At 66.4% G+C, this 57,671-nt stretch carries 44 protein-coding genes; 28 read left to right on the top strand and 16 right to left on the bottom strand.

The window, feature by feature from the left end:
• Positions 1–98: 98 nt before the first annotated feature.
• The 5 genes from BAC01S_RS32690 (at position 99) to BAC01S_RS26575 (ending at position 11,834) form a co-directional block, all read left to right on the top strand.
• Positions 99–1,796, top strand: a complete 1,698-nt coding sequence (locus BAC01S_RS32690) for a sensor histidine kinase (protein ID WP_245616690.1) — start codon at positions 99–101, stop codon at positions 1,794–1,796.
• Positions 1,797–1,944: 148 nt separating this feature from the next.
• Positions 1,945–8,022 (top strand): alpha-2-macroglobulin family protein, encoded by a 6,078-nt coding sequence (locus BAC01S_RS26590; RefSeq protein WP_027797499.1) that lies wholly within the window; start codon positions 1,945–1,947, stop codon positions 8,020–8,022.
• An 11-nt stretch (positions 8,023–8,033) separates the two neighbouring features.
• Entirely contained in the window at positions 8,034–10,268 is a 2,235-nt protein-coding gene (gene pbpC / locus BAC01S_RS32685) for a penicillin-binding protein 1C (RefSeq protein WP_245616689.1), read from the top strand.
• A gap of 154 nt (positions 10,269–10,422) precedes the next feature.
• Positions 10,423–10,893 carry a hypothetical protein gene (locus BAC01S_RS33425; protein ID WP_027797498.1) on the top strand — a complete coding sequence of 157 codons (471 nt, stop codon included), beginning with the start codon at positions 10,423–10,425 and terminating at the stop codon, positions 10,891–10,893.
• 287 nt (positions 10,894–11,180) lie between these two features.
• Positions 11,181–11,834 (top strand): fimbrial protein, encoded by a 654-nt coding sequence (locus BAC01S_RS26575; RefSeq protein WP_245616688.1) that lies wholly within the window; start codon positions 11,181–11,183, stop codon positions 11,832–11,834.
• A 238-nt stretch (positions 11,835–12,072) separates the two neighbouring features.
• On the opposite strand, the gene BAC01S_RS32675 is transcribed toward BAC01S_RS26575, so the two are convergent.
• The 3 genes from BAC01S_RS32675 to BAC01S_RS26560 all read right to left on the bottom strand — a co-directional run bounded on the left by BAC01S_RS32675 (position 12,073) and on the right by BAC01S_RS26560 (position 13,492).
• Positions 12,073–12,768: a DUF2968 domain-containing protein gene (locus BAC01S_RS32675; RefSeq protein ID WP_052408849.1), complete on the bottom strand. Its 696-nt coding sequence runs from the start codon at positions 12,766–12,768 to the stop codon at positions 12,073–12,075.
• A 35-nt stretch (positions 12,769–12,803) separates the two neighbouring features.
• Positions 12,804–13,055, bottom strand: a complete 252-nt coding sequence (locus tag BAC01S_RS34885; protein ID WP_245616687.1) for a hypothetical protein — start codon at positions 13,053–13,055, stop codon at positions 12,804–12,806.
• 116 nt (positions 13,056–13,171) lie between these two features.
• The gene (locus tag BAC01S_RS26560) at positions 13,172–13,492 is read right to left on the bottom strand and encodes a hypothetical protein (RefSeq protein WP_027797496.1); all 321 of its coding nucleotides are present in this window, start codon (positions 13,490–13,492) and stop codon (positions 13,172–13,174) included.
• Positions 13,493–13,905: 413 nt separating this feature from the next.
• Between BAC01S_RS26560 and BAC01S_RS26555 the strand changes: the two genes are divergently transcribed.
• A complete protein-coding gene (locus BAC01S_RS26555) occupies positions 13,906–14,559 on the top strand; it encodes a hypothetical protein (RefSeq protein WP_156954548.1) in 654 nt (217 codons plus the stop codon).
• 126 nt (positions 14,560–14,685) lie between these two features.
• Positions 14,686–14,871, top strand: a complete 186-nt coding sequence (locus BAC01S_RS26550; protein WP_027797494.1) for a hypothetical protein — start codon at positions 14,686–14,688, stop codon at positions 14,869–14,871.
• Between the two features lie 28 nt (positions 14,872–14,899).
• On the opposite strand, the gene BAC01S_RS32670 is transcribed toward BAC01S_RS26550, so the two are convergent.
• The 6 genes from BAC01S_RS32670 to BAC01S_RS26520 form a co-directional block, all read right to left on the bottom strand.
• Entirely contained in the window at positions 14,900–16,339 is a 1,440-nt protein-coding gene (locus tag BAC01S_RS32670; protein ID WP_043203785.1) for an efflux transporter outer membrane subunit, read from the bottom strand.
• Positions 16,336–17,319, bottom strand: coding sequence for an efflux RND transporter periplasmic adaptor subunit (locus BAC01S_RS26540; protein WP_027797493.1), 984 nt, complete (start codon positions 17,317–17,319; stop codon positions 16,336–16,338). The genes BAC01S_RS32670 and BAC01S_RS26540 overlap by 4 nt, the downstream gene beginning before the upstream one ends.
• Position 17,320: 1 nt before the next feature.
• The gene (locus BAC01S_RS26535) at positions 17,321–17,533 is read right to left on the bottom strand and encodes a DUF1656 domain-containing protein (RefSeq protein ID WP_027797492.1); all 213 of its coding nucleotides are present in this window, start codon (positions 17,531–17,533) and stop codon (positions 17,321–17,323) included.
• Between the two features lie 37 nt (positions 17,534–17,570).
• Entirely contained in the window at positions 17,571–19,712 is a 2,142-nt protein-coding gene (locus BAC01S_RS26530) for an FUSC family protein (RefSeq protein ID WP_027797491.1), read from the bottom strand.
• A 19-nt stretch (positions 19,713–19,731) separates the two neighbouring features.
• Complete coding sequence (locus tag BAC01S_RS26525) at positions 19,732–20,187, bottom strand: MarR family transcriptional regulator (protein WP_027797490.1); 456 nt, start codon at positions 20,185–20,187, stop codon at positions 19,732–19,734.
• A gap of 184 nt (positions 20,188–20,371) precedes the next feature.
• Positions 20,372–21,058, bottom strand: a complete 687-nt coding sequence (locus tag BAC01S_RS26520) for an HAD family hydrolase (protein ID WP_027797489.1) — start codon at positions 21,056–21,058, stop codon at positions 20,372–20,374.
• Between the two features lie 213 nt (positions 21,059–21,271).
• Between BAC01S_RS26520 and BAC01S_RS26515 the strand changes: the two genes are divergently transcribed.
• A complete protein-coding gene (locus tag BAC01S_RS26515) occupies positions 21,272–22,030 on the top strand; it encodes a class I SAM-dependent methyltransferase (protein WP_027797488.1) in 759 nt (252 codons plus the stop codon).
• Here BAC01S_RS26515 and BAC01S_RS26510 read toward each other — a convergent pair.
• Complete coding sequence (locus tag BAC01S_RS26510; protein WP_062859424.1) at positions 22,027–23,283, bottom strand: pyridoxal-phosphate-dependent aminotransferase family protein; 1,257 nt, start codon at positions 23,281–23,283, stop codon at positions 22,027–22,029. The two genes, BAC01S_RS26515 and BAC01S_RS26510, sit on opposite strands and share 4 nt — an antisense overlap.
• Positions 23,284–24,258: 975 nt before the next feature.
• Here BAC01S_RS26510 and BAC01S_RS26500 point away from each other — a divergent pair.
• The 6 genes from BAC01S_RS26500 (at position 24,259) to BAC01S_RS26475 (ending at position 30,067) form a co-directional block, all read left to right on the top strand.
• Positions 24,259–25,389 carry a branched-chain amino acid ABC transporter substrate-binding protein gene (locus BAC01S_RS26500; RefSeq protein ID WP_027797486.1) on the top strand — a complete coding sequence of 377 codons (1,131 nt, stop codon included), beginning with the start codon at positions 24,259–24,261 and terminating at the stop codon, positions 25,387–25,389.
• A gap of 135 nt (positions 25,390–25,524) precedes the next feature.
• A complete protein-coding gene (gene livH / locus BAC01S_RS26495; RefSeq protein WP_027797485.1) occupies positions 25,525–26,451 on the top strand; it encodes a high-affinity branched-chain amino acid ABC transporter permease LivH in 927 nt (308 codons plus the stop codon).
• 7 nt (positions 26,452–26,458) lie between these two features.
• On the top strand, positions 26,459–27,730 hold the full coding sequence (locus BAC01S_RS26490) for a high-affinity branched-chain amino acid ABC transporter permease LivM (protein WP_027797484.1): 1,272 nt from the start codon (positions 26,459–26,461) through the stop codon (positions 27,728–27,730).
• Complete coding sequence (gene livG, locus BAC01S_RS26485) at positions 27,727–28,497, top strand: high-affinity branched-chain amino acid ABC transporter ATP-binding protein LivG (RefSeq protein ID WP_027797483.1); 771 nt, start codon at positions 27,727–27,729, stop codon at positions 28,495–28,497. Before BAC01S_RS26490 ends, livG begins: the two co-directional genes overlap by 4 nt.
• Entirely contained in the window at positions 28,497–29,198 is a 702-nt protein-coding gene (locus BAC01S_RS26480; protein ID WP_027797482.1) for an ABC transporter ATP-binding protein, read from the top strand. The genes livG and BAC01S_RS26480 overlap by 1 nt, the downstream gene beginning before the upstream one ends.
• A 278-nt stretch (positions 29,199–29,476) precedes the next feature.
• A complete protein-coding gene (locus BAC01S_RS26475) occupies positions 29,477–30,067 on the top strand; it encodes a DUF4337 domain-containing protein (protein WP_027797481.1) in 591 nt (196 codons plus the stop codon).
• Between the two features lie 46 nt (positions 30,068–30,113).
• On the opposite strand, the gene BAC01S_RS26470 is transcribed toward BAC01S_RS26475, so the two are convergent.
• Both BAC01S_RS26470 and BAC01S_RS26465 read right to left on the bottom strand, forming a co-directional pair.
• Positions 30,114–30,557 (bottom strand): hypothetical protein, encoded by a 444-nt coding sequence (locus BAC01S_RS26470; protein ID WP_027797480.1) that lies wholly within the window; start codon positions 30,555–30,557, stop codon positions 30,114–30,116.
• Between the two features lie 177 nt (positions 30,558–30,734).
• Positions 30,735–31,205, bottom strand: coding sequence for a DUF2501 domain-containing protein (locus tag BAC01S_RS26465; RefSeq protein WP_027797479.1), 471 nt, complete (start codon positions 31,203–31,205; stop codon positions 30,735–30,737).
• 583 nt (positions 31,206–31,788) lie between these two features.
• On the opposite strand from BAC01S_RS26465, the gene BAC01S_RS32665 reads away from it, so the two are divergent.
• Positions 31,789–32,883, top strand: a complete 1,095-nt coding sequence (locus BAC01S_RS32665) for a transposase (protein WP_052408848.1) — start codon at positions 31,789–31,791, stop codon at positions 32,881–32,883.
• 87 nt (positions 32,884–32,970) lie between these two features.
• On the opposite strand, the gene BAC01S_RS26455 is transcribed toward BAC01S_RS32665, so the two are convergent.
• A complete protein-coding gene (locus tag BAC01S_RS26455) occupies positions 32,971–34,491 on the bottom strand; it encodes a mannose-1-phosphate guanylyltransferase/mannose-6-phosphate isomerase (protein WP_027797478.1) in 1,521 nt (506 codons plus the stop codon).
• Positions 34,492–34,989: 498 nt separating this feature from the next.
• On the opposite strand from BAC01S_RS26455, the gene BAC01S_RS26450 reads away from it, so the two are divergent.
• From BAC01S_RS26450 to BAC01S_RS26405, 10 genes are all read left to right on the top strand, one after another.
• Positions 34,990–36,369 (top strand): undecaprenyl-phosphate glucose phosphotransferase, encoded by a 1,380-nt coding sequence (locus tag BAC01S_RS26450; RefSeq protein ID WP_027797477.1) that lies wholly within the window; start codon positions 34,990–34,992, stop codon positions 36,367–36,369.
• Between the two features lie 37 nt (positions 36,370–36,406).
• On the top strand, positions 36,407–37,825 hold the full coding sequence (locus BAC01S_RS32660; RefSeq protein ID WP_043203804.1) for a UDP-glucose dehydrogenase family protein: 1,419 nt from the start codon (positions 36,407–36,409) through the stop codon (positions 37,823–37,825).
• A gap of 31 nt (positions 37,826–37,856) precedes the next feature.
• Entirely contained in the window at positions 37,857–38,294 is a 438-nt protein-coding gene (locus tag BAC01S_RS26440; protein ID WP_027797476.1) for an arsenate reductase/protein-tyrosine-phosphatase family protein, read from the top strand.
• Entirely contained in the window at positions 38,282–39,457 is a 1,176-nt protein-coding gene (locus tag BAC01S_RS26435) for a polysaccharide biosynthesis/export family protein (RefSeq protein ID WP_043203778.1), read from the top strand. Before BAC01S_RS26440 ends, BAC01S_RS26435 begins: the two co-directional genes overlap by 13 nt.
• Before the next feature lie 66 nt (positions 39,458–39,523).
• A complete protein-coding gene (locus tag BAC01S_RS26430) occupies positions 39,524–41,746 on the top strand; it encodes a polysaccharide biosynthesis tyrosine autokinase (protein ID WP_027797474.1) in 2,223 nt (740 codons plus the stop codon).
• A 47-nt stretch (positions 41,747–41,793) separates the two neighbouring features.
• Positions 41,794–42,720, top strand: coding sequence for a glycosyltransferase family 2 protein (locus BAC01S_RS26425; RefSeq protein WP_027797473.1), 927 nt, complete (start codon positions 41,794–41,796; stop codon positions 42,718–42,720).
• Positions 42,721–42,790: 70 nt separating this feature from the next.
• On the top strand, positions 42,791–43,939 hold the full coding sequence (locus BAC01S_RS26420) for a glycosyltransferase (protein WP_027797472.1): 1,149 nt from the start codon (positions 42,791–42,793) through the stop codon (positions 43,937–43,939).
• 2 nt (positions 43,940–43,941) lie between these two features.
• Positions 43,942–45,453, top strand: coding sequence for a glucose-6-phosphate isomerase (locus BAC01S_RS26415; protein WP_027797471.1), 1,512 nt, complete (start codon positions 43,942–43,944; stop codon positions 45,451–45,453).
• A complete protein-coding gene (locus BAC01S_RS32655) occupies positions 45,450–46,655 on the top strand; it encodes a glycosyltransferase family 4 protein (protein ID WP_084168882.1) in 1,206 nt (401 codons plus the stop codon). The genes BAC01S_RS26415 and BAC01S_RS32655 overlap by 4 nt, the downstream gene beginning before the upstream one ends.
• A 27-nt stretch (positions 46,656–46,682) precedes the next feature.
• A complete protein-coding gene (locus BAC01S_RS26405) occupies positions 46,683–47,852 on the top strand; it encodes a glycosyltransferase family 4 protein (RefSeq protein WP_027797470.1) in 1,170 nt (389 codons plus the stop codon).
• A 27-nt stretch (positions 47,853–47,879) separates the two neighbouring features.
• Here BAC01S_RS26405 and BAC01S_RS26400 read toward each other — a convergent pair whose 3' ends face one another.
• From BAC01S_RS26400 to BAC01S_RS26390, 3 genes are all read right to left on the bottom strand, one after another.
• Positions 47,880–48,800: an NAD-dependent epimerase/dehydratase family protein gene (locus BAC01S_RS26400; protein ID WP_027797469.1), complete on the bottom strand. Its 921-nt coding sequence runs from the start codon at positions 48,798–48,800 to the stop codon at positions 47,880–47,882.
• Complete coding sequence (gmd, locus tag BAC01S_RS26395) at positions 48,787–49,830, bottom strand: GDP-mannose 4,6-dehydratase (protein WP_027797468.1); 1,044 nt, start codon at positions 49,828–49,830, stop codon at positions 48,787–48,789. Before gmd ends, BAC01S_RS26400 begins: the two co-directional genes overlap by 14 nt.
• Positions 49,831–49,900: 70 nt before the next feature.
• Positions 49,901–50,992: an acyltransferase family protein gene (locus tag BAC01S_RS26390; protein WP_027797467.1), complete on the bottom strand. Its 1,092-nt coding sequence runs from the start codon at positions 50,990–50,992 to the stop codon at positions 49,901–49,903.
• 416 nt (positions 50,993–51,408) lie between these two features.
• Between BAC01S_RS26390 and BAC01S_RS26385 the strand changes: the two genes are divergently transcribed.
• The 3 genes from BAC01S_RS26385 to BAC01S_RS26375 all read left to right on the top strand — a co-directional run bounded on the left by BAC01S_RS26385 (position 51,409) and on the right by BAC01S_RS26375 (position 57,619).
• Complete coding sequence (locus tag BAC01S_RS26385) at positions 51,409–53,595, top strand: NHL repeat-containing protein (RefSeq protein ID WP_027797466.1); 2,187 nt, start codon at positions 51,409–51,411, stop codon at positions 53,593–53,595.
• A 62-nt stretch (positions 53,596–53,657) separates the two neighbouring features.
• Positions 53,658–55,124, top strand: a complete 1,467-nt coding sequence (locus BAC01S_RS26380) for a flippase (RefSeq protein ID WP_027797465.1) — start codon at positions 53,658–53,660, stop codon at positions 55,122–55,124.
• A complete protein-coding gene (locus BAC01S_RS26375) occupies positions 55,121–57,619 on the top strand; it encodes a glycosyltransferase family 4 protein (protein ID WP_027797464.1) in 2,499 nt (832 codons plus the stop codon). The genes BAC01S_RS26380 and BAC01S_RS26375 overlap by 4 nt, the downstream gene beginning before the upstream one ends.
• The last annotated feature ends 52 nt before the right edge of the window (positions 57,620–57,671 follow it).

Genomic DNA, 57,671 nt, shown 5'->3' with positions numbered 1-57,671 from the left:
CTGCTTCCCCGCCTGCTTTTACCCCTGCTTTTACCCGTATCGAGGCTGCCCGCAGCGACTGGCACGCGCAGCAGCCGCCCGCCACGGGCTGGGTGAGCGTGGCACTGCCCGACTTATGGGCCTCGCGCTGGCCGGATTTCGACGGCGTGGTCTGGTATCGCCTCACCTGGCAGCAGCCGCCGAGCGCGCAGCCGCTGGCCGTGGCCATCGACTATCTGAGCATGGCGGGGGCGGTCTATCTGAACGGCACGCTGCTAGAACGCGACGCCTCGCTCGTCGAGCCGCTTACGCGCGCCTGGAACAGGCCGCGCTACGAGCTATTGCCTGCACCGCTCCTGCATCCCGGCGAGAACACGCTGCTCGTGCGCGTTTCGGGGCTCGCGCCGTATCAGCCGGGACTGGGCGGCGTCGCGCTGGGCGACCCCGCGGTGCTGGCCGCCGTGCACGCCCGCTCGCTGAACGTGCGTTACGACCTGCAGCTCTTCAGTCTTGCCGTGACGGCGACCCTGGGCTGCTTTTTCTTCTCCCTGTGGCTCATGCGGCGCGACGAGGCCGCCTACGGCTGGTTCAGCGTGCTGTCGTTCACCTGGTGGTGGGTGGCGCTCAACCAGGTGGTAGCCACGCCCTGGCCGTTCGCGAGCACGAGCGGCTGGGAGCGCGCCAATTCGTTGGCCTTGATCGTCTACAGCGCGGCGTTCACGATGTTTATCCTGCGCTACAGCGAGCGACGGTTGCCCCGGTTCGAACTCGCGTTGTGGGCCGCCGTGCTGGTGGGGGTGATTGCCATCGTCGCGGTGCCCGAGCGTCTCGTTGCCGCGACGCGTGATGTCCTCACGATCGGCCAAGCCTGCAACTTCTTCCTGACCTCCGGCGCTTTCCTGTGGTTCGCCTGGCGTCACGGCCGGCCCGACCAGCGCATCGTGGCGCCCAGCGTTGCGGTCTTCATCGCGGCGGGTCTGCACGACCTGCTCGCCTTCGTGGGCGTTCTCGACGACAACCTCTATTTCACCGCGCTGACCGCGCAACTGCTGATGGTGTCGATGGCATTGATGCTCGCCTGGCGCTTTGTCGCCACCTTGCGCCGCGTCGAGCGTTTCAACGACGAACTGAATCTCGGCATTGCCGCGGCGCGCACCGAGCTGGGACAGACACTCGCACGCCAGCACGAGCTCGAAGTGGCGAATGCGCGGCTTGCCGAGCGCGTGCGGCTCGCGCACGACCTGCACGACGGCCTGGGCGGCACGCTCGTGAGCGCCATCGCGGAGCACGAATATGCGCCCGGCGTGCTGCCCGAGGGCCGCTCGCTCGCGATCCTCAAGGAGCTGCGCGACGACCTGCGCATCATCATCGACGCGGCGTCGAGCCAGGAGCTCGGCGAATATGCGCTGGCGGGGCAGCTAGGATCGCTGCGGCACCGCCTCATGCGGCTCTTCGAACTCCAGCGCGTGGCGTGCCGCTGGACGCTCGAAGGGATCGAGGGCTGTCGCATGCCGGGCGCGCGCGGACTGGACCTGCTGCGCATCGTGCAGGAAGCGCTGACCAATGTGCTCAAGCATAGTCAGGCGTCCCAGGCGAGTGTGGAGCTGCGGCGTGTCGGCGAGACGCTGCAGCTCGCCGTGACCGACAACGGTGTGGGCTTCGACGCCGCCGACACCGCGCACGGCGGCGCCGGCATGCGCAGCATGCGCGCCCGCGCGACGCGGCTGGGCGGCGTGCTCGTGGTGGAGTCGGCGCCGGGCGCGACGCGCATCGCCCTCGACATGCCCCTTCACATTCCCGCGGACACCGCGGGCTGATCCGTCTTTTCGATATCGACTCCGCGATCTCGCGGGCAAGATGCGCGCACCGGACAGTTACGGCGCGTGGCGCCGTGCCGCGCGGTACGATGCAGCGCTCGCTCGACGGCGAGCCAGACGCCATGGACGTGAACAACGGGATCGGTCGATGCAAACCCATAACGCAAAGAAAATCGGGTGGTGGACGGCGGCGCTTGCCGCAATGCTGAGCGCAAGCGCGCTCTTCGCCTGGCGCGCCGACGCTGCGCGCACGCTGAGCGTGTCGCCGGTCGGCACGGTCGCGCAGGCGCGCCAGGTCGTGATCAAATTCGACGAGGCGATGGTCGCCTTCGGCGCCGCGAACGCGAAAGACCCCGCGCACGTGCAGTGCAGCGACGCGGCTGCGGGCGAGGGGCAGGGCCGCTGGATCGACGAAAAGACCTGGGCGTGGGACTTCAAAAGCGATCTGCCGCCCGACGTGCAGTGCAGCATCGCGCTCGACGACGCGCTCAAGTCGACGGCCGGCAATGCGGTGACGGGTGCGCGCCGCTATGCGTTTTCGACCGGCGGTCCGTTTCCGGTGGACGTGCGCCCCTGGGGCGGCACGATCGAGGAGAACCAGGCGTTCGTCCTGACGCTCAACGGGCCGGCCACCGACGCTTCGGTGCGCCAGCAAGTGTGGTGCGAGTCCGAGGGGCTCGGCAACCGCATTCCGGTTCGCAGCGTGGATGCACCGGCTCGCGCGGCACTCCTCAAGCATTTCCGGCTGGACAAGGACAGCGCGCGCGTGCTCACGCTCGTATGCCAGCAGACGCTGCCCTCGAGCGCGAAGATGCAGCTCGTCTACGGCAAGGGCGTGGCGGGCCCGCATGGCACGCCGAACGACACGGAGCGCCGCTACGACTACACGGTGCGCGAACCTTTTACGGCGAAGTTCAGTTGCGAGCGCGAGAATGCCAAGGCGCCTTGTACGCCGCTGCGCCCGGTGCGCGTCGAACTGAGCGCGCCTGTCTCGCATGCCGACGCGGAGCGCTTCCGGCTGCGCGGCCCGAACGGCGAGATCGCGCCGACCTTCGCGAAGGACGAGGCCGGCAACGACGTCACGACCATCGAATTCGCCGCGCCGCTGCCCGAGCGCGCGCAACTCACGGTGCTCGTGCCGGCCGCGCTCAAGGACGAAAGCGGCCGCCCGCTCTCGAACGCCGACCTGTTCCCGCTGCAGGCAGCCACCGCGCCCATGCCGCCGCTCGCGAAGTTTTCGTCGTCCACCTTCGGCATCATCGAACGCTATGCGGAGCCGGGCATGCCGCCGCTCGTGCCTGTCACGGTGCGTAACGTCGAGGCCGATCTGCACGTCGCGGGGCTCAATGCGGGCGAAGCGCGGTTTTCGAAGCTGGCGGTGGGCTCGGACGCGGACATGCGCCGCTGGATGCGCCTTGTCGAGACGTTCGACGCCTATGGCATGACCGAGTCGGCAATCGAAAAGCAGATGTCCGGTCTGCTGGCGCGCGCGAAGTCGCCGGTGGTGGTGCCGCCTTCGGCAGACGGAGATTCGGACCAAAGTGCGGACCAAAGCGCGGACAGCGGCGGCAAGAAAGAGCGTGTGATCGACGTGCGCTCGCTTTCGCTGCTGGCGGGCCAGCCGGGCGTGCAGACCCTCACGCTGCCCAAGGCCGATCCGAAGTCGTTGCGGCCGTTCGAGGTGGTGGGCATTCCGGTGCAAAAGCCCGGCTTCTACGTGATCGAGCTCGCCTCGCCTTCGCTCGGCGCGTCCCTGCTTGGCAAAGCGGTGCCGATGTACGTGCGCACGGCGGTCCTCATCACGAATCTGGGCGTGCATTTCAAGCAAGGCCGCGAGAACAGCGTGGTCTGGGTGACGACACTCGACAAGGGCGAGCCGGTGCCCGGCGCGGACGTGCGCGTATCCGACTGCAATGGCGAGCAGATCGCCCAAGGCCGGACCGATACGCACGGACTCCTGAACATCGAGGGCGCACTCGCGAACCGCCGCACCTGCGGCGAGGACAGCTATAGCGGTTTCTTCGTCTCGGCGCGCATCGACGATCCGAAGACCGGGCCCGACATGGCGTTCGTGCAGTCCGACTGGAATCGCGGAATCGAGTCGTGGCGTTTCAACGTGCCCACGGATACGAGTCTCGAGCCCACCGTGCGCGCTCATACGGTGTTCGACCGGCCGCTCTTTCGCGCGGGCGAGACCGTTTCGATGAAGCACTTCATCCGCGCGGAGACGATGCATGGCCTCGCATTTCCGGCGCAGTATCCGACCCGCGTGACGATTCGCCATGCGGGCAGCGGGCAGACGTATCATCTGCCGCTCACGTGGTCCGCGGACCATACCGCGGTGTCGACGTTCAGGATTCCCGCCGAAGCGAAGCTGGGCGAGTACGACGTCTCGCTCGACGACGGCGATGCGTCCGCGCAGAGCGGCGACGACACGGACGGCGACAACGGCGGCGATGACAGTGACAGCGCCGTCCACATGAATTACGACAGCGGCAGCTTCCGCGTGGAGGCATTCCGTCTTCCCGTGTTCAAGGGGACCCTGGGCGCGCGCAACGAAAAGACCTCGCCGCTCGTCGCGGCCAGGGAAGCGCCGATCTCGCTGCAGATCGACTACGTTTCGGGCGGTGCGGCCGCCAATCTGCCGGTGCAGGTCTCGGCGCTCGTTAAGGACCTGACGCCCGCCTTCACGGACGACTTCAGCGACTTCAGCTTCGCGCCCTGGACACCCGCGCAGGCAGGCGACGAGGCGACCGACGACGACGAAAGCCCCGCCCAGGAAGATACCGAAACGGCCAGGCTCGTCGCCGACAAGGAACCGCTCACGCTCGACCGCAACGGCGCGGGCACGCTGGTGCTGAAGAACCTGCCCACCGTCGACACGCCGAAGCGCCTCGCGCTCGAAGCGACCTTCGCCGACCCCAACGGCGAAGTGCAGACGATAGGCGGCAGCGCCACGCTGTGGCCAGCCGCCGTGGTGGCGGGCATCAAGGCGGGGAGCTGGGTGTCGGTGGGCGACACGGTGCCCGTCACCGCGCTTGCGCTGGATCTGCAGGGCAAGCCGCGCGCGGGCGTGAAGCTCGAAGTGCGCGGCGTGGCGCGCATCACGACCACGTCGCGCAAGCGCATGGTGGGCGGCTTCTACGCCTACGACAACCATACGCAGACGCATGACCTGGGCGTGCTGTGCAGCGGCAAAAGCGACGACCACGGGCTGCTGACGTGCAAGGCGAAGCTCGGGGAGGCTGGCAACATCGACCTGATCGCGACCGCCACGGACGGCGCCGGCCACGCGTCCACGGCTACCACCTCCGTGTGGGTCACGCGCGAGGACGAACTGTGGTTCGGCGGCGACAACACCGACCGCATCGACGTGCTGCCCGAAAAGACGAGCTACGAGCCCGGCGAGACCGCGCGCTTCCAGGTGCGCATGCCGTTCCGCTTTGCGACGGCGCTCGTCGCCGTGGAGCGCGAGGGCATCATGGAAACGCACGTCGTGCAGCTCGACGGCCGCGATCCCACCGTCGAGCTCAAGGTGGGCGACCAGTGGGGGCCGAACGTCTATGTTTCGGTGCTCGCCTTGCGCGGGCGCATCCACGAGGTGCCCTGGTACTCGTTCTTCACATGGGGCTGGAAGGCGCCGCTCGAATGGGCACGCGCGTTCTGGTACGAAGGCCGCCAGTACGAGGCGCCCACGCCGCTCGTCGATCTCTCGAAGCCCGCCTATCGCTACGGGCTCGCGCGGATCCGTGTGGGCACGGCGGCGCACCGGCTCGACGTGAGCGTGACGCCCGACGCGAAGCGCTATGCCGTGCGCGGCGTCTCGCATGTCGCGCTGCGCGTGCAGTTGCCGAACGGCCAGCCGGTGCCGGCCGGCACGCAGATCGCGGTAGCAGCCGTCGACGAGGCGCTGCTCGAGCTCATGCCGAACGAGAGCTGGGATCTGCTCGACGCAATGTTCCAGCGGCGTTCCTATGGCGTGGAGACCGCGACGGCACAGATGGAGATCGTGGGCCGGCGCCACTTCGGCCGCAAGGCGGTGCCCGCGGGCGGCGGGGGCGGGCACGCCGCGACGCGCGAGCTCTTCGACACGCTGCTCTACTGGAATCCGCGCGTGACGCTCGACGCGAAGGGCGAGGCGCGCGTGGACGTGCCGCTCAACGACTCGCTCACGCGCTTTCGCATCGTCGCGGTGGCGGCGAGCGGGACCGAGCGCTTCGGCACCGGCAGCGCAACGATCGAAAGTACTCAGGACCTCCAACTGATTTCGGGTCTGCCGCCGCTCGTGCGTGAAGGCGATGCGTTCCGCGCGCAGTTCACGCTGCGCAATACCACGGCGCGCGCGATGAAAGTCGTGGTCACGCCGAACGTGCCGCCGCTCGCGCTCGCGCCGCAGACGGTGGATCTCGCGCCCGATTCGTCGCGTGAGATCGCGTGGACGGCGACAGTGCCCGATGGACTGGCCGAGGCCGAACTGCCCGCGCTGGTCTGGAACGTGAGCGCGGCGGAGCAGGGCGGAGCGCATGCCGCCGACGCCGTGAAGCTCACGCAGCGCGTCACGGCCGCGCTGCCGGTGACGGTGCAGCAGGCCACGCTCGCGCAGGTGGACGGCACGCTCTCCCTGCCGGTGGCGCCGCCCGCGAACGCGAGCGTCACGCAGCAAGGCCGCGTGCGCGGCGGCATCGCGATATCGCTGCAAGCGAAGCTCGCGGACGGCCTGCCCGGCGTGACGCGCTGGTTCGACCGCTACCCGTACAGTTGTCTCGAACAGCAGACCTCGGTGGCGCTGGGGCTGCGCGATCCGGTCCGCTGGCAGGCGGTGCTCGCGCACCTGCCTGTCTATCTGGACGGCGACGGCCTCGCGAACTACTTCCCGCCCGCCGACGACAGCGCGAGCCACGGCAGCCCCACGCTGACCGCGTATCTGCTTGCCGTAACCAACGAGGCAGCGAAGCTCGACCCGCGCTTTGCGCTCCCCGACGCGCTGCGCGCGAAAATGGAAGACGGCCTCACGCGCTTCGTGGAAGGCCGCATCGAGCGCAACACATGGGCGCCGCGCCGCGATCTCGACCTGCGCAAGCTTGCGGCGATCGAGGCGCTCTCGCGCTACGGCGCGGCGAACGCGCAACTCTTCGGCTCGATCGAAATCGCGCCGAACCAGTGGCCGACCTCCGCCGTGATCGACTACTACGGGAGCCTCGCGCGCATGCGCGACGTGCCCGATCGCGAGGCCAGGCTCGCGCAGCTCGAACAGATCCTGCGCGCCCGGCTCACGTATCAGGGCACGCAGCTCACGTTCTCGACCGCGAGCGACGACGACCTCTGGTGGCTCATGACGGGCACCCAGGTGAATGCGGCGCGTCTTGCGCTGGCGATGGTCGACAATCCGGCGTGGAAGGACGAGATGCCGCGTCTCGTGGCCGGACTGCTCGCGATGCAGCGCAATGGGGCCTGGGAGACGACGACGGCCAACGTCTACGGCTCGCTCGCCGTGGAGCGCTTCTCGCGCGTTTTCGAAAGCGAGCCCGTTACCGGCACGACGAAGATCCAGTTGGGCGGCGCCGAACGCGACGTTTCGTGGAGCGCTACCCCGGCCGGCGCGGCCTCCGGCGCTGAAGTGGCCGCACACGCGGCCACGCGCGCGGCGGCGGTGCGCGGCACCTTGCTCGACTGGTCCGCGGCGCGTTCGAACGCCACCCTCTCGCTCACGCAGGCAGGCAGCGGCAAGCCGTGGGCGACGATCGAAAGCCTCGCCGCCGTGCCCTTGCGCGCGCCGTTTGCGGCGGGCTACCGCATCACGAAGACCGTCACGCCGCTCGAACCGGCGGTGAAGGGCGCCTACACGCGCGGCGACGTGCTGCGCGTGCATCTCGACATCGAGGCGCAGACCGACATGACCTGGGTCGTCGTCAACGATCCGGTTCCGGCCGGTGCGACGATCCTCGGTTCGGGCCTCGGGCGAGATTCGGCGGCGGCGACGCAGGGCGAAAAACAGGAGCAGGATGGTCCGTGGCCCGCGTTCGTGGAGCGCGATTTCGACGGCTATCGCGCGTACTACGACTATCTGCCGAAGGGGAAGGTGTCGATCGAGTACACGGTGCGGCTCAACAACGTGGGCAGGTTCGGGCTGCCGCCCACGCGTGTCGAGGCGCTGTACGCGCCCGCGACGTTCGGTGTCCTGCCGAATGCGCCGGTCGTCGTGAAGCCCGCGCCGCAAGCCCGATGAGCGGAGCGGCGATGGGTGCCCGATGCTTTGTATCCGCGGCGGTGCTGAGCATCGCACTGCTGCCGGTCCCGGCGCTCGCGCTGCCTTCGTACGACGACGTCCGCGCTCAATGGCGCAGCTCCGACTGGGTGCTGCTCGCCCGCGACGGCACGCCGCTGCAGCGCACGCGGGTCGAGCGCACGGCACGGCGCGGCGACTGGGTGGCGCTCGCCGACGTTTCGCCTGCGCTGCGCGACGCGATCGTCGTTTCGGAGGACAAACGGTTCTACGAACACAGCGGCGTCGACTGGCGCGGCGCGGCCGCCGCAGCCTGGGCGAACCTCTGGAATACGCGCACGCGCGGCGCCTCCACGGTCACGATGCAGCTCGCGGGCTTGCTCGACGACAGTCCGAAGCGCTCGGGGCAGCGCTCGCTCGGCGAGAAGGCCGTGCAGGCCGTCGACGCGCTGCGCCTCGAACACAGCTGGCGCAAGGACCAGATACTCGAAGCGTATCTGAACCTCGTGCCGTTTCGCGGCGAGACCGTGGGCCTCGCGGCCATTTCGCAGACGCTGTTCGGCAAGGCGCCCGCCGGCCTCGACGACCGCGAGGCCGCCGTGGCCGCCGCGCTGATCCGCGCGCCGAATGCGCCGTCCGCGAAGGTTGCCGCCCGCGCCTGCCGCATCCTGCGCGATCTGAACGACGCGAGTGGCTGTGCCAATCTCGACGGCTTCGTGCAGATGGCGTTCGCGCGTCCTGCGGCGGCGGACGACTACGCCGCATTCGACGGCGCCGACGCGCTCGCGCCGCACTTCGCGCGGCAGGTCGCGAGCGCCGTGCATCCGGCGGCGGGCCAGCGCGTGCGCTCGACGCTCGACGCCAACCTGCAGCGCTTCGCGCGCGACACGCTCACGCGCACGCTGATCGAGCTGAACCGGCCCGACCACCCGCGCAACGTGAAGGACGGCGCGGCCGTGGTGCTCGACAACGCGACAGGTGAAGTGCTGGCCTGGGTGGGCTCGTCGGGTGCGCTCTCGGCGGCGCGCGAGGTGGACGCGGCGCTGGCGCTGCGCCAGGCGGGCTCGACGCTGAAACCGTTCCTCTACGCCGAGGCCATCGAGGAGCGGCGCGTGACCACGGCGTCGCTCCTCGACGACGCGCCGCTCGACCTCGCCGCGGGCGGCGGCCTCTACATGCCGCAGAACTACGACAAGGGCTTCAAGGGCTGGGTGAGCGTGCGCACGGCGCTCGGGTCGTCGCTGAACGTGCCCGCCGTGCGCACGCTCGTGATGGTCACGCCGCACCGCTTCGCGAAGACGCTCAAGGCACTCGGACTGCCGCTGAACGAAAGCGGTGACTACTACGGTTACAGCCTCGCGCTGGGCAGTGCGGACGTCACGCTCGTTTCGCTGACGAACGCGTACCGGGCGCTGGCGAACGGCGGGGTGGCAAGCCCGCTCGTCGAACTGCCCGCCGCATCCGGTACGCGTGTGTTCAAGCGCGTATTCAGTCGAGATGCAGCGTTCATCGTCACCGACGTCCTCGCGGACAACAACGCGCGCACGCGCACGTTCGGCTTCGATAGTCCGCTCGCCACGCGCGTGTTTTCGGCGGTGAAGACGGGCACGAGCAAGGACATGCGCGACAACTGGACGGTGGGCTACACCTCGCGCTACACGGTGGGCGTATGGGTGGGCAACGCGGACGGCTCGCCGATGTGGGACGTTTCCGGCGTGAGCGGCGCGTCGCCGGTGTGGGCCGCGATCGTCGGCTATCTGCATCGCGGCGTGCCGAGCGTGGCGCCTGCCGCGCCGCCCGGCGTCGAGCGCGTGCGCGTCACGTTCGCCAACGCGCTGGAACCGGCGCGCAGCGAATGGTTTCTCGCGGGCACGGCTACGCCTTACGTCGGGCTCGCTGCGAATGCTTCGGATGCGGCGAATGCCGCAAGCGGAGGGCCGGCGCAGATCGGCAGTCCGGTGGACGGCACGATCTTCGCGCTCGACCCCGACATCCCCGCCGCACGCCAGCGCGTGTGGTTCGAGCGTGCGGCGGGATCGACGACACAGGTGACGTGGCGGCTAGACGGCAGGCCACTGGGTACGGCCGCGCGCGTGGCGTGGCTGCCGTGGCCAGGCAGGCATGTGCTGGAACTGGTGGATGCGCGCGGGCAGACTACAGATTCGGTGCGGTTCGAAGTGCGGGGGGCGATGGCGAAGGCGGGTGCGATGCCGCCGGTCCGAACGCCGGCCGGCGTGGCTACCCGCTAGTCCTGAGCGTTCATCCGTTTGCAAGGTGCGCCAGGCAGTTTTCGTAAGGGGCAGTGTCTATAACTGCCTAAAGATTTCCAGAACGATGCCGCAATACCTCGCAGGGTAGTAGGGCCCATAGGGGGCAGGCGTAGACGTTCATCCGGAGGTCGTCATGAAAACTGATAAGCAAACCATGCGCCGGCTGGCCGGCGCGGCTGGGCTGGTCGCGCTGGCAGGGATGTTTGCCGTACCGGCCTGTGCGCAAGGCGGAACCATTACGTTTACCGGCGCGATTTTGGCTCCGGCGTACGACATTGCGGTAACTGCGGGGCGAGCCGCTGTCGGAACAGCGAGCCTGGACTATGACGGCGGAGCGTCGGGTACGACGGTATCCTTCGTTGCACCGCCCGGCAGCGCCCCGGCCGCCGATGTCGCGCTGATGACGGCCAATCCGGTGCGCCAAGACAACCTGGCGGTTTCCCGGACGGTTGCAGTCAGTCTGGTGAACCGTGCCGGCAAGCAGCTCACCCCGGATGCGGATGGGCATTACAAGCTGGACGAGCACGGCGCCGTGATGGAGCTGAAGTCCGCGTCCGCCACGCCGGGCAGCACGCCACTGGTGGTCGTGGTCAGCTATAACTGATCGGGCCGGCAACCCGGGGCGCGCAAGCTCCGGGACTACATTGTTGTCCATCCATCTGCTATCGCGAGGCCGGGCTGCCCCGGCTTATCGCGCCCCCGTCCGGCTTCCGGGCGACGCCTCCGCCCACCTCCGCCGCAAATGACGATGCCTTGGGTCGTCTCTCGACGATCCGACCACTGACGAAGGATCAGATGCCGCCGCATTTCGGACTAATCCAGTAGTCAGACCAAGTCACGTTGGCCGACTATTACGTTTGTCATCCTTATCGGCGGGCCGGAGTTAGGGCGGTGGATCAGGAGGCGTGGTGCGGGCCGCACATCGATGCTCAGATCGCCGCTTCGCTTCCGGCGGGTCTTTTCTTACGGCTCTGTCAGTTCAATGTCAATTCTGGAATTCTTGAAATGAAAAAGGTCGCTATTGCGGCTCTGGTCGCTACGGTGGGTCTGGCTGCCGGCACGGCGCACGCGGACAGCACTTCGCTGAACTTTACCGGCCAGGTGACCGGTGCTACGTGCAATATCGACGGCAACGGCCAGGGCACCAACAACTTTTCGGTCCAGTTGCCGGCGCTGTCGGCTTCTGCATTGTCGGCGGCGGGTTCGACGGCCGGCTCTACCGGCTTTACCATTGCGCTGACCAACTGCACGCCGGCAACCGGCAATGTGCGCACGTTCTGGCAAGGCGCGAACACGCTGCCTGACGGCAATCTGGTGAACAACGGCACGGCGCCCAAAGTGGAAGTGCAGCTGGTGGACTACAACAGCGGCATGCATACCATCAACACCAGCCAGCCGGACGGTTCGCAGAATTCCTACGCTGTTGCGCTTTCCTCCGGCGGCAACGCCACGTTGAAGTACGCAGCGCAGTATGCTTCGCCCGCGGGCGGCGCCGGTCCGGGCAGTGTGTCGACGAACGTGACCTACTCGCTGGTCTATCAGTAATCGTGGCGCAGGTGGGCAGGGAATACGTTGCCTTGCCCCTTGTTTCGCTGTTGTTGTTCTGTTGCGTTGCTTTGCTGCGCTGCTTTGTTGTTATCGCGGGCCTATGCCGCTGGGTGGACGTCTGGTGGCCGGGCGGGCTCGCAACAAGTTGCACTGTGTGCGGGCCGAGTGACCCGCATTCCACGCGCATTCCATTGAGTGATCGACGTGATGGGCTTGCCACTGCAAGCCCCTGGAATCAATCACCGCGCCCCGGGAAGCGGCGTATCGCTTTGGCGTGGGTTTGGCCGATCTGCTGGAGCAACCGCTGGGCACGCCCAAGCTGAGCGTGGGCCCCCATGCGCTGTGCCTTTAGCCGGCCGATTTCCGTGTGTGCTTCCTGCCGCCTGTTGGCCACCTCCTGCTTCAGTTCCGCGTTACGCCGCACGTCGCTATGCACGCGCTCGAGCTGGGCTTCGGCTTCCGAAAGCGAACGTGTGATCTGTGCATTTTCGGCAGCGAGTTCGGCGCGCTGTGCTTCCTCTTCCGCCAGACGCGTCACCTGGTTCACCAGATATTGGAACTCCGCTTCGGCAGCGCCGCGGATAGCGGTTTTGCTTGCGCGCCAGAGCCGGTTGTCTACGTGCAGCGTGGTATAGAAGTTCCGTTCGTCGCTGTGGAAATACAGGGTAGCCGCGTAGTCAAAGGAGCAGTACTGGCGAAACGTCAGCAGGGCTGCCGCTGTCTCGAGTCGCTCGACCTCTTCAATACTCGCAGCCACGATGTTGGTGTAATCGGGGCGTGCCCGCGTGACGGGTACGGCATGCAGCCGACCTATGCGATCCCCGATTCCGATCACGGGCTGCAGGTGCGAGCCTTCCGGGCCGGCATTCTGCGTTTGATCCGCAGTGTCGGCTTCGGCCGGGACTCTGTGTAGCTTGACTAGATTGTCCATGGGTGCGTATCCCGCTGAAAAGCGGGACGGTAGAGTCAACGGGAGGGCGATGGCTTCGCCGGCTTTTTCGCGTCTGCGGAGCGAACGAAGTTGCGCAGAGGGATATTGGTCGCGGGTTCGAAGACGAATACCCGCTCGATCAGGGAATCCCGGGAATGAAAAGCCAGAGGATTCTCAATGCGCAAACGCGCGACGAGCGCGTCGATGGCTTCGATTCTGCAATCGCCCTCTTGTAGCTGGAGAGCGGTTTCTATCAGAGCAGTACGTTGTTCACGCGTCAGATACACGCTTGTTTCCTTCGGGTCTTTCCGTGCAGCAGATCAATCGGGACAGCGGGGCACGTGAGCGCGATGCCGGTTGGGCATCGCAGTTGCACCACCCCCTGGAGGGCGAGCGGTCCGCGTTATCGCGGACCTGCGATCAGTGCCACGCCGAGCCAGATACCGCCTAGTAGACCGAGTGCTCGTCCTGCCAACGTAGCGCGGCGGATTTTCTGGCGAAACCAGCGGTCGCGGCGGACCGCCTGCACGACGGTGGAAACGACCAGTTCGCCGAACAGGAGCGCTGCAGCGGCGGCGACCGCTGGAGCCGTGACCACCAGGATGTCCGGATCGACCGTCGCGGGAATGCCAAGACACTTGAAACCCACGACGACGATGGCGGTGATCGCCATGCTGACCAGAATCTCCTGAGCGCCCCGGCCGAACAAGTCGATAGGGTTCACGGCGATCTTCCTAGTCGAGCAGAAAGGTAAATGCCGAAAGCGCCAGGAATACGACGAATATGCCGAAGAAGGTCACGCCAAACAGGACAAACAGGCCGGGGTGATGACGCTTCAGATCGGAAAAAGGACCGTTCCAGCGCGTGCGGGACGTTCTATTCGTGTCTCGGCTATCGGACCTGACTGCCGAATGCGTTCCGAGTTTGAGTCGGGAACTATCAATTAAGGAAAATGGGCTCACAACGTATCTCTGCGTCTATCTCTTTCAGTAACGAGATGAGAATAGCAACGTTGTCTGGAGCGCTGTGTAGGACAAGTTCCAAACTGTGGCTACGCGTAGGCCGTTCACGCTGGGAGCACGCGCACAAAAAAGGGTCAATCATTTATATCGCAGAACGAAATTAAAACCAGGGAAATTGAGAATCGCCATTGTTGAGCAATCTCAACTTTTAACAATGGCTATCACTGTGGCGAATCAAACTCCTGTACGCTCCGGTCTCGCCATATTTCCTTGTTTAAAAGCGACCCAAAACGTGATCAACTCACGAACGCTCACGCCCGCCAGTGACACCCGCTACTACGTCCAGTCCACCCCGTCCTGGGGATCCGCTGCACGCCAATCCAATTCGCCTACCCGTGTGGAAGACTTCGAGGTCATCCACCGGCACACCGTCGAAGAAGTGGAAGGTCTCCGCAAGAAGATAGAACGTCTTGACACGGAGATCACGCAGGCACATCTCGACAGGCAGGCTGCCGAGATCAAGGTCCATCGTCTCGCGGCGCTGATCGAGGAACTGCGGGGGTTAAGCGCCGGGGTGCCGACAGTGAGCTCGCCCCACTTCAGCGCGGAGCCGGAAATCGTGGCGCCTCAACAACCGGGGGAATCGTCCCGGTTCCGTCCCGGCGTGTTGTTGATGGTTTTTCTCGTCGTGCTGATTGCTGTCGTACTGCTTGCCGCATTCGCTTACGACGGGAATGTATGGCATGGTCTGACAAGCTATTGCTCGGACCACGCCGATTCCGTATTCAAGGCACTGTGCTCGATGGCGGGCACGTCGCCTCATCGCTGATCTTGCCGGATGGGATCGAGCGTCTGCACTGCCGCTTCGAAGCGAGCAATGGCGGCTCGATCGGCAGCGGAGGTATCTTCAGGCCACCGGTTGCCTGATTTCACCGACGGCGAGACTTGATCGATCATGGGAACGCTGAAAGTCGTCGAAGACGTGTTCGTAGGGTTGACGGTCGCCATGCTGTTCGTGTTGGTCGAACTGAGCGCGACTAACAGTCTCACAAGCATGCGGCGTAACGAACTGCCGGATCGAGCTACCGGCTGCAATGGCGCGCGCGAGAAGGATCCCGCTGGAACATCCGACTCCCCTTGAAGCGCACCATTGCCATTGCCATGCACCCTTACTTCGAGTCGGGCGCCTGCCATCCTCCACCCAGCGCGAGAAAGAGCTTCACCTGATCGAGGGCCACCTGTCCCTCTGCCGCCGCCACTTGAGCGTGCGCGCTCGTGACCGTGCGCGTGGCGTCGAGGTCGGAGAGGAACGACTCGCGTCCGGCCACGTACAGTCGATGCGTTTCGTCTGCCGACTCCTGTGCCGAAGCGTAGGCCGCGACCAGGGCTTCGGTGCGCTGGTCGTCGGCGGCATAGGTCGCGAGGCTCGTCTGCGTTTCGCGTAGCGCGTTGAGCACCACGCCGTCGAAGTGGGCGAGCGCGCCGCTTGTCGCAGCTTGCGCTTCCTGCACGCGCGCGCGCTGGCCGTTGACGGGAAAGGTCCAGCTGATTAGCGGTCCGAACGACCAGCTGTTGGTCGCCGGCCCGAACAGGTCGCCCGTCACGCCTATCGTGCCCACACCCGCGCCGAAGCTGATCGACGGATAGAGCTCCGCTGTCGCCACGCCAATGCGCGCCGTGGCGGCCGCGAGCTGCCGCTCGGCCTCGCGCACGTCGGGACGCCGCTTGAGCAGGGCGGCGCCGTCGCCCACCGGAATCGGCTGCTTGAGCTTCGGCAACTGCGTGCACGAGAGCGCGGCGGGCGGCAGGTCGGATGGCGCGCGGGCCAGCAGCATGGCGAGCTGGTATTGCGCGATGCGGCGCTCACCTTCGAAGCGCGGGATGTCGGCCGCGACGGTTTCGGCCTGGGTCTGGCCGCGCGTCACGTCCGGCTGATTGCCGCGGCCCGCATCGCGCAGCCGTTTCGTGAGCGCCACGCGCTCCTGTTGCAGCTTCAGCGATTCCTTGGCGACGGCGAGTTCCTCCGCGGCCGAGCACGATTCGACGTAGGCCTGTACGACGTCCGCGACCACCGTGATGCGCGCGAGGTCGGCAGCGGCGAGAACCGCGTCGTCGTCGGCACGCGCGGCTTCCACGCCGCGGCGCAGCTTGCCGAACAGATCGAATTCGTAAGAGACATTCACGCCAAGGTCGCCCAGGGTGGCGACGGGCACTTTGCTGAACAGCAGATATTGCTCGCCCGACACCTGCGCGCGCTGGAACGCGGCACTCGCGCCGCCCGAGAAGCCGCCCTGTTCGTTGGCGACTTCGACGGCCGCGCGCGAGCGCGCGAGATTCGCCGCCGCCACGCGCAGGCTCGTATTCGACTTCAGCGCTTCCTCCACGAGATCGTCGAGCACGGGGTCGTCATAGAGTCGCCACCACTGTGCGGGCACGTCGCCCTGTGTGACGGGCGCGTTCTCCGCGCCTGCAATCGGCCCTTGCGCGAGCGGCGCGTTGATGGCCGCCTCCTGCGGCAGCTTGTAGTTCGGGCCGACGTTCATGCACGCGCCGAGCGCAAGCGCTATCGGCGTGAGCGCGAGCGCGCGCCACAGACCGCGGCGCGTCATTGCGAAGCTCCGGTAGCGCGCGCCGGGCCCGAGGCGCCCGATGCGGCTTGTGCTTCCACGGCGCCGCTCGAAGCGCTCGCGGCGCTTGCACCGGCAGCCTTCTTCTTGTCCTTTTCCGGCTCATGCACCGAAACCGTCGCCGTGCGCCCCGCGATCATGCGGAAGTCTTCGGGCACCTCGTCGAGCGCGACGCGCACGGGAATGCGCTGCGCGAGCCGCACCCAGCTGAAGGCGGGATTCACGTTCGGCAGCAGGTTCGTGCTCGGCTGGCGGTCGCGGTCCTCGATGGCGGCGACGATGCTCTGCACGTGGCCGCGCAGCGGATGCGGCTCGCCCATCACCAGAATATCCACGGGCTCGCCGATATGGATGCCGGAAAGCCTGGTTTCTTCGAAGTAGCCGTCCACGCGGAACGAATGCATGTCCACGACCGAGAGCTCCGCGTGGCCCGCCGAAACATATTCGCCCACGCGCGGCGCGCGGTCGTTCAGATAGCCGTCCACCGGGCTCACGATCGTCGTGCGCTGCAGGTTCAGGCGCGCGGTGTCGACCTGGACCTGCGCGTCGGCCACCGTGGCTTCGCCTTGCTCGACACGCGTGCGGCTCTCTTCGAGCGTTTCGCTCGCCACGAGGTTGCCGAGCTTGAGGTTGCGCGCGTACTCGCGCTTCGCCTGCGCAAGCGTTGCCTCTCGCTGCTCGAGTGCGGCCTGCGCGAGCCGCAGCGCGAGCGTATAGCGCGCCTGGTCGATCACGAACAGCACCTGGCCCTGCTTCACCTGCTGGTTGTCCACCACCTGCACGGAGGTGATGAGGCCGCCTACGTCGGGCGCGACCTGGATCACGTCGGCGCGCACGCGGCCGTCGCGTGTCCACGGCGAGAACATGTAGTAGTTGACGATGCGCCACAACACGAGCGCGGCGACCACGACGACGATGAGCGTCAGCAGGATCTGTCCTGCGGAGAACCAGGTTTTTTTCACGTTAGTAGGGCATGTAGCGATGCGAGACGATGACGACGGCGGCCAGCACGAACACGTAGATGCCGAGGTCGAAAATGGAACGGTGCCAGACGAGCCGGTAGAAGCCGATGCGCGTGAGCACCTTGCCGATCACGACGTTGATGAGGTACGCGATCAGCATGAGCACGAGGACGGCGGGCACGAACACGCCGAGAATGTCGATTTCGCCGATCATGATTCGGACTCCGGAAGGGATGCGATGGAACGCGCGCTCATGCCTTGGCCTCCACACAGGCCTCGGGGGGCTGCGCGGCATTGTGCGGGAAGAGCGACAGCCGCATGCCCACGAGCGCGTGCAGCGTGTCGCGCAGCCAGCGCTGCGAGGCGTTCGCGCGCCGCGCCTCGCCTGCGGGCGTGCTGCCCGGCGTCGGGGCGGCAGGCATGGACGGCGCGGCTTCGTGCGTGAGGACGCGGCCGAACGCTTCGTCGATGGTATCGCGCAGCGCCTGCGGCGCGGGCTCGCGCACGCTCTTTTCGGCACATCGCGCATAGTAGGCGCTGACGTCGGCCAGTACCCGGTCGATCGCCGCCGGCACGTCGCCGGTGAGCTTGTGGCGAGAGCGGCGCAGGTCGAGCGAGTTCAGCGCGATGCGCAGGTCGCGAAAGCTTTCGATCGACGGATGGCGGTGCTCGTCCGAGGCCGCGAGGCGCGGGAGCAGCTGCATCAGGCGATCGAGCATGCGCGAGGCGAGATTGCGCTGGTCGTCCAGAGGCGCCGACGAGGCGGCGAGCGCGACGTCGCTCCAGCTGGAGCGCAGGAGGCGCCGCGCGGCGAGCTCGGCTCCGAAGGGGCGTGTGGCGCGCGTCCAGAGAAAAGCAAAGAGCAGGCCGGCAACACCCGCGAGATTGCTGTTCAGGAATACCAGGAAATCGGCCTCGTAAGCGCTCTGAATGCTGATGAAGGTGGCCGTGTTCACGGCGACCAGCATCGTCACCATGTTGAACTGCGGGCGCGGGATCAGCGTGCCGACCAGGATGAAGGGGCCCGCGAACATGATCACGAGCATTTCGAAATCGTGCACGTTCGGCAGTACGACGAAGAGATAAAGCCCCGCGAAGACCACGCTGGCGCAGGTGGCGGCGAAGAACTTGAAGACCATCGGCGCCGGCTCGTCGAGCGCCGCGAAGAAGCTGCAGGCCACGGCCGCGAGCGAGACGGCGCCCGCGCCGTCGTGCCATCCCGAACTGATCCACAGCGCGCTCGCGACCACGATCGCGCTCACCGGCACGAGGCACGAAATGAGCATCATGCCGCGGTCGAAGAAGCGTTCGGTGCCGCCAAGGCGCCAGTGCCGGTAGCGCGGCAGCCAGGAACCCGCTTGATGCGCGATCAGCGCGCGCAGCGTGCGGCAGTCCTGCCACACGTCGATCACCTGGCCGAGGCGCCACAGCGCGTTCGAGAGCACCGCGCCCTCCCAGCTGGCAAGCGCCTCGCGTCCCGGCTGCAGCGCCTTGATGCGCGCGCGCAGTTCGTCGGCGACCGGGTCGTCCGCTTCGACCTGCATGTCGGCGGCGCGTTTGGGCAGGGGGGCGTCGAACCACTTCGCGGCGTCGGCGAGCAATGCGTCGAGGCCCTCGGGACGGGCCTTCAGTTCGAGCAGCAGCGCGACGAGCGGATCGGCCAGCGCCGACATCATCGGCAGGAATAGCTGCATGCGGCCGCGCAGCGATTCGGCGCGCTCGAGGATTTCCGGATGCGTGTGGTCGTAGCTCAGCTGGCTCAGCAGGAATTCGAGGCCGTTGACGGTGGACGCGAGCCGCTGGCGGCAGGCCGAGAGCGCGGTGCCCGCGAGATGGCCCGAGAGCGTTTCGCGGCCGTAGAACGCGGCGTCGCGGAACCAGGCGTCCGCGCGCTCGATGAGCGTGGGCGCAAGACGGCTCGGCAGGATGACGCTGCCCACCACGCTTGCGCAGACGATGCCGAGCGTGATTTCCTCTGTGCGCGTGATGGCCACGTTGAATATGGTGGCGGGATCGGTCACGGTAGGAAGCGCGACGAGCGGCATCGTGTAGCCCGCGAGCATGAAGACGTAGCTGCGCGCGGTGCGGTCGGAGATCGCGAGGAAGAGTAGCGTGCCGGTCCACAGCGCGACGATCACGCTGAAGAGGTACGGCGTCTCCACGAAGGGCGGCACGAGCAGGATCGCGGCGAAGGCGCCCAGGGCCGTGCCGAGCGCCCGGTAGAGCGCCTTCGAGCGCGTTGCGCCGACGAACGGATTCGAGACGATATAGACGGTTGCCATGGCCCAGTAGGGCCGCGGCAGCTGGAAGTAGAGCGCGAGGTACAACGCCAGCATCGCGGCGGCGAAAGTCTTGACGGAGAAGAGCCAGTCGCGCACGGTGGGGTAGGTCATGACGCCGTTCACTCCGCCTTTACGCGTCGCGTGCGGCGTCTGCCGCTTCGGATGCGTTGAACGCGTTCAGCACCCGCAGGGCGGCTTCGAGGTCGGCGCGCGTCACGCCCTTGAGGACGCGTCCGCGCAGCGAGCGCAGATCGTCTTCCATCTTTTCGGTGACGGCGCGGCCGGTGTCGGTGAGCGTGATCGTTTTGGCGCGGCGGTCGTCGGAATCCTCGTCGCGGCGCACGAGGCCTGCGGTGCAGAGCTGATCGAGCAGGCGCACGAGCGAAGGCCCTTCAATGCCTACGTGCTCGGCCAGCGTGACCTGGCGCACCGCTTCGCCAAGGCGCCCGGCCGTGAGGAGCGGCGCGGCGCAGGCTTCGGAGACGTTGTAGGCGGCAAGAACGCCATGGCTGGTGCGGCGCCATTTGCGCGCGGCCACTACGAGCGTGCTGCTGACGGCCAGACGTAAAGTATGAAGATTAGACATCGGCGGGATGATGGCGGAATGCGATTTGGTAGCAAACTATCTTTTCCGGCTGACGACGCCATCGTCGGATGGTAATCGAGTCGGCGCACGGATGGTTCGTAAGTGAGCGGCGCGTGGCAATGTGCAGGATTTGCGCGACGGTCATACGCACTACCTGCGCGCTCCACACGGGCTGCGGCCGTGCTTAGCCGGCGCGCCAGCGCGCGAGCAGCGCGGGGAGTTCCGCCATGTCCGTGAAGACGTGAGCGACGCCTGCCTCCAGCAGGGCGCGGGCGCTGTCGTGGCCTGGCGCCGGCGGGCTGTAGCCGAACACCGTGGCGCCGGCGGCGAGACCGGCGCGCGCGCCCGTCACCGTGTCCTCGATGACCGCGCAGCGCGCGGGCTCGACGCCGAGTCCGGCCGCGGCCGCAAGGTAGACGTCGGGGTGCGGCTTGCTGCGCTCCATCTCGTGGCCGCTGAAGATGCGGCCTGCGAAGCAGTCGAGGAGGCCTACCTTGCGCAACTGCAGCTCCACCTTGTGGCGGTCGGCGCCCGAGGCGAGCGCGATGCGCCCGCCGAAGGCCGCGTGCACGGCCCGCGCGGCGGCCGGTGCGCCCGGAATTTCGACGAGGTCGCGCGCGAGCGCCTCGTTGCGGCGCGCGCGAAAGCCCGCGAGCCAGGCTTCGTCGATGGTGACGCCCGTATGCGCCGCGATGCGCGCGGTCTCGTCCTTCACCATCTTGCCCACGAAGATCTGCATCGCTTCGTCGACGCTCAGCGTCCAGCCCAGCTCGCCCAGCATCGCAACGAGCACCTCATGCGTGATGCGTTCGGAATCGACCAGCACGCCGTCGCAGTCGAAGAGCACGGCGTCGAAAGGAAGGTGGGACATTGTAGGTTCGGGCAGGGTGTGTGAGGGTGGCAGGCCGAGCCGCGCGCGGCCCGGTGCAGTTTGGCGCAGTTCTGCGCAGTTCTGGATGGAGCGCGATGATAACCGGAGTCCGTACAACGTGCGAGGCGCGTGCGCAGGCCGCGCAGTGGGGACTGGAGCAAAACGCGGAAAACGCGGGACAATGGCGTTCTCCCTGAATTCCCGCGCCTTCCGATGCCTGCCGACCCGCCGCTGCCTCTTGCCGACCCGAACGAATTGCCGGGGCGCGCGAACTACACGCAGTTCGCCGACCGCTATGCGCAACGCGTGGCGGACAAGCCCCACAACGCGCTCTACGAGCGGCCCGCCACGGCGGCCCTGCTGGGCGAGGTCGCCGGGCTCGCCGTGCTCGACGCGGGCTGCGGGCCCGGCTTCCTCAGTGCGAAGCTGGCGCGCTCGGGCGCGCACGTGCACGCGTTCGACGTGACGCCGGCCATGATCGAACTGGCGAAGGCGCATTGCGAGGGCTTGCCGGTCGAGGTGACGCTGGGCGATCTTGGCCGGCCGCTCACCTGGCTCGCCGACGGCACGTTCGACCGCATCGTCTGCTCGCTCGCACTCGACTACGTGGAAACGCTCACGCCGGTGTTCGCCGAATTCCGCCGCGTGGCGAAGCCTGGCGCACAGCTGGTGTTTTCGATGGCGCACCCCATGCGCGACTGGATCGACACGCGCACGCGCGGCGCGCGCAGCTACTTCGAGACCACGCGCTTCGGCCTGCACTGGGGCGGCTTTGGCGAACCGAAGCCGTGGATCGAGGCGTTCCGGCGGCCGCTCGCGGACATCGTCAATAGCCTGGGCGCTGCCGGCTGGGTTCTCGAGCAGCTCGTGGAGCCGCGGCCGGCGCCCGAAATGCGGGCTGTCGCGCCGGCGTTGTACGCCGAGCTCGAACGCTCGCCCGCGTTCCTCTGCATGCGTGCACGGCGGGCTTAGCGCACGCTCGTGGACAGCGACGCTTCCAGCGCCGCTACGCCCGCGGGCAGGTCGACCTGGCCGCCCAGATCGCGGATCGTGCGGCCGAGCGCGTGCACGGTGCGAAAGAGATTGTGGTCGCGGCACTGCTCGCCCATCTGGCCGATGCGAACGATAGGCAATCCGAACGATCCCGCGATCTCCACCTGATGCTGGCGCGAGATGTGTTCGCAGACGGCGCGCGGCGCGAGCCCTTCGGGCAGCGCGATGCCCACGACCGAATTCAACCGGCAGTTCCCGGGCGCATAGAGCGCGAGGCCGAGCGCGCTCACGCCGCTCTGCAAGGCGAGCGACGAGCGTTGATGGCGCGCGAAACGCTTCTCCAGCGTTTCCGTGCAGACGAGCCGCAGCGCCTCGTGCAGCGCCAGCACGCCTGAGACGGGTGCCGTGTAGTGATAGCCCGCGTTGTGCCAGAAGTTCTCGGCGAGCGTGGCGTCGAGGCACCAGTGCGTGTTCGGCACGCTGCGCTCGCGCACGCGCGCCCAGGCCGCATCCGAGAATGCGATCAGCGAGACGCCGGGGATCGACGAGAGGCCTTTCTGGCCGCCCGTGATCACGACGTCGATGCCCCAGGCGTCCATGTCGAGCGGCATCGTGCTCAGCGTGCAGACGGCGTCCACCACGACGAGCGCGCCCGCCGCCCTCGCAAGCTGCACGATCTCTTTCAACTGGCGGTTGCAGACCGTATTCGACGTTTCGCCATGGACCACGGTGACGACGGCGGGCCGCGTGCGCGCAATGGCTTCGGCCACGGCGTCGAGCGAGGCGATTTCGCGGTCGGGCACATCGAGCGTCGTGACCTCGGCGCCCACGCGGCGCGCCATCTCCGCCATGCGGTGGCTGAAGAAGCCGTTCACGATGGAGAGCACGCGGGTGCCCGGCCAGGCGAGGTTCGAGACAGCCATCTCCATGGCGGCCGAGCCCGGACCCGCCACGCCCAGCACCCAGTTCGAGCGCGTCTGGAACACGTAGCGCGCCATCGCCTTCACCTGATGGATCACGCGCGCCATGGTGTCCCCGAGGTGATTGATCACGACCGAGTTCGCCTGGGCGACCGCGGCGGGAATGGGCACCGGGCCGGCGCCCATCATGAGCAGCGGCTCGTCGGGCAGGATGTCGTCGAGCGAGTCGACCGCGGGGCAGGGCACCGGCGCGGAGTGCGCGGGGGCGCCATGCGGGTTGGCGGAGTCGGGATGAAGCGCGATTTCGGTCATGGGGAATGCTTGGTGGGGAGGTTCCAGCCCAATGCGCGGATGCGAGGCGGAAGGAGCAGTGTTGTCTTGCAAAGGCCGCATGGCCATGTACAGTTTGCGCGAATTCCGCTGAACAGTCACGCGGCCCGCGAGGCCCCGCGCGGGCGGCAGCCGGTCGGGCTGCGCGAAGCGCGGTCAGCCTGGCAGCAACGCGTCGCCGGCGAGCGCCTCATGATTATGGGTGCCGGGGCATGGGATTTTTAGATAAGGGGGTGGCGGAGACGAAAATTTTCCTGATTTCCGACAGGAAAAATGGGCTGGCAGGAATGAACGAGTTGGAGGGGTAAGTAAATAAAATCGAACTTTCCGTTTAAATGAATTTGTAATAATTCTCTTTAAAATCAAAGGGTTGCCGATATAATTATTTAGGGTTTTCCACTATTAATATTATATTGGCGCAGGGGTGTGTGCCAAGAATGGTTCGCCATATCAAAAATTACGGTTGCCGGCAGGGTATTTAATGTGAATTAAATTTTGCCCACACTTCCTGTAATTTCCGATTATCTATCCTCGCGAAGCCGCGCCAGCCGGCGCTCGGCGGTGCAGCACCCGTTTTCCCCAATATTTTCAACATGTTTCATCCATCCAGACTCTATTGGCCGTCGCCAATACTCGCCGGGATATCGGAATAAACCCTTGGTTGCGACCGCAATCGTTTATTGATAGCATCCGCGGGGTCGCTGATTGAGTCCGGACCACCTTTCCGGTACGAAATGCAGTGAACGGGGCAGGCAGATCGCTTGCGCAATAGAGGCGGTATCCATCCAGTCTCTCCGAACTCGGCCGCTACAAGGCGGTTGATACATGCCGGGCCCCGTTACGTCTTTTCTTTGGCCCGTCCTTGTTGTTCTCCTCGGCAAGTCCCCTGGAGTGCTGTTCGTTTGCGCAGGTCAATCTGCCTGACCGGTTGACCCGAAAACAATCGAGGAGCTCCAGATGACGCCGTTCTCTCGCCTTACCCGCCTTACCTCCGTTTCTCTCGCCGCCGCGCTGCTCGCTTTGGGTGCATCCGCCCATGCCGACACCGTGAAGATTGCCATTGCCGGTCCGTTCAGCGGCCCGGTCGCCCAGTACGGCGACATGGTCAAGGCGGGCGCGCTCACGGCCATCGACCAGATCAACGCCGCCGGCGGCGTGAACGGCCAGAAGCTCGAAGCAGTCCTGATGGACGACTCGTGCGAGCCGAAGCAGGCCGTCGCCATTGCGAACAAGATCGTCTCGCAGCACATCCAGTACGTGGTTGGCCACGTCTGCTCGGGCTCGACGATCCCGGCTTCCGACATCTACGAGAACGAAGGCGTGGTGATGGTCACGCCGTCGGCCACGGCGCCGCAGCTCACCGAAGGCAAGAAGCGCCAGTTCATCTTCCGCACGATCGGCCGCGACGACCAGCAAGGCCCGGCCGCCGCCGCGTACATCATCAACAAGGTCAAGCCGAAGAAGGTTGCGATCCTGCACGACAAGCAGTCCTACGGCCAGGGCATCGCCACCTCGGTGAAGGCCGCGCTCGACAAGGCGCACATTCCGGTCGTGGTCTTCGAAGGCATCAACGCGGGCGATTCGGACTACTCGGCAGTTGTCACGAAGCTCAAGTCGCAGGGCGTGGACTTCGTCTACTTCGGCGGCTATCACCCGGAAATGGGTCTCCTGCTGCGCCAGTCGCGCGAGCAGGGCGTGAAGGCCACCTTCATGGGGCCTGAGGGCGTGGGCAACAAGGACGTGACCGCCATTGCCGGCCCGGCTTCGGAAGGCATGCTCGTCACGCTGCCGGCCGACTTCGCCTCCGACCCGGCCAACGCGAAGCTCGTGAAGGCGTTCGCCGACGCGAAGCGCGACCCGAACGGCCCGTTCCAGATGCCGGCCTATGCTGCGGTCGAAGTGATCGCGGACGGCATTGCAGGTGCGAAGACCACCGATCCGACCAAGGTTGCGCAGTACCTCCACCAGCACGCGTTCGAGACGCCGATCGGCAAGGTCGAGTACGACGCGCAGGGCGATCTGAAGTCGTTCCGTTTCGTCGTCTACACGTGGCACAAGGACGCCACGAAGACTGTCGCCGCCAACTGATTCCGGCGCGTGGTCTCTACGCCCCGTTCCCCGTCGCGACGGGCGGGGCGTCTTTCGATCCGGGCCTGATCGGGCCGAATCTGGCCCAGCCGGTCCCGTCGGCCCTTAACGGCCTTGTTGCCGCGAGGCTTACGCATGAATGATTTTCTTCCGCAGTTCACCCAGCAGCTCGTCAACGGGCTCACGCTCGGTGCGATCTATGCGCTGATCGCCATTGGCTACACGATGGTCTACGGCATCATCGGCATGATCAATTTCGCTCACGGCGAGATCTACATGATCGGCGCCTACGTGGGCCTCGTCACGCTCACGGCGATCGGCACTTCGGCGGGCTATCCGCTGCCGCTCGTGCTGGGCGCGGCGCTCATCGTCGCGGTGGTCGTCACCGGACTCTATGGTTTCGCGGTCGAGCGCGTGGCGTATCGGCCGCTGCGCGGCGGCCCGCGCCTCGTGCCGCTCATCTCCGCGATCGGCATGTCGATCTTTCTGCAGAACTACGTGCAGATCGGGCAGGGCGCGCGCGACGTTTCGGTTCCCGAACTGATTTCGGGCGCGCTCGAATTCAACATGGGCGGCAACTTCGAGGTGACCATTCCTTATGCGCGCATGCTGATAGTCGGCGTGACGCTCGTGCTGATGGTCGTGCTCACGCTCTTCATCGGCCGCTCGCGCATGGGCCGTGCCTGCCGCGCCTGTGCCGAAGACATGAAGATGGCCAACCTGCTCGGCATCGACACGAACCGCGTGATCTCGTTCACGTTCGTGCTCGGCGCAATGCTGGCCGCCGTGGGCGGCGTGCTGATCGGCCTCACGATCGGCAAGCTCAACCCGTATATCGGTTTCGTCGCGGGCATCAAGGCCTTCACGGCGGCCGTGCTGGGCGGCATCGGCAGCATTCCGGGCGCGATGCTCGGCGGCGTGCTGCTCGGTCTTGCCGAAACCTTCGCTTCGGGCTACATGCCGGCCGAATACAAGGACGTGGTCGCATTCGGCCTGCTCGTGCTCGTGCTGCTGTTCCGTCCCACCGGCCTGCTCGGCAAGCCGGACGTCGAAAAGGTATGAGGTCGATATGAGCCAGACTGTTTCGGTTCGCGTGGCCGCGCAGGGCCCTTCTTCGTCGCAGACGGTGAAGGGCGCGTTCGCGGCGGCCCTCGCCACCCTCATCCTCACCGCGCCCATTCTCGGCCTGCAGCTCACGCTCGACGGCTACCAGGTGGTGCTGCAGCAGCATTGGCGGCCCGTCTGGGTCGCGGCGGCGGTCGTGTTCGTGTTCCAGCTCGTCAAGCCGCTGTTCCAGCGCGCCGCGAGCAACGTGCGCCTGCCCGCGTTGCCTGTGCTCGGCGCACGGCAGCAGCGCATGGCGATCTGGGTGCTGCTCGCGTTCGGCCTCGTGTTCGCGTTCGTCGGTTCGCGCGGCGCCGTGGACGTCGCCACGCTCGCGCTGATCTACGTGATTCTGGGCCTTGGCCTGAATATCGTGGTCGGCTTCGCGGGCCTGCTCGACCTCGGCTACGTGGGCTTCTACGCCGTGGGCGGCTACACCTACGCGCTGCTCAACCAGTACTTCGGCATGAGCTTCTGGGAGTGCCTGCCCCTCGCGGCGCTCGCTTCGGCCGCGTTCGGTTTTCTGCTGGGTTTTCCGGTGCTGCGCCTGCGCGGCGACTATCTCGCCATCGTCACGCTCGGCTTCGGCGAAATCATTCGCCTGCTGCTCAACAATCTCACGAGCATCACGGGCGGCCCGGACGGCATCTCGGGCATTCCGAAGCCCACGGTGTTCGGCTACGAGATGGCGCGCCACGCGAGCGTGGACGGCGCGAAGACGTTCCATGAGCTGATGGGCTGGGAGTACAACGGCGAGCACATGGTGATCTATCTGTATCTGCTCGCGCTCGTGCTGGTGGCGTTCACGCTGTTCGTTACGGGGCGTCTCCTGCGCATGCCGATGGGCCGCGCGTGGGAAGCGCTGCGCGAGGACGAGATCGCGTGCCGCTCGCTCGGCCTGAACCCCACGCGCGTGAAGCTTTCGGCGTTCACGCTGGGCGCTTCGTTCGCGGGCCTCGCCGGCGCGTTCTTCGCGGCGCGCCAGGGGCTCGTCACGCCCGAGTCGTTCACGTTCATCGAATCGGCGCTGATTCTCGCCGTGGTGGTGCTGGGCGGCATGGGCTCGCAACTGGGCGTGGTGCTCGCCGCCATCCTGTTGACGGTGCTACCCGAAGTGGCGCGCGGCTTCGCCGAGTACCGGATGCTGATGTTCGGTCTGGTGATGGTGCTGATGATGATGTGGCGTCCTCAGGGCCTGCTGCCCGCGAGCCGTCCGCATGTGGAGTTGCCGCGATGAGCGCAGAACAGTTGTTGAAAGTATCGGGCCTGCAGATGCGCTTTGGCGGCCTGCTCGCGGTGGACGGCATCGACTTCGACGTGCGTGCCGGCGAAGTGTTCGCGATCATCGGTCCGAACGGTGCGGGCAAGACCACGGTGTTCAATTGCGTGGGCGGCTTCTACAAGCCGACTGCGGGCGATATCCGCCTTGAAGGCCGGGCGATCACGGGCCTGCCGAGCCATCAGGTGGCGCGGCGCGGTCTCGTGCGCACCTTCCAGAACATCCGTCTCTTCAAGCAGTTGACGGTGCTGGAGAATCTGATGGTCGCGCAGCACCTCAAGGTGAACCGCAACATTCTGAGCGGCCTCTTCACGACGCCCGCGTACCGGCGCGCCGAGCGTGCCGCGCTCGAGCATGCGGCGCAGTGGCTCGAACGCGTGGGGCTCAAGCAGGTGGCGAACCGCGAAGCGGGCACGCTTTCGTACGGGCATCAGCGCCGCCTCGAAATCGCGCGCTGCATGATCACGGGCCCGCGTCTTCTGATGCTCGACGAACCGGCCGCGGGCCTCAACCCGCAGGAGAAGATCGAGCTGCAGCAGATGGTGGACGGATTGCGCAACGAGTTCGGTATTTCCGTACTCCTGATCGAACACGACATGAGCCTCGTGATGGGGGTTTCGGACCGCATTCTCGTGATGGAGCACGGCAAGCCGATCATGATCGGCCAGCCTGAAGCCGTGCGCAACGACCCGCGCGTGATCAAGGCATATCTCGGAGAGGACTGATGCTGAAGCTGGAACAGGTCCATACCCACTACGGCGCGGTAGAGGCGCTGGCGGGCGTGTCGATCGAAGTGAACAAGGGCGAGATCGTTACGCTGATCGGCAGCAACGGCGCCGGCAAGACCACGCTCATGATGACCGTGTGCGGCACGCCGCGCGCGTCCTCGGGCCGCGTGACGTTCGAAGGCGAGGACATCACGCGCAGGCCCACGCACGAGATCATGCGCCTTGGCATGGCGATCTCGCCCGAGGGGCGCCGCGTGTTTCCGAGCCTGACCGTGCTGGAAAACCTGCAGATGGGCGGCTTCTTCGCCTCGCTGCAGGAGATCGAGGCAGGCCTCGAGCACGTCTTCAAGCTCTTTCCGCGTCTCGAACAACGCGCGAAGCAGCGCGCGGGCACGATGTCGGGCGGCGAGCAGCAGATGCTCGCGATCGGCCGCGCGCTGATGAGCCGTCCGCGCCTCTTGCTGCTCGACGAGCCCACGCTCGGACTCGCGCCGCTCGTGATCGCGCAGATCTTCGACATCATCCGCACGATTCGCGACGAAGGCGTCACGGTGTTCCTCGTCGAGCAGAACGCGAACAAGGCGCTCAACGTGGCCGACCGCGGCTACGTGCTCGAAACGGGCCGCGTGGTGCTGGCCGATAGCGCCGACAATCTGCTCGCCAACGACAACATCAAGCGGGCCTATCTGGGCGGCTAGGTGGCCGGTCAAGGCACGTGCAAGCGGCCCGCGGAATCTCCGTTCGTCGAACGGCGGTTTCGCGGGCCGCTTCTTTTTGCGCGTCCGGCAAGGGGCCATGTTGGGCGCCGCGAATCCTTCGTTTCGCTTTCTGTTACATAAACCGCGCATTTTTTGTTACGACAACGCCTGGTGCGGACTGGACAAGTGCGCCGCGCTCACGATAATTGACGCTCCCGAAATGCATGAGCGCGCCCGGCCGGCGCGCGCCTGAGCGGGTTTTATCGGAGAGTGTCTGGATGTCTGATGAGTATGAAGTGCACGGGCCGCACGATCACGCGGTCGCGCACGCCGCCGGTCACGGCGCGCATGGGGAAGCAGACCCGTTTGCGAGCCGCATGGCGGTGATGACCGCGATCCTCGCGTCGATCGGCGCCATCTTCGCGTACCAGAGCGGGACGAGCGAAAATCTCGCGCTCTATTACAAGAACGAAGCGGCGATCCTCAAGACGGAGGCCGCGAACCAGTGGGCGTATTACCAGGCGAAGGGCGAGAAGCAGAATCTCGCGGAACTGGGCGAGGCGCTTTCGGGCAATGCCGGCGAGGCGCATAACCGCTTCGCCGCGGACGCCGAAAAATATCGCCAGCAAAAGGAGCCGATACGCGCGCAGGCCGAAGCGCTCGAGAAAGCCGTGGCGCAAAACGATGCGCGCAGCGAGGGGCTCATGCACGGCCATCATCGCTGGGCTCAGGCCACCATGGCCATCCAGATTTCCATCGCGCTCACGGCGATCACGCTGCTGACGCGGCGCCGCTGGCTGCAGTACACGTCGATCGGCATTGCAGTGGCGGGTGCGGTGCTCGGCACGATGGCTTACTTCGGCGCTTGATGGGCGAGGGCGGAGGGGTATTGGGCGCGATTGACGGGACCCGACCCTAGCCGCCGCAGACAATGGCCGTGAGCATGAACGGCACGACGGTTTGCACCGTCGCGACGCTGTTGGCCTCGCGCAGGCGCAGCCGCACCGAGTCTGCGGGGGCGGAGACCACCACGCCGTAGAGCGGCGAGTCGATCTCCTTGCCGGAGCCATGATGGAAGAGCGCATCGTCGCGCTCGTAGCCGACCACCACGTAAATAGGAAAGCCGAATGCGCTCAACTGCCCGCCGTGCGCCGGGCGGAACGCGTTGACGGAGTTCGCCTCGACCCGGCTTGGCCGAGGGTCGATCGACTTCTCGTCGATCAGCGACGAGATGAAGGCGTGCGGGTTCGAGCGGCAGTCGAATTGCTCGTCGAGGCCGTCGGCATGGGCGAATGCCGGCGCCAGTATGGCGGCGAGGCCTGCGAATAGTGCGAATGCGGGAGTCCGGCGTTTGCTCATGATCGTGACACGATTGCTGCACAACACCCCGAATGCCCCATTCGACACCCGAACACCGTTCATGTTCAACGACGCGGCACATAAATTGCGCCGCAGTGCGCGCGAACCCACATCCGGCACGCGCGCAGCACGCCGGTGGCGCCGAAACGGCAGGCGCCACGGCCGCCGCCGGCGGGGTTACAGCATCGATTTCCCCTGGGCGAGGATTTTGTCGCAGACCTGACGTGTGGCCGCTTCCTTGAGGCCGCCGCCCGAAAGATCGACCTGCGAGCCGCTGCCCGAGGTCAGGATGCCGTTGCTGCCCTGGGTGTAGCCGCTATCGGTCGTATTCGCGCCGCCCGGAAGCTTGCTGAGCAGCGAGTTCTTCACACCGCTCGCGCTGTCCGCACTGAGGTAATTGTTCTTGATGCAGTACTGGAGCAGGCCGGTGACGTTGCCGAGGCTGCCCGATGTGAGTGATGAGCCCCCGGCGAGCGAGCCGAGGCCGCCGGACCCGCCGCTGCCGCCAAGCGCGCCGAGCGCATTGCCGGCCGAGCCGCTGTTGCCGCCCTGGTTCAGCAGATTGCCGAGCTGGGCATGGGCCACGCCCACGGGTAGCGCGAGCGCGATTGCAAGTGTGGCAAGGGCGCGAGGTACAGACGTTTGCATACTCCTTCCTCCATTGTGTAACAGATGCCTCGTAATATAGACGGATTCGGTTTATGGAAACACGAACGTGCGCACGCATCGCAACACGCTGCTCCGCGGGGCGAGGTGCAACCGTGGCATGCACGGGTTTCATCATCGTGTCATTTGTTGCGGGCACAACATAATGCAGGAGAACCAGGCATTGGTCAGTCATTGCGCATGCACGTGAAGCAGGCCACTTGCATACCGCATGAAGAGGGCGATGCGAGCTGGATTAGCGGGAAACATCGTGCTTACAGGCGGTTTCAGCAATATTCACGCCGTACGATGAGGGACTTTGTTTCTAACCGTAACACTTATTACGGCCCTCCTCATCGGCTGGTTTCAGGTGGTATGCTTCCTGCACAAATTCTCCCCTGCACGAGTGAGACCACGTTCTTTGCGTCAATAACGTGAACACGCGCACTGCCCGAGTGCAGCGTAAGGCGCAAATGAATCCGGTAGATAAGCATATGGTGCAACCGGGCATTCCAACGCGGACAGCCACGATCCGCGCGTGAAGGTCCAGTCACAGCAGCCCCGGTCCGGCTGCGCGGAGAACAGCATGAATTTCGAAGAACTAAGCGACGACGAATGGATGATGGTGTCCTCGTTCATCGCCGATGAACCGCCTATACGGCTCAATCGTCGCGGCCGCCCCCGCGCCGAGCCGAGGGTGGTGGCCAATGCCGTGCTCTGGATTTTGACCACGGGTGAATCGTGGTCGCGCTTGCCCGCACGTTATCCGTCCGGGCCCACGTGCCGCCGTCGCTTCGACGAATGGCACGTGAGCGGCACGCTGGGCGAGATCGTTCAACGTCTCACCCAGGTCGGGCGTCAATTCGTTTATGTCCCGGAGCCCGCGCCTCCTGTTTCACAGGCTGCGGCGCTGCCTGCCGTCGAAGCCGAGCAAACTGCCGAGGACGATGGCCTGCCCGCCGTCTACTGGAAGAGCCCCGAGGCCTGGCAGGCGCCGGTTGCGGCGTCGGCTCCGGCTTTTGCCGATCCGATCGAGAGCATGACGCGCCAGCTCGCGTGTACGGATCCGGTCGAGCGGGCGAGGTCCGACCGCGCGGATCGCGCGCCGGCCGTGTGCGTGCGCGCCGACGAAGTTGCGGCGGCCCCCGCGGTTTTGCCGACCACGCAGGCGCTCAGCGCACCGCACGACGAAAGTCCCGCGGCCGCGCGTCGCGTATCGGGTGCGAGCAGTGCAAGTGCGCCGCAGCCCGTGCAGGTGGCCGAGTGGCGCGGCTACGTGATGAACCTCACCGTGCAGCCCGTGCGCAACCGCATGTATCGCGCAGCGGTGGAGATTCTCAAGGATGGCAGGCGTGTCGAGCGCTCGGGTCTGATCGGGCCGCCGTTCCAGGATCGCGAAACGGCCAAGCATTTCGCTTATGACTGGGCGCGCAAATGGATCGAACGGGAGTGCTGTGATGCGTCGCATACGGCGTCCGCGGCGCGGCGCAGTACGGTCGTGACGCGTTCCGCGCCGCCCGCGGGCGGCAACGTGCGCCTCGCGCCGCTGCAGCGCTATACCGCTTCCGGCACGCTGCTGCCCGGCGCCGAGGTTCGCGATGCGGACACGGCTGCATGCAGCAACGAACGCCGTACCGCCGAGCCGCATTTCAGGCCTCACGCCAGAACGCACGCAGGCTGACCGCTTGCATCTGTGCGAGCCGCCGGTACGAGCCACGGCGGGACAAGCGCCGCGCGCGGGGCGCGGCGCTTGCACTCGCGGTTGAGATCACTGCCGCCCATACTGATCGTCGAGGCGCACGATGTCGTCCTCGCCGAGATACGAGCCCGATTGCACTTCGATGATCTCGAGCGGCATCTTGCCCGGATTTTCCAGCCGGTGCGCCACACCCAGCGGGATATAGGCCGATTCGTTCTCCGACACGATGAAGCGCTCTTCGCCGCGCGTGACGAGCGCCGTGCCGCGCACGACGACCCAGTGCTCCGCGCGATGATGATGCATCTGCAGTGACAGCCGTGCACCCGGTTCGACGACGATACGCTTCACCTGGAAGCGTTCGCCCCCGTCGACGCAATCGTAGTAACCCCACGGGCGATGCACGAGGCGGTGCGTGTGCGCCTCGCTGCCGCGTTGTTCGCGAATGCGCTGCACGACTTTCTTGACGTCCTGCGCGCGCGAGCGGTCCGCCACGAGCACGGCGTCGGGCGTTTCCACGACCACGAGATCCCGGGTGCCGAGGCAGGCGACGAGACGCCCGTCCGAGTGCGCGAACGTATCGCTCGCCCCTTCGAACATCACGCGGCCTTGCGCCACGTTGCCTTCGTCGTCCTTGTTCGAGATCTGCCAGACCGTGTCCCAGGACCCGAGATCCGTCCAGCCCGCCGCGAGCGGCACGACCACGCCGTGCGCCACCGAGGGGTCGCTCGCGAGCGGCTCCATGACCGCATAGTCGATCGAGTTCGAAGGCGCGCGCTCGAAGGCCTCGCGCTCGACGCGAAAGAAGTCGCCGTCGTGCGTGCCGTGCTCGGTGGCTGCCGCGCACGCATCGTAGATCGCGGGCTGGAAGTGACGGATGGCGGCGAGCCATGTCGAGGCGCGCATGATGAAGATGCCGCTGTTCCACCAGTAGCGCTGCGAAGCAACGTACTGCTGAGCAAGTTCGAAGTAGGGCTTCTCGACGAAGCCGTTCAGGCGCCGCGCGCCGCCGGGCTCGGCCGCAGCCAGCGGCTCGCCCACGTGGATGTAGCCGTAGCCCACTTCCGCGCGCGTGGGCACGATGCCCATCGTCACGACATGACCCGCCGCCGCGTGACGCACGCCTTCGGCCACGGCGGCCTGGAACGCGTCGAGATCGGCGAGCGCATGATCCGCGGGCATCACCACGAGGATGCCGTCCTGCTGCTCGCTCACCACCGAGAGCGCGGCCAGCGTCAGTGCCGGCGCGGTGTCCCGCCCCGCGGGCTCGAGAATCAGACGGGCGCGCTTGCCCACGCTGCGAACCTGCTCGGCAGTCGTGAAGCGATGCTCTTCATTGCACACGATCAGCAGTTGATCGGTCAGCGCGACGCGCCCGGCCAGCGCGTCCAGACGCGAGGCTGTCTGGGCGAGCAGCGAATGCTCGCCCACGAGGTTGATCATCTGCTTGGGATGCTGCTCGCGCGACAGAGGCCACAGCCGCGAACCGGCGCCGCCTGCGAGCACCACAGGGCAGACCTGCAACGCGCTGCGCGAACCGGCACGGACTTCGGCCGCGCGCATCGATACCGTTGCGGAACCCGTATCCGTCATCTCGTTCTCCTGAAAGGGGTTTCGGTCCAGCGATTTGTAGCATGCTTAAATCGGTAATAAATCGGAATGCAAATAAGAAATCGGAAAATATTCTTTTCAAATAAAGTTGATGCCATTAAGGGCGCATTGATTCATAAAAAAACAATGGAAAATTGAGTCAATATTCATTATGAATGCGGGTGAAAACCCAACAACGCCACCCAGAACGAGGAAAAATATGCCGAAATCGGGCGGCGTAGATGACCGAGGCGGTGGCATTTCGCGCAAATTTTGCCGAAAAAAATCGGCAAATAATGGCATGTAAAGCCCGATACATTTCGAGATACTTTTGTGCCTTGCGGGATAAATTTTATCGCGGTTTATTAGGGTTTATTCGGATCCAATCCGGCGGCGCGAGAAGGGACCAGCGGGACCGGCGCCGCATTTCCAGGATTATCGAGACGCTGCCACAGCTCGTACCCGTGGCCGCGTTCCATTTATTTAACCGAGAGGCAGGACATGTTCAGCGTTCTAGCGAGAATTCTTGACGTTGTCGCCATTACCGCCGGCGCGCTGGCGGCAGCCGCCCTGCATCGCGGAAGCCTCGTGCCGCTCAGCGACGTGGAAAGTGTCGCGCTCGCGTTCAACTGCCTGCTCGCGATCTGGATGTTTCCCGCTTTCGGCGTCTACCAGTCGTGGCGCGGCAAGTCGCTATACGACCTGTTTGCCCGCGTTTGCGCGGCCTGGATCGCGGTGGAGGCAACCGGCATCCTGCTGAGCTTCAGTCTGCACCGCGCCGATTCGCTCTCGCGGCTCTGGCTCATGTGGTGGGCCGTGGCGACGGTGGCGTTACTGATTGTCGCGAAGGCGCTCGTGTACATGGTGCTCAAGGGCCTGCGCCGCGAAGGCTACAACCAGCGCGACGTGGCCGTGGCGGGCAGCGATCGCTACGGGCGCTTTCTGATCGAGCAGATGAAGAGCCGCCCGGAAGCCGGCTTTCATCCGGCGCTGCTGTTCGATGAGGACAGCGATGCGTATGGCGAGGCCACGGTGGACGGCGTGCCCGTGGAGCGCAATCTGCAGGCCATGGTGCAGCAGGTGCGCGAGCGCGGCATACGCGAGCTTTGGCTCGCCCTGCCCATCTCGAAGGAGCGCACGATTCACCGCATCGTCATGGAGCTGCGCAACGACTTCGTGAATATCCGTTTCATTCCGGACGTGCGTGCGCTCTCGCTCTTCAGCCAGCCCGTGGTGGATCTGCTGGGCGTGCCAGCCATCAATCTCGCGGCCTCGCCGATCACCGATCTGCGCGTGCTGCCCAAGCGGATCTTCGACTGTCTCTTCGCCGGCTGCGTGCTGGCCGCGCTCGCGCCGCTCTTCGCCGTCATCGCGATCGCCGTGAAATGCGATTCGCGCGGGCCGGTGCTGTTTCGCCAGCGCCGCAAGGGACTCGACGGTAACGAGTTCGAAATCTACAAATTCCGCTCGATGAGGGTGCACGCGGAAGGCTCGGGCCAGGTCACGCAGGCGCGCCGCAACGATCCGCGCGTGACGCGCGTGGGGGCTTTCCTGCGCCGCACGAGTCTCGACGAGCTGCCGCAATTCATCAACGTGCTCAAGGGCGAAATGTCGGTGGTCGGTCCGCGCCCGCACGCGCTCGAGCACGACGACATCTACAAGAACCTCGTGCGCGGCTATATGCAGCGCTATCGCATCAAGCCGGGCATCACCGGCTGGGCGCAGGTCAACGGCTTTCGCGGCGAGACCGACCGCGTGGAAAAAATGCGCGACCGTGTCCGCTTCGATTTGCACTACATGCAGAACTGGAGCTTCACGCTGGACCTGAAGATCGTTGCGATGACGATGTGGAAGGGCTTTGCAGGACAGAACGCCTATTGAGGCGCGGCGCAAACGGACAATCATTTAAGAGGTGGGCATGAATCTGACGATCATAGGCAGCGGTTATGTGGGTCTCGTGACGGGCGCGTGCCTGGCCGATATCGGCAACGACGTGTTCTGTCTCGACGTGGACGCACGCAAGATCGATCTGCTCAATCAGGGCGTCGTGCCGATTCACGAACCGGGCCTGAAGGAGATCATCGAACGCAACCGCCGCGCAGGACGCCTGACGTTTTCCACCGACGCGGCAGCGGCCGTCGCCCACGGCGACATCCAGTTCGTGGCGGTGGGTACCCCGCCCGACGAGGACGGTTCGGCCGACCTGCAGTACGTGCTCGCGGCCGCGCGCAACATAGGCCGGCACATGACCGGTTTTAAAGTGATCGTCGACAAGTCGACGGTGCCTGTCGGCACCGCCGCGCTCGTGCACGACGCGATCGCCAGCGAGCTGCGCCGGCGCGGCGAGTCGCACATGTTCTCGGTGGTGTCGAACCCCGAGTTCCTGAAGGAAGGGGCGGCCGTGGAGGATTTTGCGCGGCCCGACCGCATCGTGCTCGGCTGCGGCGACGACGTGCCCGGCGAGCGCGCGAAGGAACTGATGAAGCGCCTCTACGCGCCGTTCAACCGCAATCACGAGCGCACGCTGTACATGGACGTGCCGTCGGCCGAGTTTACGAAATATGCCGCGAACGCGATGCTGGCCACGCGTATTTCGTTCATGAACGAGCTGGCCAATCTGGCCGACCGCGTGGGCGCCGACATCGAGGCGGTGCGCCGCGGCGTGGGCTCGGACCCGCGCATCGGCTACGACTTCCTGTACGCGGGCTGCGGCTACGGCGGCTCGTGCTTCCCGAAGGACGTGAAGGCGCTCATGCGGACCGCCGAGGATTTCGGCGAGCCGCTGCAGATCCTGCGCGCGGTGGAAACGGTGAACGACGCGCAGAAGCTGGTGCTCGCGCAAAAGATCGTCACGCGCTTCGGCTCCGATCTCACGGGGCGCACGTTCGGCGTCTGGGGTCTCGCATTCAAGCCGAATACGGACGACATGCGCGAGGCGCCCAGCCGCACGTTGATCGCGGAGCTGCTCGCGCGCGGCGCCCAGGTGCGCGCCTACGATCCGGTGGCCACCGACGAGGCACGCCGCGTGCTGGCGCTCGATCTCGCGGCGCAGCCCGAACACCATGCGCGCCTTGCGTTCGCCGCCGACGCGATGGACGCGGCGAGCGACGCCGACGCCGTGGTCGTCGTGACCGAATGGAAGGTGTTCAAGGCGCCGGACTTCGACATGCTGAAGACACGCCTCAAGTCGCCGATCGTGTTCGACGGCCGCAATCTTTACGATCCGCCGGCCTTGCAGGAACTCGGAATCGAATATCACGCGGTGGGCCGCGCGAGCGCGGCGCAGGCAAGCCGTGCGCGAGCCGAAGATGCGGCGCGCGCGGGCGTGGCGGCCTGAGCGCGGCGGTTCGCAACACGACGGAGGTGCCATGTTCAACGACGTGCTGATCGTTTGTCATGCGAACGTTTGCCGCTCGCCGGCGGTAGAGCAGCTTTTCAGGGCAGTCGCGCCGCAGCCGGGCCGGTTTCACTCGGCCGGCCTGCGTGCGCGCGAGGGCGCTTACATGGACCCGATGATGCAGCACCTGCTCGCCGAGCGGGGCGTGAAGGTGGGCAAGCATCGCGCGCGGCGGCTCACGCGCCGGCTCGTGCGAGCCGCCGATCTCGTACTCGTGACGGAGCGCCGTCAGGTGTCCGAAGTGGAATGGCTGGATCCGACCGCGCGCGGCAAGGTGTATGCGCTCGGCAATTGGGAGAACTCGGACGTCGCGGATCCGCACGGCCTCCACGAAGAGGCCTATCGCGAGAGTCTGGAGTTGATGGATCGTCTGGTGAAGGGATGGCTGAGCCGAATATGCCAAGGATGAAACTAGCTTGTGTACTGGCGCTTAGCGCCTTCGTGTCGGCCTGCGCCACGGCGCCCGGCAATTATCTCGACACGTCGAGCCTGCAGGAGCAGCCGTCGACCCAGCCGCAGCAGCAGTACACGGTGCGGCTGATCGACTCGCAGCTCATCATGCAGCAGGCTCAGGCAGCCGCGTCCGCGCCGCCGCGGCCCCTGCCGCCGTCGCGCTACAGCAGCCCGGCCGACTACATCTATCACATCGCGCCGCAGGACATTCTGGGGGTGACGGTGTACGACCATCCGGAACTCTCGACGCCGCAGGGCTCGACGTTCTCGACGGGCGGCAACACCACGCAGACGCTGGGGCAGACGCTCACGCAGCCGTACACGAGCGCGCTGCCGGGCGAGGCCGACCCCTACGGCCAGACCGTTGCCGCGGACGGCACGATCTACTTTCCGTTCGTGGGCCGCGTGATGGCGGCGGGCAAGACGCCGGGCCAGCTGCGCGACCAGATCGCGTCCGGCCTCGGCCCGTACGTGAAGAATCCGCAGGTGGACGTGCGGGTGCTCGCCTACCGCAGCCAGAAGGTGCAGGTGACGGGCGACGTGAAGACGCCGGGGCCGCTTGCCATGAGCGACGTGCCGCTCACGTTGACGGACGCGATCACGCGCTCGGGCGGCGCGACCGACAACGCCGACATCAACCGCGTGCGCCTCACGCGCGACCACAAGCTCTACGTGCTCGACGCGAACCGCATGCTCGAGCAGGGCGATACGAGCCAGGACGTGATGCTGCAGAACGGCGACACGGTGTATGTGCCGGATCGTTCGGATAGCAGAGTGTTCGTGATGGGCGAAGTGAAGACGCCCACGCAGGCGGGCATGATACGCGGCAACTTCACGATCGCGGACGCGCTCACGGCCGCGGGCGGCATTCTCGACACCGACGCCAACCCGCGCCAGGTGTTCGTGATGCGGGGCATGAAAGACAACCCCAGCCATCCCGAGATCTATCGCCTCGACATGACGAAGCCGGACGCGATCATGTTGTCCTCGCATTTCGACCTCCAGCCGCTGGATGTCGTCTATGTCGGCACGGCGGCCTCGGCCACCTTCAACCGCTTGTTGCAGCAGGTGCTGCCCACCATCCAGTCCGTCTTCTACCTGAAGGAGATCGTGCAATGATGCGCGTGGCCACCCGGAAGCAGGACGTACTGGCGCAACACGAGACATGGGGATCGTAACGTGAGCATGCAATTCACCCAGCAGGCGGCCCCCGCGGCCCGCACCGAAGAAGAGGACGTGGTCCTCGGCCAGTTGCTGCGCGTCATTCTCGACGACATCGGCTGGCTCATCGCCATCGCGGCAGCCGTGATCGCCATCGCGGTGTTCTACTGCTATGTGGCGAAGCCCGTTTATTCGGCCGACACCCAGGTTCGCGTCGAGACCTCCGACTACACGTCGCAGGCGCTCACGCAAACGCAGACGGGCGCCGACATCAAGAGCGGCTCCTCGACCTCGCTGCCCACGGACGCCGAGATCGAGATGATCAAGAGCCGCAGCGTGATCGAGCCCGTGGTCAAGCAGTTCAAGCTGAACTTCTCGGTCTCGCCCGACACGATTCCGGTGCTGGGCAGTCTCGCGAGCCGGCTCGCCACGCCGGGCGTCCCTGCGAAACCATGGCTCGGACTGAACTCGTATGCATGGGGCGGCGAGGTGGCCGACGTGGACTCGGTGGAAGTGCCGCCCTCGCTCGAAGGGCAGAAGCTCACGATGACCGCGCTCGGCGACGGCCGCTACGCGCTGAGCGGCCCTGAAGGCGAGCGGCTGCTGGAGGGCGAGGCAGGGCAGGTCGCGCAGGGCAGCGGCATCACGCTCCTCGTGAGCAAGCTCGTGGCGCGCCCCGGCACGCGTTTCACCGTGGTGCGCATGAACGATCTCGACGCCGTGACGGCGTTCCAGAACGCCATCACGGTGCAGGAGCAGGGCAAGCAGACGGGCGTGATCGACATCTCGCTCGAAGACACCGACGCGCAGCGCGCCGCCGACATTGCCAACGCGGTGGGGCAGTCTTACGTGCACGAGCACATCGAGACCAAGCAGGCCGACGCGGGCAAGATGCTCGACTTCCTGCGCGGCGAGGAACCGCGCCTGAAGTCGGACCTGGAGCGCTCGGAAGCCGCGCTGACCGCGTATCAAAAGCAGTCCGGATCGATCGACGCGAGCGACGAAGCGAAGATCTATCTGGAAGGCAGCGTGCAGTACGAGCAGCAGGTTTCTGCGCTCAAGCTGCAGATCGCCTCGCTCGACCAGCGCTTCGGCGACCAGCATCCGGTGCTCATCGCGGCGCGCCAGCAGCTCGCGCAGCTCGAGGGCGAACAGCAGAAGTACGACACGCGTTTCCGCGACCTGCCCGCGACCGAGGTGAAGGCGGTGCAGCTGCAGCGCGATGCCAAGGTGGCGGAAGACATCTACGTCCTGCTGCTCAATCGTATCCAGGAGCTTTCGGTGCAGCGCGTGGGCACGGGCGGCAACGTGCATATCGTCGACACGGCGATGCGCCCGGGCAAGCCCTCGAAGCCGAAGAAGCTGCTGATCATTTCCGCGGCGACGCTGCTCGGCCTGATTCTCGGCACCGGCTTCGTGCTGATGCGCCGCAATCTCTTCAAGGGCATCGTCGACGCCGACGAGATCGAACGCACCTTTCATCTGCCCGTGTACGGTCTCGTGCCGCTTTCGGCGGAGCAGGTGGCGCTCGAGAAGCGCGCCCCGACGCGCGGCGGCACGCGCCTGCGCGAAGTGCTCGCCAACGCCTGCCCGAAGGATCTCACGGTGGAGAGCCTGCGCAGTCTGCGCACCTCGCTGCAGTTCAGCGTGATGGACGCGCGCAACCACGTCGTGATGTTCACGGGTTCGGTGCCCGGCGTGGGCAAGAGCTTCATGACCGCGAATCTCGCGGTGCTGCTCGCGCATTCGGGCAAGCGCGTGCTGATGATCGACGGCGACATGCGCCGCGGCGCGCTCGAACGGCATCTGGGCGTGCCCCAGGAAAACGGCTTTTCCGAGCTGCTGTCGGGCCAGATCTCGCTCGACGAGGCCATCCGCGCGACCGAAGTGGACAACCTGCACTTCATCTCGTGCGGCCGCCGCCCGCCCAATCCTTCCGAGCTGCTGATGTCGCCGCGACTCGGTCAGTACCTCGAAGGACTTTCGAAGCGCTACGACATTCTGCTCGTCGACACGCCGCCCGTGCTGGCCGTGACGGACGCCGCGATCATCGGCGGCCACGCGGGGTCGACGTTCCTCGTGCTGCGCTCGGGCATGCATTCGGAAGGCGAGATTGCCGACACGCTCAAGCGTCTGCGCACGGCAGGCGTGCGGGTGCAGGGCGGCATCTTCAACGCCGTGCCGCAGCGCGCACGCGGCAACTATGGCTACGGCTATGCGGGCGTGCAGGAATACCTGAGCGCCTGAGGCATGGGACGAAATCTGGACCGAACCCAACACGGAGAAATCGTGCGATGAAAGTGACCGTGCTCGTGCCCACCTACCGGCGCCCCGACGACCTCGCGCGCTGCCTCTCGGCACTGTTGCGCCAGGCGCGTACCCCCGAACAGATCGTCGTGGTGGCGCGCGCCGACGACGATGCGACCCATGCGTGCCTCGCCGAACATGTGACGCCGCGCGTGCTGAACGTGGACGTGGCGATCGTCGACGAGCCGGGCCAGGTGGCGGCGCTCAACCGCGGTCTGGAAGCCGCGACGGGCGACGTGATCGCCATCACCGACGACGACGCCGCGCCGCGCGTGGACTGGGTCGAACGCATCGCCGCGTGGTTCGAGGCCGACGCGCAGCTGGGCGCGCTGGGCGGGCGCGACTGGGTGCACGAAAACGGCCGCGTGCTCGACGGCGAGCGCGAACTCGTCGGCAAGCTGCAGCGCACGGGCCGCATCGTCGGCAATCATCACCTGGGCGTGGGCGCGGCGCGCGAAGTCGATCTGCTCAAGGGCGCCAACATGAGCTACCGGCGCGCCGCCATCGCCGGCCTGCGGTTCGACCGCCGCCTGCGCGGCTCGGGCGCGCAGACCCATAACGACATGGCGTTCAGCATGGGCGTGAAGCACGCCGGCTGGAAACTCGTCTACGACCCGCGCGTGGCTGTGGACCATTATCCGGCGCCGCGCCCCGGCGAGGATCCGCGCAATGCGCAGACGCTCGCTTCCCTGCGCAACGCGGCATTCAACCTGCACCTGATACTGCGCGCCCACCTTTCGCCGCTGCGGCGCGAGACGGCGTGGTGGTGGTACGCGCTCGTCGGCACGCGCGTCTACCCCGGCGTGCTGCATGCCGCCGTGGGTGCGCTGCGCGGACAGCAGGCGGGCGCGGCGCTCGCGCGCTGGCGCGCGGTGCGCGGCGGCGCACGCGAGGCTCGCCGCGCGCTCGCCTGAGGGGCGGCCCAAAGGGGCGGCGTAAAAGCAGATCGAAAGCAGGCCGAAGCAATACTACGGAGGACCCCGAATGAGCAGTACGCAAGTCCACGTCCATCTCTTCCACGGAGCGGATCCGCGCCGCTATCGCCAGGGCGAGAACATCGGCTGCCTGTATGGCTACCATTTCGCCGAATCGCCGGAGTTCGCGCTTGATTATTCGCGGGATGCGAACGAGCGCGCGCCCATGCGCTTTCTGCGCCGCGCGCTGAAGGCGGCGCTCGGCTTCGACTTCATCCATACGTGGCGCAATCGGCGCGCGATCCTGCAGTCGGACGTGATCTGGACGCACACGGAGCAGGAGCATCTGGCCGTGGCGCTGCTGCTCCTGATGCAGGCGCGCAAGGGCGGCGACCGGCCGCTCCTGCTCGCGCAAAGCGTCTGGCTGCTCGATCGCTGGGGCGGCTACGGTGCGCTGCGCCGCGCGCTCTATCGCCGGCTGCTCGGACGCGCCGACATGCTCACGACGCTCGCAAGCGAAAACGCCGCGCTGTGCGGCCGCTATTTCGGGCGCAATGCGCGCCGCGTGCTCTACGGCCTGAACACGAACGATTTTCCGTTATGCCCGCCTGCGCAATGGCAGCCGCACGCGCCGTTGCGCGTGGCCGCCATCGGCAACGACCGGGACCGCGACTGGGCCACGCTCGTCGAGGCGCTCGGCAACGACGCGCGCTTCGAGGTGCGGATCGCCACGCGGCGGCGCATTCCGTCGTCGGCGCGCGCATCGAACGTCGAAATCGCACGGGTTTCCGGCATCCAGCAGCAGCGCGCGCTCTACGACTGGGCCGACCTGATCGTCGTGCCGCTACGGCCCAATACGCACGCCTCCGGCATCACGGTGATGCTCGAAGCCGCCGCGCTCGGCAAGCCGATGGTCGCGACGAAGGTTGGCGCGCTCGACGACTACTTCGACGAGAAGGCTGTTTCGTGGGTCGCGCCGTTCGATGCGCAGCAGCTGCGCGAGGCCGTGAGCGCGCTCGCCGCGAATCCGGAGCGCGCCGAAGCCCTGGCGCGCGCGGCCGGCGAGCAGTTGCGCGAGCGCGACCTGACCACGCAGCACTACGCGTTTCAGCATGTGCAGCTCACGCGCGAGATGTTGCTGGAACGTGAGGCGCAACAGGCGCGCAGCGCGGCGGCGGACGCGGCGCCTGCGGTGCGCGGGCTGACGCGGGGTCTTTGACGATGCGCACGCCTTACGCCGCATCCGGCCCGCTGCCGGGCCACCCGTCGCCCCCCACGCCGGCCCCGCCCGCGCAAGGCCGGCAGCCATCGGGCCTGCGCCGCGTGCTGGGCCGCGATACGCTGCCGCCGGCGGCGCTGTGGGTCTTCACGGCGCTGCTCGTGGCGGCGCACCAGGGCACGGTGCTCACGCTCGCGTTCCCCGTGCTCGCCATCATGGTCGGTTTTTGGCTCTATTTCGTGAATCCGGTGCGCTATATCGGCTTCATGTGGTGGCTATGGTTCCTGAGTCCCGAGGTGCGGCGCCTTGCCGACTTCGGCAAGGGCGCCTTCACGCCCACGAGCCTGATTCAGGTCGCGCCGCTCGCGGTCACGATGATCAGCGGCATCTCGCTCGTGCGCTACTACCCGTTGCTCGCGCAGCGCCGCGGCCTGCCGCTGCTGCTGGCGCTCGCCGGCATCGGCTATGCGTTCGTGATCGGCCTCGCGGCGAACGGCCCGGCCGCTGCCGCGTACGACCTCGCGAACTGGATCTATCCGCTCCTGATCGGCTTTCACATCATGGTACTCACGCGCCGCTACCCCGAGTGCCGCGACACCATCGTCAACACCTTCATCTACGGGATGCTCGTGATGGGCGCCTACGGCATCGTGCAGTTCGTCGTGATGCCGCCGTGGGACGCCATGTGGATGATGGGCTCGGACATGGACTCGCAGGGCGATCCCGTGCCGTTCGGCGTGCGCGTGTTCAGCACGATGAATTCGTCGGGACCGTTCGCGTTCGCGATGATGGGCGCGATGGTGTTCGTGATGGCGGCGAAGCACCGCGTGCGCTGGATCGCGGCGGCGTTCGGCTTCTTCGCGTTCGCGCTCTCGCTCGTGCGCTCCACCTGGGGCGGCTGGGCGATCGCCATGCTGATCCAACTGATGAAGTCCAGCAATCGCGTGCGCATTCGCATCATCGTGAGCGCGCTCGTGCTCGTGGCTGCCTGCGTGCCGCTGCTCACCGTCGGGCCCGTTGCGGACCGCATGCAGCAGCGCCTGAACACGCTCAGCAATCTCAGCAACGACCAGAGCTACCAGGCGCGCAACCAGTTCTACGCCGACTTCGCGAAGACCGCGTTCACCGACGTCACCGGCGAAGGTTTGGGCGCCACGGGCGCCTCGACGAAGCTGTCGAGCAACAACGGCCAGCTCGGCAAGTACGGCAGCTTCGACAGCGGGGTGATGAACATTCCGTTCGTGCTCGGCTGGCCCGGCACGCTGCTGTACCTCTCGGGCGTGCTGTGGCTCATCGTGCGCGCCGTGCGCGAGGCGCTGCGCATGCCCGAGGACCGCTATGCCACGGCGTGCCTGAGCCTTGCAATCTCGATCTTCGCCATGCTCGTGTTCACGAACTCGCTGGTCGGCACCGGCGGTCTGCTGCTGTTTTCCAGCGTCTTTTCCCTGCTCGCCGCGGGCCACTGGCGCAAGCTCACGCGCCACCAGGCCCGCATCAAGGAGATCACCGATTGAGAGTTGCAATCGTCACGCACGTCGTGCGCCATAACGACGGCCAGGGGCGCGTCAATCACGAGATCGCGCGCGCCGCGCTCGAAGAGGGCTTCGAGGTGACGCTCGTGGCGTCGCACGTCGCGCCGGAGCTGCTCGCGCATCCGCGCGTGAAGTGGGTGCAGGTGCAGCCCTCGCGCGCGTGGCCCACCAATCTGCTGCGCCAGCAGGTGTTTGCGGCGAAGAGCGCGCTATGGCTGCGCCGTCACCGTCACGAGTACGACGTGCTGCACGTGAACGGCTTCATCACGTGGGCTCATGCGGACGTCAACACCGCGCACTTCGTGCACGGCGGCTGGGCGCGCAGCAAGTATTACCCGTTCGCGCTCACGGGCGGCGTCTGGTCGGCGTATCAGTTCGTCTATACGCGCGCGAACGCCATGCTCGAACGCTGGGCGTACCGGCGTTCGCGCGTGATCGCCGCCGTTTCGCGCAAGGTGGCCGACGAGATCAGCGCCTGCGGCGGCGAGCCCGTGGAGCGTCTCGACGTGATCTACAACGGCGTCGATACGCAGGCCTTCTCGTCGGCAAGCGCCAACCGCGCGAAGTTCGAGTTGCCGGCCGACGCGTTTTTGCTGCTCTTCGTGGGCGACCTGCGCACCCCGCGCAAGAATCTGGGCACCGTGCTGCATGCGCTGAAGGCGCTGCCCGAGCGCGTGCATCTGGCCGTGGCCGGCTATTTGCCTGGCAGTCCCTATCCTGCGCTCGCGCAGTCGCTGGGCATCGAGTCGCGCGTGCATTTTCTCGGCCTCGTGCGCGAGATGCCGATACTGATGCGCTCCGTGGATGCCTATGTCTTTCCTTCGCGCTACGAAGCGATGAGCCTTTCGCTGCTGGAGGCGATGGCGGCCGGCCTGCCGGTCGTCACCGCCCGCACGGCGGGCGGCGCCGAAATCATCACGCCGGACTGCGGCATCGTGCTCGACGACCCCGACGACGCGGCGGCGCTCGCCCGCGCGGTTCAGCAGCTTGCCGACGATACGCGGCGGCGCCTCGCGATGGGCGAAGCCGCTGCACAGCTTGCAACGTCGTTCGGCTGGGCGCGCATGGCCGCGCAATACATTGCGCTTTATCGGCAACTGGCCGGCGACGCGACCGAAGCAACGGGCGCCTGCGAGGGGCGCGTGCTGACGCCCGCCGTACTGCCGCGCGCCGAAACCCTTTGAGACACGAATAGAACGAGGACACACGCGATGACGACTCATTCCATCCATTCGCTGCAGATCGGCATGCACTGGTTTCCCGAACGTGCGGGCGGGCTCGACCGCATGTACTACTCGCTCGTGGGCGCGCTGCCCGGCGCGGGTGTTCATGTGCGCGGCGTCGTGGCCGGCTCGCCCAAGGTCGCGCAAGATAGCGGCGGGGCGATCAACGGCTTCGGTTCCGCCGCGCGCGCGCTGCCGCTGCGCCTCATGGCCGCGCGCCACGCGCTGCGCCGCGAGATCAGCCGACATCGGCCCGACGTGATTTCTTCGCATTTCGCCCTCTATACGTTCCCCGGGCTCGACGTGACGCGCGGCATTCCGCAGGTCTCGCATTTCCAGGGGCCATGGGCTGACGAAAGCTTCGTGGAAGGCGCGGCGTCGCTGAGCCAGCGCATCAAGCACTATCTGGAGCAGTCGGTGTACGAGCGCTCTTCGCGGCTCATCGTGCTGTCGCGCGCATTCGGCGACATCCTCACGAAGCGCTATGCGATTTCCCCCGAGCGTGTGCGCGTGGTGCCGGGCTGCGTGGATACATCGCAGTTCGATCCGCCCTGTACGCAGGCGGAAGCACGCCTGAAGCTGCAGCTGCCGCAGGGGAGGCCGATCGTGCTGGCCGTGCGGCGGCTCGTGCGCCGCATGGGCCTCGAAGATCTGATCGACGCGATCGCGCGGATCCGTGCGCGCCATCCGGACGTGCTGCTGCTGATCGCCGGGCGTGGACGACTTGAAGCGGAGCTGCAGCAGCGCATCGACGACGCGGGCCTCGCCGGCAACGTGAAGCTGCTCGGCTTCGTGCCCGATGCGCACCTGCCGTCGCTGTACCGCGCGGCGACGCTTTCCGTCGTGCCCACGGTGGCGCTGGAGGGCTTCGGCCTCATCACGGTGGAGTCGCTCGCGGCCGGTACGCCGGTGCTCGTGACGCCGGTGGGCGGACTGCCGGAAGCGGTGGCGGGGCTCTCGCAGGATCTCGTGCTGCCGGCCACGGGCGCGGGCGCGATTGCCGACGGCGTTGACGCTGCGCTAACGGGGCGTATCAAACTGCCCGACGCGCAGACGTGCCGCGACTACGCGCGCAATCACTTCGATAATACGGTGATTGCGAAACGCGTGGCCGCGGTGTATGCGGAGGCAATTGGCACAACGAACGGCGCGCATTGAAGCAACGGCGTCTTCGCCGCGCAGGCATCAGGCAGCGCGGCGGGCGTCTTCGTACATCCAGCGCAGCGTGTCTTCGAGCCTTACGCGCGTCATTGGGCCAATCGCGGCGTCGAGTTTCGCGTGCGAGCCCACGAGCTGCCGCACTTCGTTGGCGCGGACGAAGCGCGGATCGAGCGTGACGTCGATGGTATAGCCGGCGATTTTGGCGAGCGTGTCCAGCACGGCCTGCAGTGTCCAGCCGGTGCCCGAGCAGACATTGAAAGTTTCGCCGCGTGGCACGGCTTCGATGAGCCGTGCGTAGGCGTCGACCACGTCGCGAACGTCGGAGAATTCGCGGCTCACGTCGATGTTGCCGAGCGAGATCGAGCGTTTGCGGTGTGCATAGTGCGAGACGATCTTCGGCAGCAGGAAGTCGGGGCTCTGGCCCACGCCCGTGTAGTTGAACGGGCGCGCGATCACGAGCGGCAACTGCGCGTTCCATCGCTTCGCCACGTACTCCATCGCAAGCTTGCTCACGGCATAGTCGTTGGCGGGCTGCGGCGTCACGCTTTCGTCGATGACGCCTTGCGTCGCGTTGCCATAAACGTTCGCACTGCTGGCGATGAGAACGGCGCGCGGCGCATGGGGCTGACGGGCCAGCGCCTCGAGCAGATTGCGCGTGCCCACCACGTTCACGGCATAGGTGCGGGCAATGTCGCCATTGGCCACGTGGGACACGGCGGCGAGGTGCAGCACGACATCGGGCTGCACCGTTTCCACGGCGTCGGCGAGCGCTTGCTCGTCGAGCAGGTCGGCGGCAATGGGGATCGTCTCGCGCGGCACGGGCTCCTGGCTGCGTACCGTGCCCCACACGCGATAGCCGCCGGCCACGAGCCGCTCGGCCATGTAGCGGCCCGTGAAGCCGCCCATGCCGGTGATCAGCGCGCGCGGCGCATCAGAACGTGTCATGGCGCTCGTTGCGTGCGAGGTCGGCGGCCACCATCATCTGGCAGAGCTGCTCCAGCGTGGTCTGGGCTTGCCAGCCCAGTTCGTCGCGCGCCTTGCCCGCATCGCCGATCAGCAGGTCTACCTCGGCGGGGCGGTAGAAGCGCGGGTTCACGCGCACGAGCGTGCGCCCGTTCGAGATGTCGACGCCGGTTTCGCGTTCGTCGCGGCCCGACCATTCGAGCTGGATACCCGCCGCGGCGAAGGCCATCGTGACGAAGTCCCGCACGGTTTCGGTGCGGCCCGTGGCAAGCACGTAGGTGTCGGGGCGGTCGGCCTGAAGCATGCGCCACATGCCCTCCACGTATTCGGAGGCATAACCCCAGTCGCGTTTTGCATCGATATTGCCGAGTTCGAGCACGGGTTGCTTGCCGAGCTTGATCTTCGCGACGGCGTCGGTGATCTTGCGCGTCACGAACTCGCGGCCGCGCAGCGGCGACTCGTGATTGAACAGAATGCCGCTCGTGGCGAAGATGTCGTACGACTCGCGATAGTTGACTGCGGACCAGTGGGCGAACAGCTTCGCGATGCCGTAGGGGCTACGGGGATAGAACGGCGTGTCCTCGCACTGCGGCACGGCGCGCACCTTGCCGAACATTTCGGAGGTCGAAGCCTGATAGAAGCGGATGCGCGGATTCACGACGCGAATCGCTTCGAGCAGGTTCAGCGCGCCGATGCCGGTGACTTCGGCCGTCGTGACGGGCTGGTCGAACGAGACGCCGACGAAGCTCTGCGCCGCGAGGTTGTAGACCTCCTGGGCGCGGGCGCGCTCGACGAGACGCAGGGTGGAGCCCGCGTCGGTCAGATCGTGCTCGACGAGTTCGAGCGCGGGGTGGTCGAGAACGCCAAGCTCGTTCATGCGCCAGAAGTTCACGGAGCTCGTGCGCCGGTAGGTGCCGGTCACGTGATAGCCCTTGTCGAGCAGGAGCCGGGTGAGATAGGCCCCGTCCTGGCCGGATACGCCGGTGATGATGGCTTTGCGTTGTTCGTTCATGGAATCTGCCTTGTAGTCAATGACGAGAAGTCGGGAGGGTTCGAATTCAGCGCTGCGTTCAGGGCCGCATTCATGCCTGCGTGCGGGGAGCCGGTGCCGCGCGCGCCGTGGAGACGGCATTCGGCGCCGTGCCATGCCGCGCGCGGGGGCCGCGCGTGAGGCGCCGTTCGAAGAGGAACCAGCTCGCGCTCGCGTAGGCGAGCGTCAGGGCGAGCGCCAGCGCGGCGCTCGCATAGCGCCCGTGGCCGAGCGGCCACACCGCGTAGAGGAACGTGAGGTGGATGAGGTAGATCGTGTAGCTGATGGTGCCGATATACACGAGCACGGGATGGCTCAGCAGGCGTCGCACGAAGCCCTTTGCCTGCAGGGCGATGATGACGAGCGAGGTGCATAGCACGAGCGAAATGCTATAGAGCAGCGCATTCGAAAGCGGCGTGTTGGTGGCGCGAAAGCGCGGGTAGTGCAGATGCAGCCACGCCAGCGTGGCGAGCGCCGCGCAGAAGAAAACCACCGCGGGCGCCTTGAACGGTTCGAGTGCGTTGCGATCGCGCCGCACGAGCACGGCGAGCAGAGCGCCGGCGGCGAGCAGATCCATGCGAAACGGCGTGAGGTAATAGATCGGCCAGTAGGTGGCGAACCACGGCGTGGCGACGGCGCGCAGCACCGGCACGAGCACGATCAGCGCGGCGGCGACGAAGGCCAGCATGCGCTCGGGCAACAGCAGCACGACGAAAGGCCAGAAGATATAGAACTGCTCCTCCACGGCAAGCGACCAGAGGATGTTGAGGCTGTCGTGCCCGCTCTGGCCCAGCGCGTCGCCGATATTGGTCGCGAAGAATGCGTACCACGGCCAGTAGTGCGCCCAGCCGAAGCCGAACAAGAGCGAGGACACGACCAGCAGCAGGATGTACGGCGGCAGGATGCGCCGCGCGCGGCGCGCGTAGAAATAGCTGAAATACGACTGCCCGCGCGCTTTGCGTTCGAGCAGGATGCCGGTAATGAGGAAGCCGCTCAGCACGAAGAACAGGTCGACGCCCATCCATAGCGGCGCATGCAGTGCGTGCTGCGCGAACACGGCCATCACGGCAATCGCGCGCAGGCCGTCCAGCGGGACGATGCGATGGGAATGAGACGTGGGACTTGCCGGGGTCGTTACGGTCATCGGGTATCCGGTGAATTGAGGCGCAGAATGTCCGGCTCATTCTAAAAAGAATTAAATGCGCAAAAACGGCGAAATATATGGGTGCATTGAATGGAATATGACAATGATCGATAGAGGAATATGCGGCGCCATATCGAAAGAAAAATAAGGGGAAATGCGATATGGCTACGCATGCGGGGAAAGAAAGCGGAAAAAACGACGTGGATTGCGGTAAGGCAGGCACTTCTGACCGAAATCGTCGTACCCTGAGCGATGCGGAAATATTGACGCAGTGCTCAAAAAGCATTGAATTTTTTTGAATTATTTTCGCTTTTTGCAGGGTGATTTTTCTCGCGGGATGTACGGCATGATCCGGACAGATTGCCGTAAACCCCAACGGAGGATTGCTCTTGCCCTCATCGAGTTCCGGTCGCCGCATGCGCAGGCCGCTGGCGCTAGCCGCCCTGTGCGCGTTCGTCTGTACGTCATCGGTCCAGACGGTGGCTGCGCCGCAACTGAATGTGACCACGTCGTGGATCGGCAATACGTACGGCAATGGCCAGGGCACGTGGGTGCAAATCAATATCACGGCGATTGCAGTCACGCCCGACGGCAAGGTCTTCACGAATGCGCCGTGGGATGAGAGCGGTGCCGAAATCAGCGCGTATCAGGACGGCAAGGCGCTGGGCTTCGCGGGCGGCACGCACGGCTGGGGCGGCAGCGGCGGCAACGCCGTGGCCGTCAATCAACGCTATCTATATGCCGCCGTAGGTGTCGGCAACGAGAAGGGACACCTGGTCGGCAACGGCATCTGGCCGCCGAAGGGGCACCAGTGGATCGGCATTACGCGGCGGCCGCTCGACGAGCCCAGGCGCGCGGCCGCATTCCAGGCGTCGCCGGACCCGCTCAATCTGCACGCGCAGCTTGCCGGCGCGTTCCTGCGCATCAACGACGTCACGAGCGGCACGCATGCCGACGTAGGCGGCCTTGCCGCGACCGACTCGACACTCTATGTGAGCAACACGGCGATGGACTGCATCGAGGTGTACGACGCCAATACGATGCAGCGTCAGTCGCAATGGAGCGTGCACGAGCCGGGCCGCATCGCGATTGCGGGCGACGGCTCGCTCTGGGTGCTCACCGGCACGCTGAGCGACCGTGCGCCGCGCGTCGCGCACTACTCGGCGCAGGGCAAGCTGATCGCCGAAGCGGCACTCGCGCTGCCCGCCGATTCGGTTGCGGTCGATATCGCAGTCGATTCCGCGCAGCGCATCCTGATTGCCGACAACGGGCCGCGCCAGCAGGTGCTGATCTACACGCGCAATGGCGATACCTATGCGCCGGGCGGCGCGCTTGGCGAGCGCGGCGGCATCTTCTCGGGCGTGGCGGGACGGCCCGGCCCTGGCCGCTTCAACGGTCTGACCGGCGTGGCCGCGGATGCGCACGGCAACATCTATGTTTCGACGAACGGCATCGGGCCGCGCCACGACAGCATCGGCGCGGGACTCGGCGCGACGCTGGAGAGCTATACGCCGGACGGCAAGCGCAACTGGAATCTCGAGGGCCTCCTGTTCGTGGACGGCGCATGGATGGACCCGTCGCGCCCCAATAGCGTCTACACGGGCAACAAGCGCTTCGAACTGGATCTCTCGAAGCCGCCGGGACAAGACTGGAAGTATGTTGGATTCCTGAACAATCGCTTCCGCTATCCCGACGACCCGGTTTTTCACACGGACCAGTGGCCGGGCCTGCCCACCGCGCGCGAGCTGGACGGTCACACGTTCCTCTACCTCACGGACATGTACGCGGATCACCTGAAGATCTATCGCTTCGATCCGCAACATGAAGGCGAGACTGCGATTCCCTCGGGCTTTATCGCCGGCCGCGAGCGCCCCGTGCTGCACGTGCCGAACGCGCCGCCCGGCGGCGACTGGATCTGGCGCGACGCCAACGGCAACGGTGCGTTCGATCAGGACGAGTTCACACGCAACCCGGGCCGCGAGAAGCTGGGCGGCGGCTGGGGCTGGTGGATCGACACGCGCGGCGACATCTGGCGCGCGCGCGACGACAAGGGCATCTGGCGCTTCCGTTTTGGCGGCCTGGACGCGAAGGGCAACCCGATCTATGGCTACGACAAGCTCGACAAGTACGACATACCCGCGCCGTTTACGGAAGTGCATCGCGCGATCTACGAACCCGAAACGGATTCGCTCTATGTGACCGGCTATACGGCCGATTCGCCGCACGACCCGGGCTTCTGGAAAGAGGCGGGCCGGGTGCTCGTGCGCTACGACCACTGGTCGAGCGGGCATCCCGACCAGCGCTATCTGCTGCGCCTGCCGTGGGACCCGAAGGCGAAGCCGCCCGTCACGCCTGCCGGCCTCACGGTCGAGGGGCGCTACCTCTTCGTGGTGGAGCCCGCGGGCAACGTGCACGTGTACGACAAGGACAGCGCGAAGGAGATCGGCACCTTCGGCCCGGGGCCCGAAGTGGGCAACGCTTCGGGCTGGGTGGACGTGCCGTTCGGCATCAGCGCGCACCGGCAGCCCGACGGCGAGTACCTGATCTTCGTGGAGGAGGACGCGCGCGGCAAGGTGCTCATGTACCGCTGGAAGCCTGCATGAAGGCTGAATGAAGCCCGCATGAAGGCCACCCCGGCCGGCTGAAACCCCGCTACTGGAACGTCATGGACAAACGAATCCTGCGCAACATCGCGATCAATCTGTTCGGCCTCGTGCTGCCCACCTTCGTGTCGCTCGTCACGGTGCCCTCGTACATCCGCCTGCTCGGCGTCGAGCGCTATGGCGTGATCGCGCTCGTCTGGACGCTGATCGGCTATTTCAGCGTGCTCGACCTGGGCATGAGCATGGCGGCGCAGAACCACATTTCGAAGGCGCATGCTTCCGGCGACGCCGAGGCCTGCGAGCGCGTCTTCTGGAGCGCCTTCTGGCTCAACTTCACGACCGGCGTGATCGGCGGCCTGCTGATCTATACGGGCGGCGCGCTCTATACGGCGTACTTCACGCACGTCACCCCGGCCCTGCGCCACGAGGTCTATCTCGCGCTGCCGTGGCTCGCCGTGGCGATTCCGCTCGCCAATGTCTCGTGGGTGTTCGCGGGCGCGATCAACGGCGCCGAACGTTTCGGCATCTACAACACGAACCAGACCATCGGCACGTTCTTGTTCCAGTTGCTGCCGCTCGGCGCGGCCTGGGCCATCGCGCCCAATCTGCAGACCGTGCTGGCCGCCGCCGTGCTGGCGCGCCTGCTCGCCGCGGTGCTGCTCGGACATTCGGCGCTGCGCGTGCTGTCCATCCGCACGTTGCGCGGCCCGCGCCTCGACACCTCGAAGGCGCTCTTCAACTTCGGCGGCTGGATGCTGATTGCGAGCATCACGACGATGGTGGCCGATTCGCTCGACCGCATGACGCTGGGCGCGGGCCTCGGCGCCCGTTTCGTGACCTACTACACGGTGCCGCAAAACCTCGTCACGCGCTTGAACCTCGTGCCCAATGCGCTCGTGCGCACGCTCTTTCCGCGCCTTTCGGCGCTGCACCGCGAGCATGCCGACGAAATCGCCTCGCAGTCGCTGCAGTTTCTCAATGCTGTGTTCACACCCGTAGCCATTGGCGCCATTGTCGTGCTCGCGCCGTTCATGGGCGCCTGGGTGGGCCCCGATCTGGCCGCTCACGGCGCACCCGTGGGGCGCGTGCTGATCGTCGCCGTGTGGCTGGTCGGCCAGGCAAGCGTCACGCGCGTGCTGATCCAGGCGCAGAACAATCCGGCCGCAACCGCTCGCGTGGGCCTCATTGAGCTGCCGCTCTTCGCCGGGCTGCTGTGGTTCGCGATCTCGCGCTTCGGGCTGCCGGGCACGGCGGCGGCCGTGCTCGCGCGCGCGCTGTTCGACTACCTGGTTCTGCTGTACCTCTCGCGCATCCACGCCCGCCTGATTCTCGTGGACATGTTCGCACACCTGAGCTTCCTCGCCGCCGCGCTGGCCTGCGCATGGTGGCTGCCGGGCGCGGCGTTCGCGGTGGGCGCGGGCGTCGTGCTGGCGATCGCGAACGTCGTCTGGTCGGTGGCGACCACGCCGATGCTGCGCGGCTACGCCCGTTCCCTTCTCTTTCGCCTGAATTCACGGAAAAGCGCATGAGTCACGAACTGATCGACGAAGCGGTGCCGTCCGAAAGTGCCGCCGTGCCCGTCCTGCGGCGCGAACGTGTTGCGGCGCAGAGCGTCGCGACGCGTACTGCCCCTCTTGGCACGCCTGCCGCGCGCGCGCCGCGCGTGGCGATCGTGCACGACTGGCTCGTCACCTATGCGGGCGCCGAACGCGTGCTAGAGCAGATCATCGCCTGCTTTCCCGAGGCGGACCTGTTCGCCGTCGTCGATTTCGTCGACGAGAAGGAGCGTGCGTTCCTGCACGGCAAGCCCGTGACGACCTCGTTCATCCAGCGGCTGCCCCTTGCGCGCAAGAAGTACCGCGCGTGGCTGCCGTTCATGCCGCTCGCCATCGAGCAGCTCGACGTTTCGGCCTACGACGTGGTGATCTCGAGCAGTCACGCGGTGGCCAAGGGCGTGCTGACCGGACCCGACCAGTTCCACTTGAGCTACGTGCATTCGCCGATTCGTTATGCCTGGGATCTGCAGCACCAGTATCTGCAGGAGTCGCATCTCACGCGCGGCCCGAAGTCGATGCTGGCGCGGCTCATCCTGCACTACATCCGCAACTGGGACGTGCGCACGGCGAACTCGGTGGACCAGTTCGTCGCGAACTCGCAGTTCATCGCACGGCGCATCCACAAGGTGTATCAGCGCGAGGCGGCCGTGGTGTATCCGCCTGTCGATATCGAAGGCTTCGCGCTGCAGACCGGGAAGGACGACTTCTATCTGACCGCGTCGCGGCTCGTGCCGTACAAGAAAATCGACCTGATCGTCGAGGCGTTCGCGCGCACGCCGGAACGCAAGCTCGTCGTGATCGGCGACGGTCCCGACATGCACAAGGTGCGCGCCAGGGCCACGCCGAACGTCGAGGTCATGGGCTATCAACCGTTCGCAGTGCTGCACGATCGCATGCGGCGCGCGAAAGCCTTCGTGTTCGCGGCGGAAGAGGACTTCGGCATTTCCGTCGTCGAGGCGCAGGCATGCGGCACGCCCGTCATCGCCTATGGCAAGGGCGGTGCGCTCGAGACCGTGCTGGAAGGCGCGCGGCCCACGGGCCTTTTCTTCGACGAGCAAAGCGCCGAGGCGATCGTGGCGGCCGTGGATGCCTTCGAGCGCGAGCCGGGCCGCATACGCCCCGAGGACTGCCGCGCGAACGCCGAGCGCTTTTCGGCGGCGCGGTTTCGCGAGGAGTTGTTCGCGCGCGTGGCGCAGAGCGTGCCGGAAATCGCGCGCCGCGACGGCGCCCGCGCCCCGGGAGCATCGGCCAGCGCGCCCGCGCAGCACGCCGGCGATGGCGAAGGGGATGACGACAGGCCCGGAGCGCCGCGCGTGCTCGCCATCGACCAGAGCGGCGTGCTGGGCGGCGCGGAACTTTCGCTGCTCGAGGTCGTGAAAGGCCTGCGCTCGCGCATCGAGGTGCTGCTCTTCAACGACGGGCCGTTTCGCGAGGCGCTGGCTGCCGCGGGGGCGCGCGTGGACGTGCTCGATTCGGGCGCGCTGCGCCACGTGCGCCGCGATGGCGGCACGGCGCCGCGCTTGGGCGTGCTGGCGGGCATCGCCGGGCTCGTGGGCGCGACGCGCCGCCGCGCGCGCGATGCCGACGTGCTCTACGCCAATACGCAGCGCGCCATGGTGATCGGCGTGCTGGCGGGCCGGCTGGCGCGCAAGCCCGTGGTCTGGCATCTGCGCGACATCGTGAGCGCGGAGCACTTCGGCCGCGTGCAGCGGCTCGTCATCAAGGGCTGCGCGAAACTGGGCCTCGCGCATGTGATTGCGAATTCGCATGCGTCGGCGCGCGAATTCGAGCGGCTCACGAGTTTCGACTCGGGCCGGATCGATATCGTGCACAACGGCGTGGACGAAGCACCGTTCCGGGCGTTGAAAGGCGTGTCGCAACAACAGCTGCGCGCGCAGATCGGCTTGCCGGCCGACGCGTTCCTCGTGGGGGCGTTCAGCCGCCTCGCGCACTGGAAGGGGCAGCACGTGCTGCTCGAAGCGCTGCTGCACGATACGCGGCTGCACGCGGTGCTGGTGGGTGCGCCGCTTTTCGGCGAAGACGCTTATGCCGCGGAACTGCGGGCGTTTGTCGAGGCGCATGGGCTTGCCGAGCGCGTTCACTTCCTGGGCTTTCGTCACGACATCGCGGCCTGCATGCGGGCGATGGACGTGATCGTTCATACGTCGATTACACCCGAGCCGTTCGGGCGCGTGGTGGTGGAGGGTATGCTTGCCGAGCGGCCCGTGGTGGCTTCGCGCGATGGCGGTGTGACCGAGATCCTGGAGCATGGGGTAAGCGGTCTGCTTTGCACGCCAGGCCATGCGATGGAACTGGCCGCGACGCTGGCCACGCTGCATGACGATAGGGCGCTGTGCGCGCGGTTGACGGTAAAGGGGCTTGCTGTGGCGCGTGAACGGTTCGGTAAGACGCGTTATGTGGAGGCGGTGGGGCGCGTGCTGGATGAAGTCGTTGTTCGGGCTCGTTAAGGGTTAGCTGGTTTGGGGGTTTCTTGTATTCGCTTCGCGCTTCGGTCTGCCA

The organism is Paraburkholderia acidipaludis NBRC 101816 (assembly GCF_000684975.1).
Taxonomy (GTDB): domain Bacteria; phylum Pseudomonadota; class Gammaproteobacteria; order Burkholderiales; family Burkholderiaceae; genus Paraburkholderia; species Paraburkholderia acidipaludis.
Note: the sequence above shows the minus strand (reverse complement) of the source record. Positions and strands in the feature narration are given on the sequence as shown.

Coding starts and splice junctions, on each gene's coding strand:
- BAC01S_RS26375 (WP_027797464.1), top strand. CDS start 55,121: ATGAGTCACGAACTGATCGACGAAGCGGTGCCGTCCGAAAGTGCCGCC.
- BAC01S_RS26515 (WP_027797488.1), top strand. CDS start 21,272: ATGCCTGCCGACCCGCCGCTGCCTCTTGCCGACCCGAACGAATTGCCG.
- BAC01S_RS26510 (WP_062859424.1), bottom strand. CDS start 23,283: ATGACCGAAATCGCGCTTCATCCCGACTCCGCCAACCCGCATGGCGCC.
- BAC01S_RS32665 (WP_052408848.1), top strand. CDS start 31,789: ATGAATTTCGAAGAACTAAGCGACGACGAATGGATGATGGTGTCCTCG.
- BAC01S_RS26550 (WP_027797494.1), top strand. CDS start 14,686: ATGGGAACGCTGAAAGTCGTCGAAGACGTGTTCGTAGGGTTGACGGTC.
- livG (WP_027797483.1), top strand. CDS start 27,727: ATGAGCGCAGAACAGTTGTTGAAAGTATCGGGCCTGCAGATGCGCTTT.
- BAC01S_RS26490 (WP_027797484.1), top strand. CDS start 26,459: ATGAGCCAGACTGTTTCGGTTCGCGTGGCCGCGCAGGGCCCTTCTTCG.
- BAC01S_RS26425 (WP_027797473.1), top strand. CDS start 41,794: ATGAAAGTGACCGTGCTCGTGCCCACCTACCGGCGCCCCGACGACCTC.
- BAC01S_RS26390 (WP_027797467.1), bottom strand. CDS start 50,992: ATGACCGTAACGACCCCGGCAAGTCCCACGTCTCATTCCCATCGCATC.
- BAC01S_RS26405 (WP_027797470.1), top strand. CDS start 46,683: ATGACGACTCATTCCATCCATTCGCTGCAGATCGGCATGCACTGGTTT.
- BAC01S_RS26525 (WP_027797490.1), bottom strand. CDS start 20,187: ATGTCTAATCTTCATACTTTACGTCTGGCCGTCAGCAGCACGCTCGTA.
- BAC01S_RS32670 (WP_043203785.1), bottom strand. CDS start 16,339: ATGACGCGCCGCGGTCTGTGGCGCGCGCTCGCGCTCACGCCGATAGCG.
- BAC01S_RS26455 (WP_027797478.1), bottom strand. CDS start 34,491: ATGACGGATACGGGTTCCGCAACGGTATCGATGCGCGCGGCCGAAGTC.
- BAC01S_RS26430 (WP_027797474.1), top strand. CDS start 39,524: ATGCAATTCACCCAGCAGGCGGCCCCCGCGGCCCGCACCGAAGAAGAG.
- BAC01S_RS26385 (WP_027797466.1), top strand. CDS start 51,409: ATGCGCAGGCCGCTGGCGCTAGCCGCCCTGTGCGCGTTCGTCTGTACG.
- gmd (WP_027797468.1), bottom strand. CDS start 49,830: ATGAACGAACAACGCAAAGCCATCATCACCGGCGTATCCGGCCAGGAC.
- BAC01S_RS26590 (WP_027797499.1), top strand. CDS start 1,945: ATGCAAACCCATAACGCAAAGAAAATCGGGTGGTGGACGGCGGCGCTT.
- BAC01S_RS26500 (WP_027797486.1), top strand. CDS start 24,259: ATGACGCCGTTCTCTCGCCTTACCCGCCTTACCTCCGTTTCTCTCGCC.
- BAC01S_RS26380 (WP_027797465.1), top strand. CDS start 53,658: ATGGACAAACGAATCCTGCGCAACATCGCGATCAATCTGTTCGGCCTC.
- BAC01S_RS26465 (WP_027797479.1), bottom strand. CDS start 31,205: ATGCAAACGTCTGTACCTCGCGCCCTTGCCACACTTGCAATCGCGCTC.
- BAC01S_RS26480 (WP_027797482.1), top strand. CDS start 28,497: ATGCTGAAGCTGGAACAGGTCCATACCCACTACGGCGCGGTAGAGGCG.
- BAC01S_RS26450 (WP_027797477.1), top strand. CDS start 34,990: ATGTTCAGCGTTCTAGCGAGAATTCTTGACGTTGTCGCCATTACCGCC.
- BAC01S_RS26400 (WP_027797469.1), bottom strand. CDS start 48,800: ATGACACGTTCTGATGCGCCGCGCGCGCTGATCACCGGCATGGGCGGC.
- BAC01S_RS26440 (WP_027797476.1), top strand. CDS start 37,857: ATGTTCAACGACGTGCTGATCGTTTGTCATGCGAACGTTTGCCGCTCG.
- livH (WP_027797485.1), top strand. CDS start 25,525: ATGAATGATTTTCTTCCGCAGTTCACCCAGCAGCTCGTCAACGGGCTC.
- BAC01S_RS32660 (WP_043203804.1), top strand. CDS start 36,407: ATGAATCTGACGATCATAGGCAGCGGTTATGTGGGTCTCGTGACGGGC.
- BAC01S_RS33425 (WP_027797498.1), top strand. CDS start 10,423: ATGAAAACTGATAAGCAAACCATGCGCCGGCTGGCCGGCGCGGCTGGG.
- BAC01S_RS26435 (WP_043203778.1), top strand. CDS start 38,282: ATGCCAAGGATGAAACTAGCTTGTGTACTGGCGCTTAGCGCCTTCGTG.
- BAC01S_RS26475 (WP_027797481.1), top strand. CDS start 29,477: ATGTCTGATGAGTATGAAGTGCACGGGCCGCACGATCACGCGGTCGCG.
- BAC01S_RS32675 (WP_052408849.1), bottom strand. CDS start 12,768: ATGGACAATCTAGTCAAGCTACACAGAGTCCCGGCCGAAGCCGACACT.
- BAC01S_RS26535 (WP_027797492.1), bottom strand. CDS start 17,533: ATGATCGGCGAAATCGACATTCTCGGCGTGTTCGTGCCCGCCGTCCTC.
- BAC01S_RS26470 (WP_027797480.1), bottom strand. CDS start 30,557: ATGAGCAAACGCCGGACTCCCGCATTCGCACTATTCGCAGGCCTCGCC.
- BAC01S_RS26420 (WP_027797472.1), top strand. CDS start 42,791: ATGAGCAGTACGCAAGTCCACGTCCATCTCTTCCACGGAGCGGATCCG.
- pbpC (WP_245616689.1), top strand. CDS start 8,034: ATGGGTGCCCGATGCTTTGTATCCGCGGCGGTGCTGAGCATCGCACTG.
- BAC01S_RS26530 (WP_027797491.1), bottom strand. CDS start 19,712: ATGACCTACCCCACCGTGCGCGACTGGCTCTTCTCCGTCAAGACTTTC.
- BAC01S_RS26415 (WP_027797471.1), top strand. CDS start 43,942: ATGCGCACGCCTTACGCCGCATCCGGCCCGCTGCCGGGCCACCCGTCG.
- BAC01S_RS26520 (WP_027797489.1), bottom strand. CDS start 21,058: ATGTCCCACCTTCCTTTCGACGCCGTGCTCTTCGACTGCGACGGCGTG.